The sequence below is a fragment of the Neobacillus solisequens genome (genome assembly GCF_051233465.1).
GTDB lineage: Bacteria > Bacillota > Bacilli > Bacillales > Cytobacillaceae > Neobacillus.
In genome coordinates this window covers 1-57,671 of record NZ_JBKFGJ010000029.1, presented here as the reverse complement: position 1 = coordinate 57,671, position 57,671 = coordinate 1, and the positions used below count along the sequence as shown (strand labels likewise).

59 protein-coding genes, 1 tRNA gene and 1 rRNA gene are annotated in these 57,671 nt (G+C 39.5%); 2 read left to right on the top strand and 59 right to left on the bottom strand.

The genetic code is table 11. The features are described 5' to 3' along the window. Nucleotides 1-494: 494 nt before the first annotated feature. The 16 genes from lysS to spoIIE all read right to left on the bottom strand — a co-directional run bounded on the left by lysS (nucleotide 495) and on the right by spoIIE (nucleotide 17,480). Nucleotides 495-1,979: a lysine--tRNA ligase gene (lysS, locus tag ACI3K6_RS22575; RefSeq protein ID WP_435556577.1), complete on the bottom strand. Its 1,485-nt coding sequence runs from the start codon at nucleotides 1,977-1,979 to the stop codon at nucleotides 495-497. Between the two features lie 217 nt (nucleotides 1,980-2,196). Continuing rightward, nucleotides 2,197-3,189, bottom strand: a complete 993-nt coding sequence (gene dusB / locus ACI3K6_RS22570; protein ID WP_435556576.1) for a tRNA dihydrouridine synthase DusB — start codon at nucleotides 3,187-3,189, stop codon at nucleotides 2,197-2,199. Between the two features lie 22 nt (nucleotides 3,190-3,211). Beyond that, nucleotides 3,212-3,418 (bottom strand): helix-turn-helix domain-containing protein, encoded by a 207-nt coding sequence (locus tag ACI3K6_RS22565; RefSeq protein ID WP_335477545.1) that lies wholly within the window; start codon nucleotides 3,416-3,418, stop codon nucleotides 3,212-3,214. Further along, entirely contained in the window at nucleotides 3,370-3,897 is a 528-nt protein-coding gene (folK, locus tag ACI3K6_RS22560) for a 2-amino-4-hydroxy-6-hydroxymethyldihydropteridine diphosphokinase (protein ID WP_435556575.1), read from the bottom strand. The genes ACI3K6_RS22565 and folK overlap by 49 nt, the downstream gene beginning before the upstream one ends. Nucleotides 3,898-3,899: 2 nt before the next feature. Next, nucleotides 3,900-4,259: a dihydroneopterin aldolase gene (folB, locus tag ACI3K6_RS22555; protein WP_335477549.1), complete on the bottom strand. Its 360-nt coding sequence runs from the start codon at nucleotides 4,257-4,259 to the stop codon at nucleotides 3,900-3,902. Further along, a complete protein-coding gene (gene folP, locus ACI3K6_RS22550; RefSeq protein WP_435556582.1) occupies nucleotides 4,252-5,025 on the bottom strand; it encodes a dihydropteroate synthase in 774 nt (257 codons plus the stop codon). Before folP ends, folB begins: the two co-directional genes overlap by 8 nt. Nucleotides 5,026-5,234: 209 nt before the next feature. Then, a complete protein-coding gene (gene cysK / locus ACI3K6_RS22545) occupies nucleotides 5,235-6,161 on the bottom strand; it encodes a cysteine synthase A (RefSeq protein ID WP_435556574.1) in 927 nt (308 codons plus the stop codon). Nucleotides 6,162-6,300: 139 nt separating this feature from the next. Further along, nucleotides 6,301-7,194, bottom strand: a complete 894-nt coding sequence (locus ACI3K6_RS22540) for a peptidyl-prolyl cis-trans isomerase (RefSeq protein ID WP_435556573.1) — start codon at nucleotides 7,192-7,194, stop codon at nucleotides 6,301-6,303. A 24-nt stretch (nucleotides 7,195-7,218) separates the two neighbouring features. Continuing rightward, on the bottom strand, nucleotides 7,219-8,097 hold the full coding sequence (gene hslO, locus ACI3K6_RS22535; protein WP_435556572.1) for an Hsp33 family molecular chaperone HslO: 879 nt from the start codon (nucleotides 8,095-8,097) through the stop codon (nucleotides 7,219-7,221). Between the two features lie 2 nt (nucleotides 8,098-8,099). Further along, on the bottom strand, nucleotides 8,100-8,897 hold the full coding sequence (locus tag ACI3K6_RS22530; protein ID WP_435556581.1) for a type III pantothenate kinase: 798 nt from the start codon (nucleotides 8,895-8,897) through the stop codon (nucleotides 8,100-8,102). Between the two features lie 109 nt (nucleotides 8,898-9,006). After that, complete coding sequence (gene ftsH / locus ACI3K6_RS22525) at nucleotides 9,007-10,965, bottom strand: ATP-dependent zinc metalloprotease FtsH (RefSeq protein WP_335477557.1); 1,959 nt, start codon at nucleotides 10,963-10,965, stop codon at nucleotides 9,007-9,009. 125 nt (nucleotides 10,966-11,090) lie between these two features. After that, on the bottom strand, nucleotides 11,091-11,636 hold the full coding sequence (gene hpt, locus ACI3K6_RS22520; RefSeq protein WP_435556580.1) for a hypoxanthine phosphoribosyltransferase: 546 nt from the start codon (nucleotides 11,634-11,636) through the stop codon (nucleotides 11,091-11,093). After that, nucleotides 11,620-13,047 carry a tRNA lysidine(34) synthetase TilS gene (gene tilS, locus ACI3K6_RS22515; protein ID WP_435556571.1) on the bottom strand — a complete coding sequence of 476 codons (1,428 nt, stop codon included), beginning with the start codon at nucleotides 13,045-13,047 and terminating at the stop codon, nucleotides 11,620-11,622. The genes hpt and tilS overlap by 17 nt, the downstream gene beginning before the upstream one ends. A gap of 157 nt (nucleotides 13,048-13,204) precedes the next feature. After that, the gene (locus ACI3K6_RS22510) at nucleotides 13,205-14,206 is read right to left on the bottom strand and encodes a serine/threonine protein kinase (protein ID WP_435556579.1); all 1,002 of its coding nucleotides are present in this window, start codon (nucleotides 14,204-14,206) and stop codon (nucleotides 13,205-13,207) included. Then, nucleotides 14,175-14,912 carry a VWA domain-containing protein gene (locus tag ACI3K6_RS22505; RefSeq protein WP_335477564.1) on the bottom strand — a complete coding sequence of 246 codons (738 nt, stop codon included), beginning with the start codon at nucleotides 14,910-14,912 and terminating at the stop codon, nucleotides 14,175-14,177. The genes ACI3K6_RS22510 and ACI3K6_RS22505 overlap by 32 nt, the downstream gene beginning before the upstream one ends. Before the next feature lie 93 nt (nucleotides 14,913-15,005). After that, on the bottom strand, nucleotides 15,006-17,480 hold the full coding sequence (spoIIE, locus tag ACI3K6_RS22500) for a stage II sporulation protein E (protein ID WP_435556570.1): 2,475 nt from the start codon (nucleotides 17,478-17,480) through the stop codon (nucleotides 15,006-15,008). A 228-nt stretch (nucleotides 17,481-17,708) separates the two neighbouring features. On the opposite strand from spoIIE, the gene ACI3K6_RS22495 reads away from it, so the two are divergent. Then, nucleotides 17,709-17,782 (top strand) — tRNA-Met (locus tag ACI3K6_RS22495). 148 nt (nucleotides 17,783-17,930) lie between these two features. Here the strand turns inward: ACI3K6_RS22495 and ACI3K6_RS22490 are convergent. From ACI3K6_RS22490 to metG, 26 genes are all read right to left on the bottom strand, one after another. After that, a complete protein-coding gene (locus tag ACI3K6_RS22490) occupies nucleotides 17,931-18,365 on the bottom strand; it encodes a S1 domain-containing RNA-binding protein (protein WP_435556569.1) in 435 nt (144 codons plus the stop codon). 86 nt (nucleotides 18,366-18,451) lie between these two features. Then, nucleotides 18,452-18,844, bottom strand: coding sequence for an FtsB family cell division protein (locus ACI3K6_RS22485; RefSeq protein ID WP_335477570.1), 393 nt, complete (start codon nucleotides 18,842-18,844; stop codon nucleotides 18,452-18,454). A 14-nt stretch (nucleotides 18,845-18,858) separates the two neighbouring features. Then, complete coding sequence (gene yabQ / locus ACI3K6_RS22480) at nucleotides 18,859-19,491, bottom strand: spore cortex biosynthesis protein YabQ (protein WP_435556568.1); 633 nt, start codon at nucleotides 19,489-19,491, stop codon at nucleotides 18,859-18,861. Then, nucleotides 19,488-19,790 (bottom strand): sporulation protein YabP, encoded by a 303-nt coding sequence (gene yabP, locus ACI3K6_RS22475; protein WP_335477574.1) that lies wholly within the window; start codon nucleotides 19,788-19,790, stop codon nucleotides 19,488-19,490. Before yabP ends, yabQ begins: the two co-directional genes overlap by 4 nt. 75 nt (nucleotides 19,791-19,865) lie before the next feature. Further along, nucleotides 19,866-20,144 carry an RNA-binding S4 domain-containing protein gene (locus tag ACI3K6_RS22470; protein WP_435556567.1) on the bottom strand — a complete coding sequence of 93 codons (279 nt, stop codon included), beginning with the start codon at nucleotides 20,142-20,144 and terminating at the stop codon, nucleotides 19,866-19,868. Between the two features lie 15 nt (nucleotides 20,145-20,159). Next, nucleotides 20,160-21,626 (bottom strand): bifunctional methyltransferase/pyrophosphohydrolase YabN, encoded by a 1,467-nt coding sequence (gene yabN / locus ACI3K6_RS22465; protein ID WP_435556566.1) that lies wholly within the window; start codon nucleotides 21,624-21,626, stop codon nucleotides 20,160-20,162. Continuing rightward, on the bottom strand, nucleotides 21,626-23,242 hold the full coding sequence (locus ACI3K6_RS22460) for a putative polysaccharide biosynthesis protein (protein ID WP_435556565.1): 1,617 nt from the start codon (nucleotides 23,240-23,242) through the stop codon (nucleotides 21,626-21,628). Before ACI3K6_RS22460 ends, yabN begins: the two co-directional genes overlap by 1 nt. Before the next feature lie 92 nt (nucleotides 23,243-23,334). Continuing rightward, entirely contained in the window at nucleotides 23,335-23,871 is a 537-nt protein-coding gene (gene spoVT / locus ACI3K6_RS22455) for a stage V sporulation protein T (protein ID WP_335477582.1), read from the bottom strand. A 189-nt stretch (nucleotides 23,872-24,060) separates the two neighbouring features. Then, entirely contained in the window at nucleotides 24,061-27,597 is a 3,537-nt protein-coding gene (gene mfd / locus ACI3K6_RS22450; RefSeq protein ID WP_435556564.1) for a transcription-repair coupling factor, read from the bottom strand. 85 nt (nucleotides 27,598-27,682) lie between these two features. Then, nucleotides 27,683-27,913 carry an anti-sigma-F factor Fin family protein gene (locus ACI3K6_RS22445; RefSeq protein ID WP_435556563.1) on the bottom strand — a complete coding sequence of 77 codons (231 nt, stop codon included), beginning with the start codon at nucleotides 27,911-27,913 and terminating at the stop codon, nucleotides 27,683-27,685. Nucleotides 27,914-28,041: 128 nt separating this feature from the next. Continuing rightward, on the bottom strand, nucleotides 28,042-28,602 hold the full coding sequence (gene pth, locus ACI3K6_RS22440) for an aminoacyl-tRNA hydrolase (protein ID WP_435556578.1): 561 nt from the start codon (nucleotides 28,600-28,602) through the stop codon (nucleotides 28,042-28,044). Nucleotides 28,603-28,740: 138 nt separating this feature from the next. Beyond that, a complete protein-coding gene (locus ACI3K6_RS22435; protein ID WP_435556562.1) occupies nucleotides 28,741-29,379 on the bottom strand; it encodes a 50S ribosomal protein L25/general stress protein Ctc in 639 nt (212 codons plus the stop codon). 78 nt (nucleotides 29,380-29,457) lie between these two features. Then, nucleotides 29,458-30,414, bottom strand: coding sequence for a ribose-phosphate diphosphokinase (locus tag ACI3K6_RS22430; RefSeq protein ID WP_435556561.1), 957 nt, complete (start codon nucleotides 30,412-30,414; stop codon nucleotides 29,458-29,460). A gap of 24 nt (nucleotides 30,415-30,438) precedes the next feature. Further along, the gene (gene glmU / locus ACI3K6_RS22425; RefSeq protein ID WP_435556560.1) at nucleotides 30,439-31,812 is read right to left on the bottom strand and encodes a bifunctional UDP-N-acetylglucosamine diphosphorylase/glucosamine-1-phosphate N-acetyltransferase GlmU; all 1,374 of its coding nucleotides are present in this window, start codon (nucleotides 31,810-31,812) and stop codon (nucleotides 30,439-30,441) included. 312 nt (nucleotides 31,813-32,124) lie between these two features. Then, entirely contained in the window at nucleotides 32,125-32,415 is a 291-nt protein-coding gene (gene spoVG / locus ACI3K6_RS22420) for a septation regulator SpoVG (protein WP_003347151.1), read from the bottom strand. 199 nt (nucleotides 32,416-32,614) lie between these two features. Next, entirely contained in the window at nucleotides 32,615-32,989 is a 375-nt protein-coding gene (ridA, locus tag ACI3K6_RS22415; RefSeq protein WP_435556559.1) for a 2-iminobutanoate/2-iminopropanoate deaminase, read from the bottom strand. Nucleotides 32,990-33,002: 13 nt separating this feature from the next. After that, on the bottom strand, nucleotides 33,003-33,821 hold the full coding sequence (purR, locus tag ACI3K6_RS22410; RefSeq protein WP_335477596.1) for a pur operon repressor: 819 nt from the start codon (nucleotides 33,819-33,821) through the stop codon (nucleotides 33,003-33,005). Nucleotides 33,822-33,875: 54 nt separating this feature from the next. After that, a complete protein-coding gene (gene ispE / locus ACI3K6_RS22405) occupies nucleotides 33,876-34,745 on the bottom strand; it encodes a 4-(cytidine 5'-diphospho)-2-C-methyl-D-erythritol kinase (RefSeq protein WP_335477598.1) in 870 nt (289 codons plus the stop codon). A 254-nt stretch (nucleotides 34,746-34,999) separates the two neighbouring features. After that, nucleotides 35,000-35,185, bottom strand: coding sequence for a small, acid-soluble spore protein, alpha/beta type (locus ACI3K6_RS22400; RefSeq protein WP_335477600.1), 186 nt, complete (start codon nucleotides 35,183-35,185; stop codon nucleotides 35,000-35,002). Between the two features lie 120 nt (nucleotides 35,186-35,305). After that, nucleotides 35,306-35,569, bottom strand: a complete 264-nt coding sequence (gene veg, locus ACI3K6_RS22395; RefSeq protein WP_335477602.1) for a biofilm formation stimulator Veg — start codon at nucleotides 35,567-35,569, stop codon at nucleotides 35,306-35,308. A gap of 199 nt (nucleotides 35,570-35,768) precedes the next feature. Next, on the bottom strand, nucleotides 35,769-36,653 hold the full coding sequence (gene yabG, locus ACI3K6_RS22390; protein ID WP_435556558.1) for a sporulation peptidase YabG: 885 nt from the start codon (nucleotides 36,651-36,653) through the stop codon (nucleotides 35,769-35,771). Nucleotides 36,654-37,295: 642 nt separating this feature from the next. Next, on the bottom strand, nucleotides 37,296-38,177 hold the full coding sequence (rsmA, locus tag ACI3K6_RS22385) for a 16S rRNA (adenine(1518)-N(6)/adenine(1519)-N(6))-dimethyltransferase RsmA (RefSeq protein WP_435556557.1): 882 nt from the start codon (nucleotides 38,175-38,177) through the stop codon (nucleotides 37,296-37,298). Beyond that, nucleotides 38,170-38,730 carry a ribonuclease M5 gene (rnmV, locus tag ACI3K6_RS22380; RefSeq protein WP_435556556.1) on the bottom strand — a complete coding sequence of 187 codons (561 nt, stop codon included), beginning with the start codon at nucleotides 38,728-38,730 and terminating at the stop codon, nucleotides 38,170-38,172. The genes rsmA and rnmV overlap by 8 nt, the downstream gene beginning before the upstream one ends. A 162-nt stretch (nucleotides 38,731-38,892) precedes the next feature. Next, entirely contained in the window at nucleotides 38,893-40,074 is a 1,182-nt protein-coding gene (locus ACI3K6_RS22375; RefSeq protein ID WP_335477622.1) for a ubiquitin-like domain-containing protein, read from the bottom strand. Nucleotides 40,075-40,311: 237 nt separating this feature from the next. Further along, nucleotides 40,312-41,079, bottom strand: a complete 768-nt coding sequence (locus ACI3K6_RS22370) for a TatD family hydrolase (protein WP_435556555.1) — start codon at nucleotides 41,077-41,079, stop codon at nucleotides 40,312-40,314. Nucleotides 41,080-41,298: 219 nt separating this feature from the next. Then, nucleotides 41,299-43,254, bottom strand: a complete 1,956-nt coding sequence (metG, locus tag ACI3K6_RS22365) for a methionine--tRNA ligase (RefSeq protein WP_435556554.1) — start codon at nucleotides 43,252-43,254, stop codon at nucleotides 41,299-41,301. 468 nt (nucleotides 43,255-43,722) lie between these two features. On the opposite strand from metG, the gene ACI3K6_RS22360 reads away from it, so the two are divergent. Beyond that, entirely contained in the window at nucleotides 43,723-44,007 is a 285-nt protein-coding gene (locus tag ACI3K6_RS22360) for an AbrB/MazE/SpoVT family DNA-binding domain-containing protein (RefSeq protein WP_335478120.1), read from the top strand. Between the two features lie 39 nt (nucleotides 44,008-44,046). Here the strand turns inward: ACI3K6_RS22360 and rsmI are convergent, their stop codons facing one another. The 17 genes from rsmI to rrf all read right to left on the bottom strand — a co-directional run bounded on the left by rsmI (nucleotide 44,047) and on the right by rrf (nucleotide 57,663). Then, nucleotides 44,047-44,922, bottom strand: coding sequence for a 16S rRNA (cytidine(1402)-2'-O)-methyltransferase (gene rsmI / locus ACI3K6_RS22355; protein ID WP_435556553.1), 876 nt, complete (start codon nucleotides 44,920-44,922; stop codon nucleotides 44,047-44,049). Then, nucleotides 44,894-45,187, bottom strand: coding sequence for a GIY-YIG nuclease family protein (locus ACI3K6_RS22350; protein ID WP_335478124.1), 294 nt, complete (start codon nucleotides 45,185-45,187; stop codon nucleotides 44,894-44,896). Before ACI3K6_RS22350 ends, rsmI begins: the two co-directional genes overlap by 29 nt. Next, nucleotides 45,177-45,917 carry a tRNA1(Val) (adenine(37)-N6)-methyltransferase gene (locus tag ACI3K6_RS22345; protein WP_335478126.1) on the bottom strand — a complete coding sequence of 247 codons (741 nt, stop codon included), beginning with the start codon at nucleotides 45,915-45,917 and terminating at the stop codon, nucleotides 45,177-45,179. Before ACI3K6_RS22345 ends, ACI3K6_RS22350 begins: the two co-directional genes overlap by 11 nt. Before the next feature lie 59 nt (nucleotides 45,918-45,976). Next, on the bottom strand, nucleotides 45,977-46,348 hold the full coding sequence (gene yabA, locus ACI3K6_RS22340; protein WP_335478128.1) for a DNA replication initiation control protein YabA: 372 nt from the start codon (nucleotides 46,346-46,348) through the stop codon (nucleotides 45,977-45,979). Between the two features lie 13 nt (nucleotides 46,349-46,361). Next, the gene (locus ACI3K6_RS22335) at nucleotides 46,362-47,189 is read right to left on the bottom strand and encodes a PSP1 domain-containing protein (protein WP_335478130.1); all 828 of its coding nucleotides are present in this window, start codon (nucleotides 47,187-47,189) and stop codon (nucleotides 46,362-46,364) included. Next, the gene (gene holB / locus ACI3K6_RS22330) at nucleotides 47,182-48,186 is read right to left on the bottom strand and encodes a DNA polymerase III subunit delta' (RefSeq protein ID WP_335478132.1); all 1,005 of its coding nucleotides are present in this window, start codon (nucleotides 48,184-48,186) and stop codon (nucleotides 47,182-47,184) included. The genes ACI3K6_RS22335 and holB overlap by 8 nt, the downstream gene beginning before the upstream one ends. Before the next feature lie 77 nt (nucleotides 48,187-48,263). Continuing rightward, nucleotides 48,264-48,593, bottom strand: a complete 330-nt coding sequence (locus ACI3K6_RS22325) for a cyclic-di-AMP receptor (RefSeq protein WP_335478134.1) — start codon at nucleotides 48,591-48,593, stop codon at nucleotides 48,264-48,266. Between the two features lie 109 nt (nucleotides 48,594-48,702). After that, a complete protein-coding gene (gene tmk, locus ACI3K6_RS22320) occupies nucleotides 48,703-49,335 on the bottom strand; it encodes a dTMP kinase (protein WP_435556552.1) in 633 nt (210 codons plus the stop codon). A 21-nt stretch (nucleotides 49,336-49,356) separates the two neighbouring features. Beyond that, nucleotides 49,357-50,793: an aminotransferase class I/II-fold pyridoxal phosphate-dependent enzyme gene (locus tag ACI3K6_RS22315; protein WP_435556551.1), complete on the bottom strand. Its 1,437-nt coding sequence runs from the start codon at nucleotides 50,791-50,793 to the stop codon at nucleotides 49,357-49,359. A gap of 89 nt (nucleotides 50,794-50,882) precedes the next feature. Continuing rightward, nucleotides 50,883-51,101: a sigma factor G inhibitor Gin gene (locus ACI3K6_RS22310; protein ID WP_435556550.1), complete on the bottom strand. Its 219-nt coding sequence runs from the start codon at nucleotides 51,099-51,101 to the stop codon at nucleotides 50,883-50,885. A 468-nt stretch (nucleotides 51,102-51,569) separates the two neighbouring features. Continuing rightward, nucleotides 51,570-52,499 carry a ribose ABC transporter substrate-binding protein RbsB gene (gene rbsB / locus ACI3K6_RS22305; RefSeq protein WP_435556549.1) on the bottom strand — a complete coding sequence of 310 codons (930 nt, stop codon included), beginning with the start codon at nucleotides 52,497-52,499 and terminating at the stop codon, nucleotides 51,570-51,572. Nucleotides 52,500-52,525: 26 nt separating this feature from the next. Further along, nucleotides 52,526-53,473 (bottom strand): ABC transporter permease, encoded by a 948-nt coding sequence (locus ACI3K6_RS22300; RefSeq protein WP_435556547.1) that lies wholly within the window; start codon nucleotides 53,471-53,473, stop codon nucleotides 52,526-52,528. Next, nucleotides 53,470-54,972 (bottom strand): sugar ABC transporter ATP-binding protein, encoded by a 1,503-nt coding sequence (locus ACI3K6_RS22295; RefSeq protein ID WP_435556546.1) that lies wholly within the window; start codon nucleotides 54,970-54,972, stop codon nucleotides 53,470-53,472. Before ACI3K6_RS22295 ends, ACI3K6_RS22300 begins: the two co-directional genes overlap by 4 nt. Continuing rightward, nucleotides 54,973-55,368, bottom strand: coding sequence for a D-ribose pyranase (gene rbsD, locus ACI3K6_RS22290; protein WP_435556545.1), 396 nt, complete (start codon nucleotides 55,366-55,368; stop codon nucleotides 54,973-54,975). 2 nt (nucleotides 55,369-55,370) lie between these two features. Continuing rightward, nucleotides 55,371-56,276 carry a ribokinase gene (gene rbsK / locus ACI3K6_RS22285; RefSeq protein WP_435556544.1) on the bottom strand — a complete coding sequence of 302 codons (906 nt, stop codon included), beginning with the start codon at nucleotides 56,274-56,276 and terminating at the stop codon, nucleotides 55,371-55,373. Nucleotides 56,277-56,288: 12 nt separating this feature from the next. After that, nucleotides 56,289-57,269 (bottom strand): LacI family DNA-binding transcriptional regulator, encoded by a 981-nt coding sequence (locus ACI3K6_RS22280; protein WP_435556543.1) that lies wholly within the window; start codon nucleotides 57,267-57,269, stop codon nucleotides 56,289-56,291. A gap of 278 nt (nucleotides 57,270-57,547) precedes the next feature. Then, a 5S ribosomal RNA gene (gene rrf / locus ACI3K6_RS22275) occupies nucleotides 57,548-57,663 on the bottom strand. Between the last annotated feature and the right edge of the window lie 8 nt (nucleotides 57,664-57,671).

Here is a 57,671-nt window from a genome sequence, read left to right as displayed (position 1 = left end):
TAAAACGTTGGCTTCATTTCTAACGAAATGAATATTATTGTTTGTTGACGTTCTTGTTTGTTTAGTTTTCAAAGATCAATCTTCATCGCTCTCAAAAGCGACTTTATTATCATACCAAGCTATCAACACAAAGTCAATAACTTTTTTAAAAAATTTCTTTGTTGAAAACGTAATGTTTCGCAACAACAGTTATTAATATACCACCTTCAAAAGTTTAGTGCAATAGTTTTTTTCGTTTTGTTTTAAAGTTTTAATTTTCTCACCCCTTCTTAAAAAATGCTGTTTTAAACCCCCTCTCATTTCCTCCCCACGCATTGTCATTTAGTAGATAAAAATGGATAATGACAGTTCCTAAAAATAGCAACAGCTACCGTGTTCTATGTTAATCTTTTTTATAATTAGCTAGTACTTAATTCTTTACGTGGTGCTTTTCGTTAGAACAAATAGAACAAAAAAAGGGGTACCGAACAATATCTCGGCACCCCCTTTAATCATTATTTATGACGCATTAACGGGAATAATAGGACATCACGGATAGATGGAGCGTTTGTTAATAGCATAACTAAACGGTCGATACCAATTCCTAATCCACCTGTTGGTGGCATTCCGTATTCTAATGCCTCGATGAAGTCATCATCCATTAAATGAGCTTCGTCATTACCTTGTTCACGTTCTTTTAATTGGGCTTCAAAACGTTCTCTTTGATCGATTGGATCGTTAAGCTCTGTGAAAGCATTAGCATGCTCACGAGCGACAATAAACAATTCAAAACGATCAGTAAAACGTGGATCTTCATCATTTTTCTTCGCAAGAGGAGAAATTTCCACTGGATGACCATAAATAAAGGTTGGCTGAATTAATTTTTCTTCCACCTTTTGTTCAAAGAACTCATTCACGATGTGACCATATAGCATATGTTCAGTAATCTCGACACCGTGTTCTTTTGCAAGCGCCCGGGCTTCTTCCACGCTCATTTCCTTCCAGAAGTCTACACCCGTATATTCCTTAATGGCATCGACCATGTGAAGTCTCTTCCATTCTGGTTTTAAATCCACTTCATACTCACCATATTGAATCGTGGTAGTTCCTAATACTTCTTGGGCACAATGAGCAATCAGGTTTTCTGTAAGAGCCATAACATCACGATAATCTGCATAAGCTTCGTAAAGCTCAATCATTGTAAACTCTGGATTGTGACGTGTGGAAACACCTTCGTTTCTAAAAACACGGCCAATCTCATAAACTTTTTCCAAACCGCCGACGATTAATCGTTTTAAGTGAAGTTCAATAGCGATCCTCATATATAATTCCATATCAAGCGCATTGTGATGTGTGATGAACGGACGGGCAGAGGCACCTCCCGCAATCGCATGCATCATTGGTGTTTCAACTTCCAGGTAGCCATTATCATCTAAGTAGCGGCGCATGGCTTGAATAATCTTACTGCGAGTAATGAAAGTTTCTTTGCTCTCCTGACTCATGATTAGGTCAAGGTACCGTTGGCGATATCGTTGTTCAACATCCTTTAAACCATGGAACTTATCAGGAAGCGGGCGAAGTGCTTTTGAAAGAAAGACAAAGTTTGAAACTTTGATAGATAACTCGCCGACCTTTGTTTTGAAAAGAGTCCCATGTACCCCAACAATGTCCCCTAAATCTGCTGAGTCAAAAATTTCATATTGTTCTTCTCCAACAGCATCTAGTCTTACATAGATTTGAATTTGACCTGTCAAATCCTGTATATGCGCAAAACCGGCTTTACCTTTTCCGCGCTTGGTCATTATTCTTCCAGCAAGAGAAACTGCTACATTTTTACCTTCTAGGTCTTCTTTTTCAATTCCATCGAATTGTTCAATAATTTCTTTTGTCGTGTGAGACCGCTCAAAACGTTTGCCGAATGGGTCAAGGCCCTTTTCACGCATAGCCGACATTTTTTCACGTCTGACAATCAGCTGGTCATTTAATTCTTCATTACTCACAGGTATCAACTCCATTATTAATATCTTATATTATGTAAACGCTGGGATATACTCGTCCATCAACACGTTTCATGCATACTTCTATTATTTTACACAAAATGAACGTTTCAGACATCAAAAAATGTGATATAAATAAAAACTGCCAGTATGAGACCGGCAGTTGAATAAATGTAAACACAAACATTATAGAAAAAGAGTCTATTAATGTCAAATATATCTATCCGACGATAGCTTGATTTTGAGATTCATCTAATGCTAATTCATTTAATAAAGAAACAAGCTGCTCACGGGTTTGACATTCATTGATGGCATTACGCACCTTAGCATTACCGCGGATTCCTTTTAAATACCAAGCCGCATGCTTACGCATTTCTCTCACCGCAATATCCTCATTTTTCAATGCAATTAACCGGTCTAAATGAAGGATGCAGACATCCATTTTCTCACGTACAGATGGCTCACCCAATAATTTGTCTGTCTCTAAATATTGAACGGTACGATAAATCATCCACGGGTTACCCAATGCTGCTCTTCCAATCATGACTCCGTCACAGCCCGTTTCTTCAAGCATCCGTTTAGCGTCCTGCGGGGTTTGGACATCTCCATTCCCAATCACCGGAATCGTAACGGATTGTTTAACCTCTCTGATAATATCCCAATTAGCCTTACCTTCATACATTTGCACACGTGTTCTTCCGTGGAGGGCAATAGCCTTCCCGCCTGCACGCTCGACAGCTTGTGCATTCTTGACAGCAAAAATATGATCCTCATCCCAACCCATTCTCATTTTGACCGTAACGGGTTTCTCCACAGCATGGACTACAGCGGATACCATTTCATAAATTTTATTTGGGTCTAACAACCATTTTGCCCCTGCATCACATTTTGTGATTTTTGGAACAGGACATCCCATGTTGATATCAATAATATCAGCATTGGTATTTTGATCTACGAATTTCGCTGCTTCCACTAGCGTTTCCTTTTCACCGCCAAAAATCTGCAAACTCAACGGTTTTTCACGCTCATCTATATATAGCAAATTCATTGTTTTTTCGTTTTTAAAAACAATTCCTTTATCACTGACCATTTCAGCACAGACTAAACCTGCACCAAATTCCTTAACCGTTAGACGGAATGCTGAGTTGCAAACTCCGGCCATCGGAGCCAGAACGACTTGGTTTTTCATTTCGATATTACCAATTTTCAACATATCTCTACCTCCGATTCCTGTTTTACTCTTTTGGAGCTAATTCCTCTATACTAACATTTAAACACTTTATTATTTTTTCAAGTAAGTCACCTGTCGGCAGGCGATTTCCTCGTTCAATTTCACCAATAATAGATACTGATACACCAAGTTCCTTCGAAAAGCTCTCCTGTGTAAAACCCTTTAGCTTCCGATAGGCTCGAATACGTCTTCCCCACTTTTCCGCTTCCATATTCGGACTCCTTCTTTGTCTGGTAATTCATTCAAGTGCTGTATGACCGGCTTTTCATTTCCAGCCAATAAAAGATCGGGCTTTATTTCAATTAGCGGAATCATAACAAAGGCCCGCTCCAATATACGTGGATGTGGAATAGTAAGGTTCTCCGTTTCAATATTTTCTTGATTATAGGTTAGGATGTCAAGGTCTATTGTCCGAGGTCCCCACTTAATTTCCCTCTTTCTTCCAAGTGCCAATTCTGTTGCCAAGCATTTTTCTAATAATTCATTTGCGCTTAACCCAGTTCTCACTTCAATGACCATATTTAAAAATAAATCCTGGTCTGTGTAACCGACAGGATCTGTTTCATATACAGAAGATTTATTTACCAATTTTATGTTCGGGTCACTTGATAACATTTTAATTGCCTCAATCAAGGTGTCATAACGATTACCCAAGTTCGAGCCAAGGGCGATAAATGCAATATTTTCCATTATTATCTACTCCTTGTCAGTTCTATAGCCACGCTTTTATAATGACCAGGAATAGGAGGATCTGGTTTGATTACCTTCACAGTAACCTCATGGACTAGTGGAAATCCTGTAAGAACAGCACCAGCAATTTTTTCAGCGACCGCTTCTACTAGTTTAAATGGTTTACCTTCAACAATTTCTTTACACAATTGATAGAGCTCTCCATAATGAACTGAATATTTAAGGTCGTCAGTCTCTCCCGCCTGCCTTAAATCAACCTTAACTGATAAATCCACTTTAAAACGTTGTCCCAGTACATTCTCCTCCGGAAAAACGCCATGGTAACCATAGAATTCCATTTCATTTACATATATTTTATCCAATCTGATCACCTTTTCCCATAAGTGCATCCATCATTTTGGCCATTCTGCTCATTTCCTTAACATCATGAACCCTGATTATCTGGCACCCCTTTTGGATTCCGTAGCAAACGGTAGCTCCTGTTCCTTCCATTCTTTCACTAACAGGGAGATTAAGGGCCTGTCCAATCAACGACTTACGAGAAGTACCTAATAGTACAGGATACCCCAACATGGTAAGCTTATCTAAATTTTGCATCATCATTAGGTTTTCTTGATAATCTTTAGCAAAACCAATCCCAGGGTCCAAGATAATATTATGATCCTTTACACCGGCATTTTTAACGAGCGTGATGCTTTCGAATAAGTCGCTAATGACATCTCTGACAAACATAGAATACTGACGATCATGGCGATTGTGCATTAGTATAATCGGAGCATCAAACTCCGCCGCTACAGTGGCCATTTGATCATCAGCCTTGGCACCCCAAATATCATTAATAATATGGGCACCCGCTTTCAAAGCCTGCTTGGCCACTTCTGCTTTATACGTATCAATTGAAATAGGTACCTGTACATGTTGAGCTATTGCTTCAATGACTGGTATAACTCGTTCTAATTCCTCATCCAAAGAAACGGCTGTAAAACCAGGGCGAGTGGATTCTCCACCAATATCAATAATGTCCGCACCATTTGCTACCATTTCTTTTGCATGCTCAATGGCCATTTCAATTACATTAAACCTTCCTCCATCCGAAAAGGAATCCGGTGTCACATTTAGAATTCCCATCACATTGGTTTTTTTCGTAAAATCCAATATATAGGGACCACAATGAATTGTTTGCACCTCTTATTTCATCCCCCTTGCCAAAATTACAACTCTTATTATCATACATGAAATTGGTTTATCAATAAAGCAATGGAGGACCCAGAATTTATTTAAGTTCATAAAAAAGAAGCATGGCTTTTTGTAAGCCAATGCCTCTTTTTTAATAGGAATTATTCTGCATCGTATTGATATAATGGTGTACTTAAATAACGCTCACCGTTATCAGGAATGATCGCAAGAACCTTTTTACCTTTGCCAAGTTCTTTTGCTACCTTCAGGGCCGCAGAGATGGCTGCTCCTGAAGAGATGCCACCTAGAATCCCTTCTTCTCTTGCTGCACGGCGGGAAGCTTCAAATGCCTCTTCAGTGGTAATTTGAACCACTTCATCATAAATATTTGTATTTAACGTATCAGGAACAAATCCTGCTCCAAGGCCTTGAAGTTTATGAGGGCCAGGCTTTCCACCCGAAAGGATATTTGAATCCTTTGGCTCAACTGCATAAATCTTAGCATTTGGGAATTTTTCACGAATGACACTTCCCGCACCGGAAATGGTTCCACCTGTACCGATACCGGATACAAATGCATCCAGTTGGTCCATTTGCTCTACAATTTCTTTCCCAGTTGTTTTTCTATGAACTTCAGGGTTTGCTTGGTTTTTAAATTGTTGCGGCATGAAATAGCCGTTTTCTGCTGCAAGTGCTTCTGCTTTAGCAATAGCACCTTTCATACCTTCTGGTCCCGGAGTTAACACAAGCTCTGCCCCGTAAGCACGAAGGAGATTTCTTCTCTCTAAGCTCATTGTTTCAGGCATTACAAATACGGCACGATATCCTTTTGCAGCAGCAATCATTGCAAGACCAATTCCAGTATTACCACTGGTTGGTTCAATAATGGTATCACCTGGTTTAATTAAACCCTCTTGTTCTGCGGCCTCAATCATTGCTAAACCAATCCGGTCCTTAACGCTACTTCCAGGGTTAAAATATTCAAGCTTTAAGTATACTTCTGCGCTATTGTCATCTACTAATCTATTTAGCTTTACAATTGGTGTTTGGCCGACTAATTCGGCAACTGAATTTGCAACACGAACCATATGGGCACCTCTATTCCGAGTATTTTTATTGGATTTATATACAATTTACCAATTTTAAACTGGTTTTGTCAATCATTTTGCTATGGGAATTTTGTGAAATTTTTGTAAAAGAAAAACACAGAATGTTTATCCTGTGTTTTTAGTTAGTATTCTGGTCTTTTCCGTAAAACCATTCAACTCCTGCCTCTTTCCAAAAGGTCGATGCAGATGCTGATGTTTTTAATTGTTCTAAAGCCATTTGCCGTCGTATTTCATCTTTTACTTGATTATACGAATATTTAAGTCCGCTCTTTTTACTCATAAGCTTCAGAACAGCGTAACCTTGTTCTACCTTGATTGGTTTGGTGACAGCTCCTTTTTTCAGCTGCTTCGCGGCAGTAATGTATTGATCCGGGTACTTTTCATCCCCTTCACTAATATACCCAATATCGCCGCCTTCATTTGCGGAAAACTCATCAACAGAGCTTTCCATGGCCGTGGCTGAAAAACTCGATCCTTGTGACAATTCCTTTAATACCTTTTTGGCTTCATCATTCGTTTTTACAATGATTTGCGAGAGATGATAAACTTCAGGAACATTAAATAAATCTTTATTTTTTTCATAATAGGCCCTTAACTCTTTATCGGATATATTAACATCCTTTGTTAAAAGCTCTTCTAAAATTAGACTGTTTCGAATTTGTTCTTTCCACTTTTTGTTATTATAGGTGTTATTCTGATTAAAGGATTGATTTGTTGCTTGCAGCAATCTGAATTCCCGTTCCACTTCTTGATCAGAAATGCGAATGCCATACTTTTCAGCCATTTCTTTAATAACCTTTTGATCAATCATTTCCTTTAAAACATCTTTTCCATATCTAATTTCTAATTGGTGGAGCCAATCCTGTCGTGTAATGGTTTGTTTCCCCACTTTTGCCACTGCTTCATTCTCAGCACTTTCCTCGTTCGATCCCTTTGTTAAGAAGAAAGTAATCGTGAGGCAATTGAGCAAAATGAGTCCTGCTATAACCATCCAAAGCTGCTTCTTCCCCAACCTGTTCTCCTCCAGTGGTTATGTTTATTTAGCTTCCTTCATTAATTCCTCTAATTCTTCCCTGGAAAAAAGATATTTTTCATTGCAAAAATGGCAGTGTGCCTCAGCCTGGCCGTCTTCTACAATCATATCGTGAATTTCTTTTGCCCCTAAGCCAATAATGGCATCTGCAAATCGTTGTTTGGAGCAATTACAAGCAAACTTGACTGGCATCGTTTCCATGATTTTTACATTTCCACTGCCGAACAGTTCTTCTAATAATTGTTCAGGAGTAAGTCCTTTTTCAATCAATTTCGAAACTGGTGGAATTACTTTTAGCCTTTCTTCCAATTTAGAAATAATGGCATCGGATGTCCCCGGCATAACTTGAAGAATAAATCCTCCAGCAGCTAGAATGGAGTCATCAGGATTTACTAATACACCAACTCCTACAGATGAAGGAACCTGTTCTGAAGTCGCAAAGTAATAGGTAAAATCCTCCCCTAATTCTCCGGAAACAAGGGGAACTTGACCGGAGAAAAAGTCACGCATTCCCGTATCCTTTACCACTGATAATACCCCTTCTGTTCCAACCGCGCGGCGTACATCAAGCTTACCATGTTCATTTGCTTCAAAATCTATCTCGGGATTTGTCACATACCCACGTACTTCACCCTTGGCATTACTATCCACGAGAATGGGTCCAAGAGGACCGCCGCCATCAATTTTAATTGTTAACTTATTGTCCCCTTTTAACATGGCGCCCATCATGACCCCTGCAGTCATAGTGCGGCCTAAGGCGGCAGATGCTGTTCTCCAAGTTCCATGACGACGTTGGGCCTCACTCACCGTTTCTGTGGTTCTAACCGCATATGCTCTTATATTTCCGTCAAATCCTAAAGCTTTTACAAGATAATCGTTCATTCCTATTCCCCTTTCTCAGTGCTATTCTTTATGGTATCCGTATTCCGTTTATAAATTAGCTGCAACCCTTTCAAAGTTAGAAAAGGGTCAACAACATCAATGATGGTGGATTCTTGAGCTATTAAATTTGCCAATCCGCCGGTTGCAATGACGGTTGGTTTCTTTTTACTTTGGTCCATCATCCGCTTTACAACGCCTTCAACTTGTCCAACATAACCATAGACAATACCAGCTTGCATGGCAGATACTGTATTTTTTCCAATAACGCCTTCGGGCCGGGCAATTTCAATACGGGGCAGCTTGGCAGCCCTTGAATAAAGAGCTTCTGTTGAAATCCCAATTCCAGGAGCGATGGCACCACCTATATATTGACGATCTTCATTCACATAGCAATAAGTCGTTGCTGTGCCAAAATCAACAATAATCAGCGGACAACCATACTCGTGAATGGCAGCAACTGCATTAACAATTCTGTCCGCTCCCACTTCCCTAGGATTTTCATATTTAATATTTAGTCCCGTCTTAATGCCAGGGCCAACGACTAAAGGTTTAATATGGAAGTACTTATGACACATTCTCTCTAAAGCAAACATAATCGGAGGTACAACCGAAGAAATAATAATGCCATTTATATCTGAAAAAGAAAGTCCTGCATGCTCAAATAATGATTTGATGCTCATACCAAATTCGTCTTCTGTTCTGTTGCGGTTTGTTTCAATCCGCCAATGATATTTCAGTTCTTCACCATCATATACACCTAAAACAATATTTGTATTCCCCACATCAAAAACGAAAATCAACATTGATCACTCACTTTGTTATGTTTTCATTGCTTACATGCAAACATAATACCATAATTAGTTTATTCGTGAAAAAAAAGAGTGCTTCATCAAAGCACTCTTCCCTCATTTACTTATAATCAATGTCCTCAGGAGGGGTATCTAGGAATGACTTCTCCTCTTTTTCTCCCTCATCCTTCTTGGTATTGATGGTTACTTTTACATCATCAGCTTTTTTGTTATCTAATTTTACCGTTTTAAGCTCTGTAGGGTCTTCAGGCAAGCGGCCATTTTCAACCAAATACTTGATTTGTTCCGCATTAAGCGTTTCTACTTCTAAGAGCGTTTTCGCGATTAAATCCAGTTTATCGCGATTTTCGGTAAGAATTTGTCTACATCTCTCATAAGACTCTTTAATAATCCGCTGGATTTCTAAATCAATCTCATAAGCAATGGCATCGGAATAATTTTGCTCATTATGGAGATCACGTCCAAGGAATACCTGACCACCTTGAGCTGAACCAAACTGTAGCGGTCCAAGCTTATCACTCATACCAAACTCGGTTACCATTCGACGGGCAATTCCGGTAGCGCGCTGGAAGTCATTATGCGCTCCCGTACTTACTTCACCAAAGACAATCTCCTCAGCTACACGTCCACCCAAAAGACCAACAATTTTATCTAATAACTCTGGCTTGGTCATAAAGTAACGATCTTCTCTTGGCAGCATGACAGCATATCCACCGGCTTGACCACGTGGTACAATGGTAACTTTGTGAACCATATCTGCTTCATCTAGCACTAACCCAATCACTGTATGACCGCCTTCGTGGAAGGCAACGATTTTGCGTTCTTTCTCTGAAATAACCCGGCTCTTTTTCGCAGGTCCAGCGATAACGCGGTCTACTGCTTCATCAATATCAACCATATCGATTTTCTTTTTGTTTTGACGGGCTGCCACAAGAGCCGCCTCATTCAGTAGATTCTCAAGGTCTGCACCAGAGAATCCTGGAGTTCTCATAGCGATATGTTTTAGATTTACGGCTTCATCTAACGGCTTATTGCGTGCATGTACACCTAAAACCGCTTCACGTCCATTTACATCCGGACGATCAACAGTAATTTGACGGTCAAAACGACCAGGACGTAATAATGCAGGGTCTAAAATATCTGGACGGTTGGTTGCGGCGATAATGATTATTCCCTCATTGGCGCCAAAACCATCCATTTCAACAAGCAATTGGTTTAAGGTCTGTTCACGCTCATCGTGGCCGCCACCTAAACCGGCACCACGCTGACGTCCAACAGCATCAATTTCATCGATAAAAATAATACATGGAGCATTTTTCTTCGCATTTTCAAATAAATCACGGACACGGGATGCACCGACCCCGACAAACATTTCAACGAAATCAGATCCACTGATGGAGAAGAATGGCACTCCTGCCTCACCAGCAACCGCACGGGCTAGGAGCGTTTTACCTGTTCCCGGAGGTCCTACAAGAAGGACACCTTTTGGAATACGTGCACCCAACTCAGAAAACTTCCGCGGGTCTTTTAAAAACTCAACAACTTCCACTAATTCTGCTTTTTCTTCATCCGCACCGGCTACATCTTTAAAACGGACTTTTTTCTTATCATCGTTATAAAGCTTAGCCTTAGATTTACCAAAGTTCATAACTCGGCTTCCGCCGCCTTGAGCTTGGTTCAATAAGAAGAAGAATAAGATAAAAATAATCACAAATGGAATAATGGATGTAAAGAAGGTAACCCATCCACTTGTTTCCTTCGCTGGCATTACGTCAACTTTAACTTTGGAGCTTTGAATACTGTCTAGAATTTTTTCACTGTTAGGGATATAAGTAATAAATTTCTTACTGTTTGTTGAAAGTTCACCACGAACTTCATATACCCCTCGTTCTGGCTGCATCGAAAAGGACTTTACTTCCTTGTTTTCTAATCGCTGCACAAACTTGTCATAAGAAATTTGGTCAGTTTGGTCGTTGCTACCATTGAAGAAACTAACAACGCCAATAATAACTAAAAATATCAATAAATAAAAGATGGTATTACGGAAAATCCGATTCATCTCTTACCTCCTCCCGCGGGTAAAAACTATATTAAATAGTATCATAGAAAATCTTGTAAATTCAAGAAATTGCCCTTGTTAGGGCGTTTTTTGATCCATATGTTAACGGGAAAAATCGAATATGATTATTCGTTAGTACTATAAACTTCCGGTTTTAAAACGCCAATATATGGAAGGTTTCGATACTTCTCAATATAGTCTAATCCGTAACCAACAACAAATTCATCCGGAACAATAAAACCAACATAATCAGCTTGAATATCGCTCTTTCTTCCACTTGGTTTATCAAGAAGCGTAACGATTTTAATGGATTTTGCCTTACGGTATTTGAATAAATCCACTAAATAACTCAAGGTCAACCCACTGTCAATAATATCCTCAATGATTAGGATATCTCTTCCCTCTACAGAAGTATCTAAATCCTTTAGGATTTTTACCTCTCCAGATGAAACAAATGCAGTCCCATAACTTGATACATCCATAAAATCCATTTCCAAATAACAATCCATGCGTTTTAATAAATCAGCCATAAACGGCATCGCACCCTTTAATACTCCGATTGCAAGAGGAAAGCGATCTTTATATTCTTCCGTTAACTGTGTTGCCAGCTCTTTTATTTTTCCCTGGATTTCCTCTTCTGAAACTAATACTTTTTCAATGTCCTGATTCATCATTCATTGTGCCCCCTAGAAGATCATTACTTTTTAATGTGAGTAGTAAATTTTGATGTGTGATTGCTTTTTTTTCTTCAAATGATGACCTTTTTAAGCCTGGCAGCCAAATGATCCGGTTATGACCATCTGTTATTACAGGCCATGTATCTCGGTCATGAAGAGGAATCTTTTCGTCAATAAAAATGTCTTTCAACTTTTTTGAACCAGACATCCCTTTTAAAGTCATCCGATCACCCTTGCTCCTAGTGCGAATGACAATTGGCCATTTGATTTCTTCCTCATTAAATACAGCTATATGAGAACCCCTTTCGGAAATGTCCCGATTTACCTTTTCAATGATCACACTATCCCCATTTGGGAGGAGAAACTTCCCAGGCTCTCTTGCTTCAATATAGTAAGGCTTGGCTTTGTCTGGGTTAAAATGAAAAGATAATTGCTGATAAGATTGAATCACCTTTAGGCCGTGCGGGAAATCCAGAGTGCCTGATGGTTCATCTCGCTGTAAAAGCCGAAAAATTTGGTCAATATGTATGGCTGAAAGGGTAACTTTTTCCTCTTTATAAAGATATTTTAATATTAGTTGAATCGCTCTTCTTTGTAAAGGTAAAGGCATTTCGAGGAATTTACTAATGTCAATAGACATTTTATCCTCTGTTTGCTCCTTGACCGCTGCCTTTATTTCTTTACTAGCTAGATCATTGAGAAATTCATCATCTGTCTGAAGTTCCTCACTAAACCGTTGAAAATGCTCATGGACTTGAGGATTTTCTTTTTTCAAAAAAGGAAGGACCTCTTTACGGAATCTGTTTCTACTATAAATCCCCTTATCATTACTAGGATCTAACCTTGGAATGAGGTGGTTCTCTTGACAGTACAACTGTATCTCTCTCTTTGTTACACATAAGAATGGTCTTATAATCATTCCAGTGCCAAATGGTCGGGAAAAGGGAATTCCCGCTCTTGCCATCCCAGTGCTGCCCCTTGTTAATCTCATCAAAATCGTTTCAACTTGATCATCACCATGATGTCCAAGTGCTAAGTATGGGGCTTTATACTTCTCCATAACCGTATAATAAAATTCATATCTTACTTCCCGTGCAGCCACCTGTGAACTCTTTCCTGTTTTACGAATTAGTTCCGGTACATTCACACGTGTCATTTCAAAAGGAATATCAAATGATTGACAATAGTTTTTGACAAACATTGCATCTTCGTACGATTCCTGCCCACGAAACATATGGTCAACGTGAGCAACAACAAGATTTAAATCCTTTTTCTCCCTTTCCTTTTGCAAAAAGTGAAGCAAGGCTAATGAATCCGGCCCACCTGAAACACCCACCACCATGTTGATATGATCAAGCTTGAGTGAATGTCTCGCCAGAAAGGCTTCAACTTTTGCCTCAAACATATCTATGCACATTCTTTCCTAAGCTTAATTAGAATAAGATTAGCTTACCACTTTTAATTAGTATCTATCAAAAAATAGGTATGACAATGTTGATGAATTTTTTGTTACTTATTTCTATTTCTTGTTATACGATTAATCCGGAAAGAAGTTTCAATAATTACAGCAGTTTTATAAAAATATAAAGGAAATATAATAAACCGATGACGAATGCGATTATGAAGAATTCAGTCCAACCGTTTTTCTTCTTTTTTTCCCTATAGGTTTGTCTTGTTAATGACTGGCTGGCCTTTTGACCCGGTTGGTTGCTTTGAACTTTCGGCTTGGCTGTTTGAGCGGATACATGACCTTGCCTTGGTTTGTCAGAAATTGCCTCTAAAAGATCCCTCCTCATTTCTGAGGCTGCTTTGTAATGGCCTTGCAGTGCCTTCACAATCACCTGATTGAATCTCGAAAGCTCTGGCTTTTGCCTGATTGCTTCCCGCAGTTGTGACAAACCCCCTGTTGTTTTATTAAATCTTTTTGGATAAACCGTGTTAATCATAATCATGGCCACTGCAAATAAATCATAGGTTGGTTCTGCTCTGCGGGTACCTAATTCCCAATAACCGCGATCATAAAATTCGGTAAACTCCTTTATAGCCCTTCCCTGGATGGTCGTTCCACCAACATCAATGCACCGAATCTTCGGAGGCGGGCCCGTAACAATTAAGTTTTCCGGTTTTAAGTCACCAAATACCCATCCATTTTGATGCAGGACTTCCAAATCACTAAGGAGCTGAAGAAATAAAACCGGCATCCAGCTTGCCCCTTTTTGTTGCAAAAAAGTTAATAGGTCTGGACCCTGAATATATTCCATAACATAAAAAGAAATTCTCCCTCGATCACTAATCCAATCATCCACATCAAGCAAAGAAGGTCCGAGGGTAGACCCTTGGACCTTTGCAAATGATTTCAATACATTTACCTCAGAAGTGATGGACATTCCATTATCACTCATTTTTAAAGCAACTTGAGTGTTAAGATGCTTGGCAAGGTAAACCACCCCGTTTGCTCCAAATCCCAGTTCCTTAACTATTTGATAGTGCTTTCCATGCCATTTTCCTGAAATGATTGTCCCGGGAATGACCTTACACAGATTCTTCAAAGAATGATTCATCATCACTTGCCAATAAACTCCTTCGTGAATGAATTTGTTCAAATGAGGAAATGGCTGCTCGTATTGCCGGACCCGTAGGTGTAATACCACCTGTCGATAATTTTGAAAAAACACTTGTTAAGGCCTGTAGTTTTGGGGTCCAATCCAACAATTTTTCGACATCCTGATTTTTCCCGGGAAATACATAGACGGAAAATTGGTTTTCCCCTGTGCGGGCGTTTAAGCTTAATGACAGATCCAACAAGGCTTCCTTAACAGTTGGAAGCTTATGTTTCATACTGGCGCTCGTATCGACAAGAACCAACACGTCCAATTCTACCGTTTCACCTAACTCATCCACTACCTCCATGACTTCGCCTCTTTTTTCCGGCGGCAAATCTTCCATCGTTTTGGAACGTCCCAAAATTTGCTGTAATTCCCGATTCACTACTCCCTGTATTGTTTGATTCATTGCTTTTCGAGTAACCATCTGAACGGTTTGCGAAAGCTGTTGTGCATATACAATCTGGCTAACCCCTCCTCCAGATAGAGCTATTCCTTCGATTTCTGTTATCCCTTTTTCATCGATAACATCCCGATCCATGACACCAATAACATTTACCGTTATTCCTTGTTCTTTTGCCAAGGCCGCCATAGCAATTGGATCTTCTCCTTGATTGGAGCAGCCATCGGTAATTAATAAAACTTGCCTAATCTTACCAGTATGCATAACTTCTCCCTCCACTCCTAGTCTTGATACCATTTTCGACTAGAGCAAACGTATTTATACATAATCAGAAGGAAGAAGGTACAAAATAATGAATTAAGCTTGCCGTTTTAGTTTTTGGATTGGAATAGAAGCCCATTTTGGCGTATTATGTTTGATTTTTGCCACCATGACTGTCATATCATCATCGATCATTTCTGATCTGGACCTGATTACCTCCTCAAGAATTAAGTCTGCCACCTCCTGTGGGTCATCCGTCTCAAGTTCAAGGAGCTTCCGCTTCATCCACAAGTCATAATTTTCCACGTGCTTTGGTCCTTCAAAAACCCCATCACTCATCATTATTAATAAATCTCCGGATTTTAACTGTTCCGACACGACGTCAACCTCAAATTCCTGCAAAATCCCAATAGGAAGATTGCTTGCTTGGATCTTAATAATTTTTTTACCCCTTTTAATGAAACTTGGCGTGGACCCAATTTTGAGAAAGTTGGCAGAAGCATTTTTCAAGTCAATCATTGCTAAATCCAAAGTTGAAAATATCTCATCTGTGGTTCTTAAAGAAAGAATCGAGTTCACTGATTTAATAGCTAATTTCTCTTCAATTCCCGATTGCAGGATTTTTTGCAAAAGCTGCAAGGTTTCTTTACTTTCATAATGGGCTCTCTCTCCATTTCCCATGCCATCACTGATCGCAACAGCAAACTTGCCAAACCCGAGTTCAATGGTCGAGTGGCTGTCACCTGAAACCAATCCGCCATCCTTAGCTGCATGTGCTACACCAGTTTCAACAGTAAACGGCTTTGATGATCGGAATACAGCATGACATACCCCATTTGAATATTCTTCATAATCTTCTTTTTTAACAATGATGGATTCCCCAAGGATATCGGATAACATCGGGGCAATTAATTTTTCGCATTCTCCATGTCCGTTGGAAAAAGGTACCGTTATTTCAATATCGACATTTCCCGGTTCAAGACTAAAAATCTCCACCTGTTCAATCTCAACACCAAACCCCTGTATTGCCTCAATAATCTGTTCTTCTTGTTTATAATAATTTTCTCGCTCCCGTTGTATTTCCTTGGCGAAGTTGCCCATTACTTCGGAAACACCCTGTAATTGATCGGCAACGAGCTTTCGGCTCTCCTGTACCTTCTTTTTTAATTTTTGATTGGCCTGATAAAATGTAAGCTCCTGACCAATGGTTTCATACACCTTTTTCGTCCGTGAACAATGCTTCTCCCAATCCCTCGACAATTTCAAGGATACATTTCCATCATTACGATCCATATCATGAATAATTTGTTCCATATAGGCATAGGTTGTATTAAAATTCTTTGCCCAGCATTGTTCTTTCTTAAAACATGTTTGGCAAGTCTTTGCTGTCACATGACTCATAAAATAGTCCATTTCCCGCTCCTCCTCATGATCATCCGGAAAGATATCCACCTGAGAAAAGCTATGGGAGAGGGCTTGAAAGACATGGGAGAACTGCGAGACTCTTTGAGCTGTCACATCACGCATTTTACGCATATATTTTTGCTGTTCTGCCGTATGCTCGGGGGTACCTGGAATATACTTTGCCAAGCGGGAGGTTAAGTTTTGCGGTGTAAATAGGAACAATAAAATAGCGCCTGCTGTTTCCATTAGAGTGAGTTTAAGAGAACCGACACCTTCACCATACATACCAATCAACAAAGTAGCGATAAATAGGCCCAGTGAAACACCTAACTTTTTCCCTTCCTTTAATAAACCACCTAAAACTCCTGAGAAGGCTAATAAACTCATATGATAAAAGCTTGATACGCTTGCGAGGCTAAAAATGAGACCCGTGACAACGCCTACAGTAGAACCGACAGTTGCCCCAGCAATAAAGGAAAATACTAAAACGAGATAACGTGACATGATATGTTCTAAAGATAAATCATAAATCTTCCAACCTATGGTCCCGGTCATGATGGACGCCAGGAGAATAATTAAACAGACAATTTCCTCTGTTTTTAATAGCTGCCTCCGCTTATGAAAGGTAAATAGGGGAATACTTTGTAAAAAAATTAACGTTAAAATAAAGGCCAGGCTGGCCTGAACCCCTACCATCATGATGTCATAAACAGCAAGCTGCTTGGACGAGATAAAGGCTTCTGCCAATTTCCCTGCCCCCAAAATAATTCCTACAAAAAAGGGCAAGGCTTTCATTTCATTCTTAATCCACTTCTCTCCTATCTTAAACGCTACTAGAAAGCCAAGCGCTACGGTGAATGTTAAGGCTGCATTCCCCAATGAAATGGTCGCAGCACCGACAATCAATCCGATTAAGGCTAGCGGTGCCTTATCACGTTTGATTAAATAAACTACTGCAAAAAATGGTAGGCCAAAAGGAGTTAATTTTGCCAAAATTAAGGCCCGTCCTAATAAAAATCCCACTAATAACAGGAGAATTCCCTTTTTTATAAAAAATGTTTCCAACAGTAAAAGGAATTGATTTATCAAATGATCTATATTCCATTTTGATGAATGAAGGTTGACTTCTCTGATTGGCTCTATTAAACTCTGTTCTACCTTTTCCATAACTAGCACTCCCTCTTATTTCATCGTTAGGGACTATTATAAAGTTGCTAGATTTAGAAGTTTGTCAAATTGGTGGACAATTCTGAAAAAACGTTTCGACGGTTTTCACTATATTCAATCAAATAATATGAACTATCCCTAGCCGGTGTCGGATTTTTCAGTTTTTCCTAAAGGATATTGACATCTTTTTAAGAAGTTTGTATTATATTACTTGTGTCTAAAATATTTGGCGGTGTAGCTCAGCTGGCTAGAGCGTACGGTTCATACCCGTAAGGTCGGGGGTTCGATCCCCTCCGCCGCTATAACGAAAAGCGCAAGCATTAAAAAAATCGGCGAGTTCGCCGATTTTTTTGTGTGTACAAATAAAAAAGACAAGCCGTTAAGACCTGTCTTGTTTTTTATTAGATGATTAGTGACATCTGCTTTATCCGATTATAAATAAGCAGCAAGTTATCCTCGTCTAGCCCCTCTTCCTCCGCGCTTAGACTCAGTGTTTCGCTTTAGGGAAGATAAACGATCTTCGCTGTCTTTTAAAAATTTGGCCATTTTTTGCTCAAAGTTTTCTGGTCTGTTATTGCTGCGATCGTTTGCCCTTCCTTGACGAGGGCGTTGTGAATGTGAATGTGAATGTCTTTTCTCGGCTTCCGGTCTATCCTTTGCCTTTTTAATAGATAACCCGATTTTGCCATCCTTTTCAACATTAAGTACCTTGACTTCCACCTGGTCGCCAACTTTAAGATGGTCATTAATATCTTTTACATAGTTGTCCGCAACCTCACTGATGTGTACAAGTCCTGTTGATCCATCCGGCAGCTCCACAAACGCTCCGAAATTCGTAATTCCTGTTACCTTTCCTTGTAACTTGCTGCCTACTTCGATTGACATAAAAAAAATGTTCCTCCTTAAAAAATTAAAAAATCATACTTACTATATATTATACAAAAAGTGAAAAATGAGTGTCAATAACACAACTAATTGGTTGATTTTCCCTTATTATCATCCGGAATATTAAAAATAACTTCATTTTGATCAGAGAAAAAATATTCTTTTCTGGCAAGTTTAGCAATGTAATCATCATCGTTTAGCTTTACGATATTTTCCTTTAAGATGTCTTCTTCTTGTTTTAGTTCAGCCAAGTTCTTGGCCAATTTATGCTTTTCTTCCACCTTGGCCTCCAACTTTGATGTTTGGGAAACGAAACTTGAAATCATAAAATAAGATATGAAACTTGCACAAACAAAAAATAGGGAAAGCCGTCTCAATAACAGTTTTCTTTTTCTGGCAGATGCGATTTCGGCATATTCCTGCTGTTGAACAAAGGGTGTCTGTATTTTTGATACATTTCGTTGTCGTTCTGCTCCCATTCCCTTTACCTACCTTACTCTTTTCGTTTTTTCCACTTATTCACCCATTTAATTATATAATTCCCGATTCCCTTAAAATTTCCTGCCGTTTTATTATATAACTTCTCGACGGATTTTTTAAGACCTTTCGGCAAAAGTTTCCATAAAATTATTAATATTTTCTTGATTATTCCAAGAATCAATTTAACAACAATAGCGACCACTTTGTAAATTAATTTGACAAGGGTTAGCAACCCACTGCCAAGTGATAAAAGGATGAATAGTAGAAACTGAATTAGCGAGACGATAGGTTTATAAATGAATAGCAGAAAAGTCTTTCTTATTAATCGTGCTATTGTTAGGGTTGTTTTAATAACTAATTCCAAAAGTTGGAGATAAGTACCTTTAAGCAGACTCTGGTAGGCCGCAAACCCACAAATAAGTGCGATAAAAATATAGAAACGCAATTCCCCATTGTTTACGACAAATAACGCATAGAAAATAATCAGGGCCTGAATCATCCAAAAGAGCAGATCATTGATAAATACAATCCAGCTTTTTCGCTTGGGCCTGTTTAAAAACCTTTGGTACGTATCAAACATGGCACCAAATAAGGACCCCATGCCAATCATTGAAATCATGGTAAGGAATTGTGTTGAAAGGGTCATCTGAACAACTTGCTAAAGAAGCCTTTAGCCTTCTCCCCATGATGTTCATCAATATAGACCAAATCAAAAATTTTCCCCTTGATTGAAACGATCCCCTTCTCCACATCTAAATTTTTCATTTGCAGGTTTTGACCCTTAATCGCTAGGAACCCCATAGACGTTTCTAATAAAAACTCTTCCGTATCAAAGCTCTCTACTTGTTTTACCCCGGTAATATCTAGAAGCTTCCGCCCCCTCATTATGACATCATGGTCGGGAACACTACTTTTTGGTTGATTGTTATCATAAAATTGACTCATCTAACATCCCTCTCAATCATAGGTACTTGTACATTTTTATGAGATTGAGAGGTAATTTAGAACGTCAAAACGCTATTATTGCATGCCTTCGTCGAAATTGCCCACTCTTTCTTCCTTAAGAATGGTATACATTTCGGCTGCTTCGTCTTTTCGGCTCGTCTCTTGAATTCGGTCGATTCTTACGGTTACTAATCTTTGACCCAGCCGTAACGTTAATTCATCTCCTACCTTTACATTAGAGCTGGCTTTCGCCTCTTTTCCATTAATTTCTATTCTACCCTGATCCGATACTTCTTTTGCCAACGTTCTTCTTTTGATTAATCTAGATACTTTTAAAAATTTGTCTAAACGCATACTGTTCATCCCATCCTATAATCCGTTTATTTTTGCCTCATCCCAATATCGATCCAGTTCTTCAAGCGTAAAATCACTAAAGACCCGCCCGCTTTCTTTGACTTTTTTCTCGATATACTGAAATCTCCGCATAAATTTTACATTCGTTTCATACAATGCTTCCTCTGGATCCATTTTTAGAAACCTGGCCACATTTACAAGGGCAAATAATAAATCGCCAAATTCCTGTTTTGCTCTGGCAAGACCTTCCTGTGTTCCATCTAGCTCCTGAACAAACTCCTCTAGCTCTTCTTTCACTTTCTCTAAAGCCAGGGTTACTTCCTGCCAATCAAAGCCTACTTTTGCTGCTTTTTTTTGTAACTCAAATGCCATCAACAATTTAGGCAATGACTTAGAAACGCCATCTAGCAAGGAATCTGGCACTCCGCCTTTTTCCTGTTTCTTAATTTCCTGCCAGTTCTGAACTACCTCTTCAGCGGTGTCAGCCATCCCCGTACCAAACACATGTGGATGCCTGCGAACCATCTTCGCGGCTAGCCCTTCAATCACATCTTCAATAGAAAAATAGCCTTCATCCTCACCGATCTGTGCATGAAGCATCACTTGAAGCAAGACATCCCCTAGCTCTTCAATCAAATGATCAATATCCCCTTCATTTATAGCATCAATCACTTCATACGTTTCCTCAATTAAGTATGGTTTTAACGATTCATGTGTTTGTTCTTTATCCCATGGACAACCATTCGGCCCACGTAAAATGGCAATGACCTCTCTAAGCTTGGAGAAATCCTTCCATAAAAGTGTCTCTTCTTTCACTGGAGGTACATAAACAGAGGTGAGATTGTTGATAGAAACATTTCTGTCCAATTCATATAACGGTACTGTTTCCATTATTTCTTGATCGCTACCTGCAGCCGTTACGATTGTTACTTCATAATCATCCGGCAGTTTTTCCATCAAGGTTAACTTAACATTGGAAGCAATAAATTGGTCATATACTTGGCTGATAATCATATGCTGATTAACCATCAGTTGGTCTTTATGTAGTGCCGTTCCATCAAGCAGTTGAAACCCCTCAACCGGATCTACCTTTAATGAAGCAAATATGGCATCTAAAAAGCTTTGTCCACCGCCAATGACAATGTCCAGACCTTGTTTGGGCCCTTCTGCTAAAAGCAGCTGCACCGTCCGCTCGGCCACAAGTGGATGCCCCGGTACACCGTAAATAATGGAATTTTCTTGCGCCTTTTTGATTAATAGTTCGGTAATTTCCTGATAGACTTCTTCAAATTGTTCATGTTTCTCATAAATGTCATCAAATGAAACATATTGCATTCCTTCACTCACTAGGTCAGCAACAACCGGATGCTCTTTCGTTCGCAAAAACACCTGACCGGAATGAAGTAGTTTCTTATATACACCAACAGGAAGCTGTTCAAGATCTCCTGCTCCTAACCCTACAATTTCAATTTTGTTCGCCATTATTGGAATCGGTCCTTTCGAGCGATAAAATATTTTAATTTACTTCCTAGTGGAAAATAAGCCAAATCCTCTTCGTGGAATATTTCCCCTCTTAATATTATAAATAAAAAAACGAATCCGCCGATTAATACTGCGCTCAGCGCCTGAATAGCAGCACCAAGTCGATGCATATCAAACAACCTTGTAATAAACGTGGTAACCAGTAAGTATTCCTTTAAAACTAGGTACATAGCTGCAGTACCCAAAAGAACGACCACCATGAAACGAAGGGTAACTAAAGGAATTTTGACCTGTCTTTTTAATTGGTGCAACAACATCATCGTCACGATCGCTAAAGAAAGAAGTGAGGCAACAGCGGCACCTTTTATACCTAGTATAGGAATGAGGGCAAGATTTAGTACATACTTTAACGGGAATATGGTTATCACTGCAACTGCTGAAAAAAGGAAACTGCCCAAACCTTGTAATATGGCCGTTATTGTTGCAATCATGGACGTAAAAAAGATAACCCAACTGAGGATCCCCAATACAGAGGATCCCGCACCATTTTCAAACAACATGATATTGGTCGGTTTTATGATCGCCCATAGCCCTGCTGAAGCACCTGCTCCTATTACAATACTGACTTTGATCGCCAATTGTATTTTATGATGTAAGAACTGTGGTTTTGCAGCTAATCTTTCTCGGGTAATGAGCGGCACTAACGTCAATGACATGGAAGTAGCAGCAACTGTTCCCATTTGAATCAGCGGCTGGCCGCGGTCATAAACCCCTTTTAATCCCTTAGCTGCATCTTGAGCCAACCCATTTGCTGTTAATTGTGCATACAAATTTAACGAATCGGCCATTTGAATAAAAATCATCAGCATCCCGCTTAGGCATATAGTCAGTCCCTGGAAGGTCAGGGCCTTTACAATTTCTTTTGATTCCCCATAATATTGCCTTACTAAGCCTTTTTTGGGTCCGATTATTTCCCAGTCTTTACGAAATCGCAGAAACATAAACAAGATGACCCCAGCTGTCATACTTCCAGTAATGGAGCCAAACATAGCCCCTCCACCAACAAAATATAAAGAATATCCTTTTTGGATAAAAAGATAGGATAAAACCAGAATCGTTAATACACGGATGGATTGCTCCCCAACCTGGGACAGAGCAGTCGGAGTCATATCTCCAATCCCTTGATAATAGCCCCTTAATACCGATACAATCGGAAATAGTAAAAAGACTATGGCTACTACTCTTAATAGAATCGCTAAATGTGGATCATTCATCCACCCAGCTATCGTACTGGCGCCAAAATATAGAACCAAAAAGCACAAAAATCCAATTAATTGTAAGTATAGAAAAGATACATAGAGGAGCAACCTGGCATAGCCCCCTGCCTTCTTCTCCCGTTGTTCTGCATAGAGCCTTGAAATGACCACTGGAAAACCTGTGGTGGAGAGTACCATTGCGACTCCGTAAAACGGATATACTTGCTGATATATGTAAAAACCGATATCCCCAACAATATTTTGAAAAGGAATTCGATAAAATGCACTGAGGATTTTCGTAATCAATGCTGCGACTGTTAAAATGAAGGCCCCTTTAAATAAAGCCTTTGACGGATTCACCGGCTTCACCTGCCAAAATAAACTAACATGTATTATAACATTAAAAAAGGCAGCATTGGCTGCCTTTTTCCATTTGCATTTGAATATACAGCCTACTGCTCCATCTGTCTGGCTAAAAAGCCAGCAGCAGTTTCGACTGCTTTCTTTTCCACTTCACCCAATGTTCCTTCTTTTGCAAAAATAATGACAGCTCCAATGGGGTCTCCATTTGCAATAATCGGACCAATTGTAAAGGAAGTCATTGCTTCGTTCATGCCATCAACCAAGGCGACTTCGCCTTGTTGTGTAGTAAGGACAGAATTACGCTCCTCCATGGTCTTTTCTACTAATTCACTGATATTTTTATTCAAATATTCTTTTTTGGAACCGCCTGATACGGCAATAAATGTATCTCTATCACAGATTAACACGGGATTTCCGAGGCTGTCAAAAAGGGCTTCCGCATATTCCTTGGCAAAATCGCTTAGCTCGCTGATTGGTGAATACTTTTTTAGAATAACTTCCCCATCCCGATCCACAAAGATTTCTAGTGGATCCCCTTCTCGGATACGCAAAGTTCTGCGTATTTCTTTGGGAATTACAACACGACCCAAATCATCGATTCGACGAACTATTCCAGTTGCTTTCATCCAATGTTGCCTCACTTTCATCTGATGATTTTCAACTTGGTAATGATAATCCTTCTTATTTATCGCTACCAACTTTGAACTTAGTATCTTTCATCTGGAAAGTTCTATACACAAACGTAATTTTTTTTCTCTCTTATAGGTAATATTCCAAAAATGGTTACAACAACATTGGATTTGTTTGGTTTAGCGTTAATTAACTGGATTCTCTTGGGTTCTTTTTGCCATCGGGATTCCTTTAATCATTTCTAGAGCAATATGAAGCCATTGAGCTGTACTATATTCTTTCGTATTGATCACAATCTTAAGCCTTCTACCATCCATTCCCGGAATAATGGAGCGGCCAAATTGGTTACCAATATGGAATATTTTACTGCCATCTATTGTGTTTGTGATCTCTTCATTTAAAAAGAGGGTAACTTCTTGCTTGATCTGTTTCACCTGTTCTACTCCATTTTGCAAGGCATATACCTTCAATTCAGCAATTTGGAATAAATAGGCGACCTCATCCGGATATTCACCAAAGCGATCCTGCATTTCCGCATCAAGTTCTTCAATGTCTTCAAGTGACACTGCTCCTCTGAAGCGCTTATACATTTCAATTTTTTGATGACCATCTTTAATATAAGAATCAGGAATATAAGCATCGATTTCCAAATCTATTTCAACAGTTGGTTTCGCTTCACCTTTAAGGTCGCCTTTTCTTTCCTCAATCGCTTCCTTCAACATTTGTGAATACAGATCAAAACCGACAGAATCAATAAATCCATGCTGCTGGGCACCTAGCAAATTACCGGCACCACGAATCGCTAAATCCCGCATCGCAATTTTAAAACCTGAGCCTAATTCGGTGAATTCCTTAATTGCCTCAAGTCGCTTTTCTGCCACTTCCGTTAACACTTTGTCTTTCCGATAAGTAAAGTAGGCATAAGCCACACGATTGGAACGTCCTACGCGACCACGCAGCTGATACAGCTGTGACAAACCCATACGATCCGCATCATGGACAATCAGTGTATTAACATTAGGAATATCGACCCCTGTTTCAATAATCGTTGTACTTACAAGCACATCAAATTCACCTGACAGGAAATTAAGCATAACAGATTCTAATTCATTCTCTGTCATTTTTCCATGAGCATAGGCGACCCGGGCATCTGGAACCAGCATCGAAATTTCCTCAGCCTTGCGTTCAATATCTTCCACTCTGTTATATAAAAAGTAAACTTGTCCGTCACGGGCCAACTCACGCTCAATGGCCTCCCGAACTAAGTATCCATTATACTCCATTACATATGTTTGCACAGGAAAACGATTTTCCGGCGGTGTTTCGATGACAGATAAATCCCTTACCCCAAGCATCGACATATGAAGCGTTCTTGGAATAGGTGTTGCCGTTAAAGTTAATACATCAATATTGGTCTTTAACTTCTTTATCTTTTCTTTGTGGGTTACACCGAAGCGCTGCTCTTCGTCTATGATTAACAAACCGATATCACGGTAAACAATATCCTTTGATAACAAACGATGGGTTCCAACGACAATGTCTACTGTTCCCGCCTTCAACCCTTTCATCGTTTCCGCCTGTTGTTTTTTAGTACGAAATCGGCTTAATAAGCCAATATTAATCGGATAATCTTGAAATCTTTCTCTTAATGTCTCAAAATGCTGTTGAGCCAATATAGTCGTCGGTACCAAGAAAGCTACCTGTTTCCCGTCAGCAATGGCTTTAAAGGCAGCACGTATCGCCACTTCCGTTTTTCCATAGCCTACATCACCGCACAATAAGCGATCCATTGGACGAGGCCGTTCCATATCCTTTTTAATTTCATGAATGGACCTTATCTGGTCATCCGTTTCACGGTAAGGGAAGGAACTCTCAAACTCTCTTTGCATATCCCCATCAGGTGTAAAGGCGTAGCCGACAGCTGCTTCCCTCTCAGCGTATAATTTGATTAGATCATCCGCGATATCCTCAACTGTTGATTGAACCTTCTTTTTAACCTTTTTCCAGTCGCTACCGCCCAGCTTATAAATTTTAGGATCCTTTCCTTCAGAACCCACATACTTTTGGACCAAATCTATTTGATCGACCGGTACGTACAGTTTATCTGTTCCTTGGTAGCGAATATGAAGATAATCCTTATGAACGCCGTTAATCACTAGTGTTTCAATTCCAATATATTTCCCAATCCCATGATTTACATGGACAACATAATCACCTATTTTAAGCTCTGAATAACTCTTAATCCGCTCAGCATTAGATAATTTTTGTCGGCCGGCTGATTTTTTTAAACGCTTAGTAAAGAGTTCCTCCTCAGTAATAACCGCAATTTTTTGAATGGAAAGCTCAAAACCTGCCTGAAGGTTCCCCTTAATAATTTGAACCTTACCAGGTAATAGCTGTTGGTCGGCCGAAACAATAGACGACTCTATTTCATAATCCTCAAGGACTCTTTCTAATTTTTTAACACGTTCTTCATCGGGGCCTAAGAAAACAATGGAATAATGGCCTTTTTTCCAGCGTTCCACTTCAGATTTCAGCAAATGCATTTGTCCATGGAAGTTTTGCATCGGCTTACAGGATACATTAATGATATTTTGCGGACTTGTATTAGCCACATGACGTAAAAACAAGGATAAATAAAGAACAGGATGTTCCTTTTTTTGCAAAAGAGCGGACAGATCATGAGAAATATGAACATCATGAATAATCTGACCTTCACCCAGCAAGCCTGTATACCATTCTGCCTCTTCTTTGACAAGCGAATCGTTCATTTCTTTAATTCGGCTGATTTCATCAATTATGACCAGCCCATTAGTTGGAAGGTAGTCTACTAAACTACTAGCATGTTCGTATCCTAATGATAGGTATTTGTAGACTTGTTCAGGCTTCTGGCCATTCTTCAACTGTTCCAGCTCATAACTGATATTTTGAGATAGTTGAACCTTTGCCTTGTCATCCTTCAGCTTTCTTAGGCTTTGTGCCAGCCCATCCTCAAGTTTGTCAATCATCAGGCTATAATTTTCCGGTTCCAATAACACCTCTGTTGCCGGTCCAATCATTATCTCGGAAATCTTTTCTTTTGATCGCTGGTCCTCTAATGAAAAATAGCGAATTGAATCTATTTCTGTATCAAATAACTCAATCCGAAGTGGATTCTCTTCGGTTAGGGGGTAAATATCAATAATTCCCCCTCGTACACTAAACTCACCAGGAGTTGATACCATTTCCGATCGAACATAACCCATTTGAACAAAGGTATTTAATATTTGATCAATATCAATGTCTTCTCCTAGCTTTAATGAAAGTTGGTATTTTCTCCATAGTGATTTTGGCGGAAGGATTTTCTTTAAACCGGCAATGGGGGCAATTAAAATTCCTTGCTGGTGCTGACTCCAGTAATTTAACGCCTCAATCCGTTGGGCTTTTAATTCTGGGCTGGCGATACTAAGCTCTGCAGCAATTAATTCATTGGCCGGGAATAAAAAGACTTCTTTTTCATTTACTAGATTGGCAATATCATCGTATAGTTTTTGTGCCTGTAATAGATTATGGGTTACAAGCAGAATCGGCTTTTTCATTTTTTCAAAGATGGTTGCCGTCAGTACCGTTCTTGATGAGCCCGATAAGCCGGCAATTAGCTGCTCTTTTAAACCTTCATTCACGCCGGCGATGACGGAGTGAACATCTTCCTGTTGTAAAAATAATGATTTTAACCCGTTCAAACTATGCCCTCCTCTCCCTAAAAATGTATTTGATCGTTAAGAATGTAAATAGAAAAATGCTTTGGAGTTTAGTCCAAAGCTCATGTTAATGGATTAAGTAATCATACTGATGATAATCGGGATTTCTCTCCAAAGCTTCCTGACAGTCCTCACAAATGGCTTTAATATGAATATCACCTGATGTGTCATACGTGACCATTTCTTGTCGTTCATGCTCTGTTAATGTATGGAGACCAAGAGATTCCGAATAAATGGACGATTGTTCGATGGAGCCAAGTTTTGCTCCACAATGACGGCAATAATAATGGATAGCCATGCCTGTCCCTCCCCACTCTAAGAGTTCGATACTAGTATGTACCTAATGGGAGGAACTTATTCATAGTTCCATTTTAGCGGGTTTTGCTTCATTGTATGAATCGATAGCCCGTATCATGCATGAACAGATTAAGCATTATACTCATTCATCACCTGTAAAAACGGTTTATCTAACCACGCCTCACAAGCATCAGAACTTTTTAAAATAGCCTCGTTGATGAAAGCCTGCTCTTCCTGCCAAAATTTCCCTAAAACAAAATCGGTAACACTCATGCCATTTTGAGGACGATCAATGCCAACGCGGATTCGATTAAACTGTTGTGTTCCTAAATGGGCGACTGTTGATTTAATACCATTATGTCCACCAGGACTCCCCTTTTGCCGCAAACGAATTTTCCCCACGGGCAAGTCTAGGTCATCATAAATGACAAGGAAGTCTTCAATGTCTATTTGATAATAATCCATAACCGCTCGAATAGATTCACCTGATAAATTCATATAAGTAAGCGGCTTTAATAACAGGATTTTTTCCCCTTTATAAATACCCATTCCATACAACCCTTTTAATTTTGACTGATTGAGCGGAATGGAAAATCGCTTGGATAATTCATCAATTACATCAAATCCGATATTATGTCTGGTATGTTCATAGGGCTTTCCCGGATTTCCTAAGCCTACGATACATTTCATATTCCCCACCTCTTCCGGTTTTGCCCGCCTGGTAAATAGATTTCGAAACATTTGCCTCTCCTGTTTAAGAGTTGATTCTTTTGAACTAGCTAACTTTATGCGACAAAAGACGTAACCTGATTTAGGTTACGTCTGCTGCTATTCTTTACCCACTGGTTCAGTTTCTCTGCCTTCTTCATTATCAGGGTGACCACCCTCTTGCTGTTCACCAGCATTAATTTCTTCCTCCTGCTTCGGTGGAAGAATCGAGGCGATGACTTCCCCTTCTTCATGATTAAAGGTAAATTCACCTTGATAAGGGATATCCGCAACGGTTAAGGTTTCCCCAACCTTTAGACTCGTTACATCCATCTCAATTTGCTGTGGAATCTGGTCAGGAACGGCTGTAATAGAAAGTTGATGAACTGGCTGCTGGAGCACCCCGCCATCCTTTACCCCTTCCGCTTCACCAGTAAGGACGAGTCTCACATCAACGGTAATTTTTGAAGACTTATCAACCGCAAGAAAATCAACGTGGATAATTTCCTTTTTTATAAAATCCTCTTGATAGTCAGATAAAATTACATCTTGTTTGCTTCCATTTACATCAAGCGAGATAATTCCATTTCTGCCTACGCTTCGAATCGTTTTTGTTAAATCCGCCGAACTGATAAATACAGGTTTACTTTCAACCTTTGCCCCATAAATAACGGCAGGTATATTTCCGTTTCGTCTATTCTTCTTTAATTCTGAAGTTGGTAGATCTTTTCGTTCTTGTGCATGTAAAACAGCTGTCATAAAATGTCACCTTCCTATTTCATTCTTCTATATAAAATTTCCCCAAAATAGGAAGGTCTAAACATTTTTCTATTTTAATTAATCAAACAAAGTGCTGACAGATTGTTCTTCGTGAATCCGGATAATCGCTTCACTAATAAGCGGTGCTACAGAAAGGCTGAAAATCTTCTCAATTTTCTTCTCTTCCGGAAGAGCAATGGAATTTGTAACGACTAATTCTTTAATTTTTGAATTTTGAATTCTTTCAATTGCCGGTCCTGACAATACTGGATGTGTACAGCATGCATATACTTCTTTTGCACCGTTTTCAACCAATGCGTTGGCAGCCAAAGTAATAGTACCCGCTGTATCAATAATATCATCAATCAGAATAGCCACTTTGCCTTCAATATTACCAACAATATTCATAACTTCTGCCACATTTGGTCTTGGGCGACGTTTATCAATAATGGCAATAGGCGCCTTTAAGCGTTCAGCCATCTTTCTGGCCCTGGTAACACCACCGTGGTCTGGAGAAACGACAACGATATCACCGTCTAATTCCCTATCGCAAAAATAATCGGAAAGAATTGGAACACCCATTAAATGATCAATTGGAATATCAAAGAATCCTTGAATTTGTGGTGCATGTAAATCAAGGGTAAGCACGCGAGTAGCTCCTGCTGTTTCAAGCAGGTTTGCGACTAATTTTGAAGTAATTGGCTCCCGTGCTCTTGCTTTTCGATCCTGACGTGCGTAGCCATAGTATGGCATAACAATGTTAATCGTCTTGGCTGATGCTCTCTTTAACGCATCAATCATGATTAATAATTCCATGATGTTGTCATTAACTGGCTGACTGGTTGACTGAATGACGTAGACATCGCAGCCACGGATACTTTCTTCAATATTAATTTGAATTTCTCCGTCACTAAACCTTGATACTGAGCACTTTCCAAGTTCAACTCCAATTACCTTTGCAATTTCTTGAGCTAAAGGGATATTTGAATTAAGAGTGAACACTTTTAAATTTGGATCTAAATATTGATTAGACATTTCAGGCCTCCTGGAATTCTCCGCTTATTTCTTCAAATTTAGCTTATCAACGTAATTATCTTTATTTACTTGTTGTGCCCGTGCAATGGACAAAGCATTTCCCGGTACATTTTTGGTGATCGTAGAACCTGCAGCAACATAGGCTCCTTTTCCAATTGTCACAGGTGCAACTAAATTGGAATTGCAGCCGATAAAAACATCATCCTCAATTTTGGTCAGGAATTTATTTTTACCGTCATAATTTACCGTTATCGATCCACAGCCAATATTGACATTATCCCCTACTTCGGCATCGCCAATATAGCTAAGATGGGAAGCTTTACTTCCATTTCCGAACACAGCTTTTTTAATTTCAACAAAGTTCCCAATTTTTACGTCATCATGAATGGCAGAGTCTGGGCGAATATGTGCAAATGGGCCTATATTGACTCGCGAACCAATGGAACTAGCGAAAGCTGCCGATTGACGAATCACCGTTTCGTTCCCAACTAGGCATTGATCAATTTCAGAGTTTGGTCCAATTTGGCATTCGGATCCAATCACTGAATTCCCTTTAATGCTCGTCCCTGGAAAAATAACGGTATCTTGGCCTATGGTGACTTGGTCCTCAATATAGGTATTAGCTGGATCGATGATGGTTACGCCATTACGCATATGAATTTCATTAATACGATGACGCATAATCCGTTCGGCTTCTGCTAACGCAACCCTGTCGTTTACTCCAAGTGTCTCTTCAAAATCAGGAGTTTGGTATGCTGCAACGACCTCTCCCTGCTTTTTAAGGATTTCAATAACATCCGGCAGATAGTATTCACCTTGAACATTATCATTTGAAACATTTTTTAATGCTTCAAATAAGGCAATATTATCAAAGCAATATGTCCCTGTATTAATCTCGTTGATTTGTCTCTCTGCTTCAGACGCATCCTTATGTTCCACAATTTTTTCGACATGACCATTTTCATTTCGAATGATCCGACCATAGCCAGTAGGATCTTCTATTTTCGCTGTAAGGATCGTGGCTTTTGCCTTTGACTCTTCATGCTGTTTAAATAGCGACTCCATTGTCTCTGATCGGATGAGCGGGGTATCCCCACAAACAACAAGCGTGATGCCTTGTTTACCTTCGAGGATCTCTTGTGCTTGTCTAACGGCATGAGCAGTACCCAACTGCTGTTCCTGCAAGGCATAGTGGCTTGCATCCCCTAACTCCGCTTTTACCATCTCCGCACCGTGGCCAATAATCGTAACTATTTCCTGTGTATTCAATTTGTTCACTTGGTCGACCACATGTTGAACCATTGGTTTACCACAAACCGGGTGTAGCACTTTATAAAGCTTTGATTTCATCCGCGTTCCTTGCCCTGCGGCTAAAATCACAGCAAAGCGATTAGACATGAACAGTCCTCCAATAAGCTCTTTTTTCCCCACATTAACGGGCAGTAAGACCACTGGTCAATTGCCTATAAATGTCCGATTCTGTTCAACTATCATTTAGTGAGGGTGAAAAGAACCCCCATTCGTTGAAGTTTCACTTTATCCATTAAAAATATTAACGTAAATGGGATATCATTTCAAGGAGAGGAGAGCACATGCTATTGCAAAAATTTTTAAAAAAGAGGGATGATACGGGCAATTTTACTGGGGACAAAATATTTTAAACAATAAAAAGAGCCTTACTCAGAAGAAAGGCCCTAGTTGTTCAAATCCTCAGGAAGCTCCGGCTTCTTCAAATTCTACTTCTAATTCACCTAGGCGGTGGTATTCAGCCAAAACAGCTTCTTGAATTTTACCGCGCGTTCCTGAATTAATTGGATGCGCAATGTCACGAAATTCACCATCAGGTGTACGTTTACTTGGCATAGCGACAAATAAACCGTTATTCCCGTCAATAACACGAATGTCGTGGACAACAAATTCATTATCTAATGTAATTGAAGCGATTGCCCTCATCCGTCCATCGGTATTGACACGGCGTAATCTTACGTCAGTTACTTCCATTTGCTCACACCCTTTTCATATTGATAAAAAGCTAGTTATTAAATTCAACAAAGTTTTATTGATTCCTGCTAATTATTTAAATTTTTTTTGAAAATTTAGGTCAAAATGGTGAACAATTGGAAATTCGCTCCGTGTTTTAGCAAAAATTAGGGTACTATTTATCTATTTATTCTCCAAATATCAACAAAAAAACGCCCGTTTATTTAACGAGCGCAATCACTTCGATTTCAACTAAAGCGTCTTTTGGTAATCTAGCCACCTCTACACAGGAACGGGCCGGTTTATGTGCTGAAAAATATTCTCCGTAAACTTCGTTAACAGCAGCAAAATCATCCATACTTTTGATAAAAACCGTTGCCTTGATTACGGTTTCAAATGAAGCCCCAGCTTCCTGCAAAACGGCTTGGAGATTGCGAAAAACTTGGTGCGTTTGTTCCTTAATATCACCATTAACCATCGTTCCTTCAGCAGTTAACGGAATTTGTCCAGAACTAAAGAACATATTATTTACGACTATTCCTTGGGAATAAGGACCAATGGCTGCGGGTGCTTGATTAGTTTGAACTTCTTTCATGCGATCTCCTCCATTACTCTTTAAAATAGTTTCCGATGTGAACATTGATGTTTTTATCTTTTATATCAACATCAGATAATGTCACAAGTGATAAATATTCATCCACTAGCCGATCTTCTGTTTTTTCGGCCTCAACTAGAACTGCAATTCCGCTTAAGGTTGCATCAAATTCTTCGAGCATGCTAATCATTCCCATTACCGTTCCGCCGGCTTTCATAAAATCATCGACAATGAGAACATTTGAACCTTGCTTCATGCTTCGTTTAGACAAAACCATGGTCTGTATTCTTTTAGCGGAGCCCGAAACATAATTAATACTTACCGTTGGCCCCTCCGTTACCTTACTGTCCCTTCTTACAATAACTACCGGAACATTTAATTGACTGGCTACTGCATAAGCAAGAGGGATCCCTTTTGTTGCAATAGTCATAACCACGTCAATTTTTGTATCCACATAGGCTGACGCAATAATTCTGCCGGCCTGTTGAACAATCTGGGGATTGCCCAATATATCAGTAAGATATAAATAGCCCCCTGGTAAAAGCCGCTCCGGGTCGGCAATTAACTGACAAAGCTCCTCGGCAAAAGGTTTTGCTTCGTCCTTACTAACCTTTACAAAAAATTTCACACCGCCAGCGGCACCGGGAATTGTTTTTAACGTTCCAATTCCTCTCTGCTCAAAGGTATCCTTCACAATCGCTAAATCCTCACTAATGGAAGACTTGGCAGAAGCATAGCGTTCTGCAAAAAACGTGAGTGGCACTAACTGGCGAGGATGGTCCAGCAAATAATTAGTCATATCAATCAAACGTTCACTGCGGCGAAACTTCATAATCATCCTCCAAAACCGAATATTCTACTAGAAGAATACCATCATTGTGCGTATTTAATCAAGAGAATGCCGCTCTCCTAACATTCTAACGGCAAATACCTGGTCACAAAATCCTCTTAATCCATTATAAATACGATGCATTCTTGAATCATGACGAACGAGACCAAATACGGTGGGTCCGCTTCCGCTCATTAATACCGCATCGGCACCAAACCGTTTCATCTGTTCCTTTATTTGTGCTACCTCAGGATGAAGATGCAAGGTCACTTCTTCTAAGACATTACCAACATTTTTACTTACCCTTTGATAGTCATTTACCTTAATTGCTTCAATCATCTCTGGAATATTGGGATGCATAACCCCGTTGACATCCAAACGACGGTATACTTCTGCTGTTGACACCCCGATGAAAGGCTTGGCTAAAATGACCCAACAGGTTGGAGGGGCTGGAAGTTCGGTAATTTTTTCACCACGCCCTTTTGCCAGTGCCGTCCCCCCATATACACAAAAGGCAACATCCGAACCAATTTCACTGCCTAGCTCCGCCAGTTCATCAAGAGTTAGACCGAGATTCCATAACTTATTCAAACCCCTCAAAGTGGCAGCAGCATCACTACTTCCACCAGCTAATCCTGCCGCAACAGGAATCGTTTTTTCAATGGCAATTTCGACCCCCTGTTTCACGTTAAAGCGGGTCTTTAACAGTTGGGCAGCTTGATAGGCCAAATTTCGTTGATCATCCGGAACATAACGGTTATGGGACAAAATATGTATTTTATCTTGATCTAACAAGGTAAGTTCAATCCGATCAGCTAAATCTATAGTGGTCATTATCATTTCAACCTCATGAAAGCCATCGGGACGCTTATGTAATACATCCAAAGCTAAATTAATTTTAGCCGGCGCCTTGACTAAAAGCTTCACGCTCGTCCACCTACTTTAAAAGTTTAAAGCACCTTGCAAACCGCATGATGCATTTTCCGATTTATATATATTTTCCTATTTTACCACAAATAGCTCAATGTAAGACGTAGGATATCTAGATATCCTATCAAATTCTATATTTTATCATTAATTAATTACAAGAAAAAGTCATATTTAAAGGCCAGAGGCTTTCCCTCTGACCTTGCTGTGACGAATTGTTTAATTAACTTAAAGCGGATATACGTCTATGGCACCTATGATTTTCGATTTTGTGCAGCTAATTGTGCTTCCGCAAGTTCAATAGCCCGTTTTACCATATTTCCTGCGTCTTTGGCACGGATGCCGCCCCAACCTTCTCTTTGCACGACATCATAAAATCCCAGGTCCTTAGCCAGTTCTTCCTTAAACTGTCCAGACATGATTCCTCTTCTTCTGCCCATCTAAACAACTCCCTTCTTGTCACAGCATTCTTAGTATGGGTTAAAAACAAGGTTTCATGACATGCCTGAAACAGCAAAAAGCAGTAAACGTCATGTTTACTGCCATGCATCTCTTATATTCTAGCTTAAAGCGGCACTTCCTGCGGTTTCTTCATAGAAGGTAATCTGAACTGTTTCTGTTAATACATCAGCATAGCTGTAAGATACACGTTCAAAGGCATTTTCTTCTTGGTCCAATTCAATCACAAAAACAGATGGGTACGTTTCAGCGAGAACACCTGAGCGTTCAATCGTTTTTCTTCGTCCACCATTTGCCTTAAGTAATAACCTTTTACCTAAATTGGAATCCAGGGCCTTTTTAATATCTGCTAAGGTTTTTGTCATTCGGTCCACCTCACTATGTAAAGTATAACACACTGACACAATCTTGTCAAACAAAATAATAAATTATATCAGTCCGACAAAATGATTGTCAATATTTTTTATTCCATTTTTTTTGCTAAATTTCAACATTTTTATCGTTACCTTAAAACGTCAGTAATATGTATAGAGGAGAAAAAATAAGCCTCTGTATTTACAAAGCTTATTCCTCCTCGTCCTGAACGGGATGATAAGGCATTCCAGTCCGCAGCACACCTTTTGTTTCAATTCCTCCTAATCCCTTCTCACCAGTTAAAGTGTTGCGAAGAACATCCCAGACATTAATTCTTTCCATGAACGGGGTAAAACTGATTTTTGCAACAATATAGACCGGATCAAGTGCATGAATATTAATTCTCGAAGGGGAACTTGCAAAATTCGCCCCTGCATGAATCAAGGATTCGAAGTGAGATTGGCACGCACCAGCAAAAATCACTAATTGGTCCAGGTGCGGGAACTTTTTTCGGGCTTCCTTAACAGTCTGGACAAAGTGCTTGGAATGGCGGTAAGCATTAATATCGGTTATTTTCCCTTTTGCTTTTGAATAGGCATCATGTCCGGTAATGACAAGGATATCCGGCCGATAATAATCAATGAGTCCGCTAATTTTCATAGGCATTTCTTTTTCATTGCAATGAATTCCCAAGACCGGAACCCCAATTTTTTCGTAAAGTGCCATGCATTTTTTTAAATAAACAGGATCCCCGTCGAGGTGCAGCACTTTCCCGGGAATCTGAAAGTAACTGCTTGGTTTCACATATCCGCTTGTCGCTTCGTACTCCTGCCTCTCCTTCAATAGATCTACGTCCTGCGTAAATAATCTCAAAGATTGTTCTTCAAGTGTTCTGGATTCTCTGGAATGCTTTAATATTTCAGATTGATTCACCTTAACCAAATCACCATAAGGGGCATCAGCAATAAGGCGAAAATCCTCCCCATAAAGGATCGCAATATGTTGACCATTGGTATGTTGTAGATCGATAACCCGAAAGAGAAGATCACAGTTATGCGAACGTCTGCTGACTATATCATTTACTTTTATCTCCACTGCCGTCACTCCAATAGACCAGCAATTAGGGCCTCAAATAAGGTTTCTCTCATAGGCTATGCAAGGATGGATGTCCTGGTGAATGGAGATATGAATGGAAAACTAAATTCATTTGGGTTGCTTGTGCATCAGGGAGGGATCAGCGTTTTTTGGGGCATGTTGGTTGATTCTATGTGTCCTTTTTCTTGAGGCAGGGCTCTTTGGGTACGTAGAGTCCTTACGTGCCGCTTTTTTGCGTTTCGTTGCTCTATCAGGAATGTAGATGGCTCCTACGTGATCTTTTTTCTTGCGGCCACGCTTTTTTGGGAACGTAGACCGCTTCTACGTTCCGCTTTTTTGCGTTTGATTACTTTTTCAGGAATGTAGATAGCTCCTACGTGACCTTTTTTCTTGTGGCCACGCTTTTTTGGGAACGTAGACCGCTTCTACGTTCCGCTTTTTTGCGTTTCGTTGCTCTATCAGGAATGTAGATGGCTCCTACGTGACCTTTTTTCTTGCGGCCTCACTTTTTCTTAAAATTTAGACCGGTACGTTCCTTCTTTTTGCTCTTTTTCGGGCCAATATACTGCCTCTATCTGTCCTTTTTTCCGCTCCCCGACTTTTTTCGGGCCGATACAAAAAAAATAGACCCTTAAACAAGGTCTATTTAAAATGCTTATATAATTCATTGCTCAGACGGGCAAATTCCTCCAGAGACAAGGTTTCACCCCGTCTGCCTGGTTCAATGCCTGCAGCCTCCAAAGCAGCCAAAATAGCCTCCTTATCCTGCTTTCCATTCGGTAGCTGACTTGTTAGGTTATTTAGCAATGTTTTTCTTCTTTGGGCAAAGCTTGCCTTTGTCACTTGGAAAAAGAACGTTTCATCTTCAACGCTTACAGCAGGCTTGTCTCGCTTAATCAGACGAATCACTGCGGAATCCACATTCGGCTGTGGAACAAATACCGTTTTTGGCACAATCATGACTGTCTCTGCCTCTGTATAGTATTGTACAGCTATGGATAGAGATCCATAGTCTTTTGTGCCAGGCTTAGCGGAAATGCGGTCGGCTACCTCTTTTTGAAGCATACATACAATTCCTCGTATCGGAATGTGATCTTCGAGCAGCTTCATAATGATCGGTGTCGTTACGTAATAGGGTAAATTGGCAACTACCATTACATCTGTAGTTCCGCTAAACTCCTCCTCCATAATTGCTTGTACATCCGCTTTTAAAATATCCTGATGGATGATTTTTACGTTGTTATAAGGAGATAAGGTTTCTCCCAAAATGGGTAAAAGTCTTTGGTCGATCTCAAAAGCTACCACTTTTTTACTTGAACGGGCAAGCTGTTCGGTTAACGCCCCGATTCCTGGTCCGATTTCAATGGCTCCTGTTTGTTCAGGATTTAAATCCGCATAACCAACAATATTCTTTAGTATGTTGGTATCAATCAAGAAATTTTGACCAAGGCTCTTTTTAAAGGAAAAGCCGTATTTCTCCAAAATGGCCCGTGTTCTTACTGGGGTTGCAATATCCTTATTCATCCTTTTCCTCCCGATCCAAAACAGTAAGTGCTTCAGCAAATTCCTTTTTACCTATTTGAAACATCATCAACCGTTTGTGTAGTTGTTTTCCGTTTGTATAACCAATTTTTAAAAGTTTGCCTAATTGGATTCTCCGCTCTTTCGCGCCTTCCCCACCGATTAAGCCGGCAATCATTAAATCTTCTTGGGTTATTTCTTCTGAAATGGTGTTGTGCATGATTTGTGCATCTCTCAATGCTTCCCGTATGGCATCCGGACTGGCGTGTTCTACCCCTACTCCCTTATTTCCTTTGGCAATAGCTTGTTCCTTTGGCAAAAAGGCATGTTTACACCCCGGAACCTCCTCCGCAATGGTTTTTCTAATTTTTTCACCAGGATAGTCTGGATCAGTAAAAATAATGACGCCCCTGTTTTTTTGCGCAAGACGAACTTTTTCAATGGTTGCCTGGTTTACAGCAGAACCATTTGTTTCGATTGTATCCGCATCAACAGCCCGTTTAATGGCTGTGGTATCATCCTTACCTTCCACCACAATAATTTCTTTAATCCGCATGATTCCTCCAAAATTAAAAAATTAATAAATAATTGATAAATAATTGAAACATTTTTGTAATGTCCATCGTCTATATAAATGCAATCCATCATATTCTAGAGTATAAATAAAATATTGATAAAAGTAAAAAAATGCAGGGGAATGACCCCTGCACAATGAGAGTTACTGTAATATTCTGATTTTCACCTTTTTTCGTCCCCATCGATATGCTTCTGAGTTTGAAGGTACGAATACATCGATTTTATAGCCTTTTATCGCCCCGCCTGTGTCAGCGGCAACAGCATAACCATATCCTTCAACATAGACTTTTGTTCCAAGAGGGATAATTCTTGGATCGACGGCAATCACTTTTAAACTAGGATTGGCCCTTAGGTTTAATCCTGTTGCTGTTCTTCCGGAACAGCCATTGCAAAATGCTGTATATGCGGTGGCAGATACGTAAAACTCAGGTCCTGATTCATCTGCACCACGGGAAACCTGCATTGCTAATTCTTTCGTTCCGACGGCTACTACCTTATCTTGCTTCTTTGATAACGTCTGCTCACTGATTAGTGTTCTGCCAACTTCTTTTCCATTTTCTAATATGACCTCGAATTGTTTTGAAACGAGCCCTGGCATTCCGGGAGTCACAATCTTTTCTGTCCCTTTTTCCAGGTTTTCATCCTTTTGGGTGACCACGGCAAATTCAACAGGTTCTTCCACTACATCGGTGACTTTTTCTACTCGAATGACGTTAACAACACCATTCTTTGGTATGGTTTTTGTTAATGACGGTTCAACTCGGTCTAATTCATTAAGTTTAATTCCCTGTTGTTTTAAAAAGTCAGCGACCGTAGTCGAAGTGGACCAAACTACTTTTTCATTTCCGCCATCATTAAGGCTAAGATGAAAAGCTCTTTCTAAGTTAATGTTCATTTTATGGTTAATTGCCGTATTCAATTTTGGAGAAACTTGGTCATGCTCGTTTAAAACAATCTTCTGTTGCTTTAATGCTTCTGCTACAGTCCCGGCTGTTGTCCAAATCGTTTTTTTCTCGTTGTCCTTGACAATGGTAACCTGTTGCGCTTGTTTCCATTCAACAGTAAGGTGATCCTTCACCCTAGTGTTTACGCTTGGATACAAGTAGTCTTGCGAGCGAATTGATACATCCAGTTCATCCAATAATTCTTTAATGGTATCTGCATGCGTTTTGATGACCTCGTGCTTGCCATTAAGTGTAATTGCTACTGTTTTCTTTGACCCTTCATAATAAAGAATCCCAAGAGTTGTGAGCAAAACTACGAAACTAGCAAAAGCAATGGTCAAATTTCTTCCGCTCAAAGACAGGAAAAACAGGTTTTTCATGTTTTTGAATACGATGAAAAACGCCTCCTTTTCTTTGGAGAGATTATTAAAACCATGCCGTCGGCTGTCAACCCTTGCATATCCTGTGAGCATATTCCTAATTATGCACAATTCTGGAAACTTTGCAAAGGAAAACTTATCGACATGGTTATCCTATGTTGAAAAGAAGGCGTGTAGAACTTTTTGTTTTTATTAAAAATTTGGACAGGCACTTTGTGTATTCGACAAAATCCTTTATCAATTTATGCCGAATATTTTTTTAGCATTTTGTGTCGTGACTTTGGCTACTTCCTCCATTGTCAAGCCCTTTATTTCGGCAATTTGTTCCGCTACCAACTTCACATATGCAGGCTCATTTCGCTTTCCCCGATATGGATGTGGTGCTAAATATGGGCAATCTGTTTCAATTAATAACTTTTCCAAAGGAACCTCTGCTGCTACTTCCTTTGGTTTTTTTGCATTTTTAAATGTTACTGGTCCGCCTAGTGAAATGGAGAAGTTCATTTTTATACATTCTTTGGCAGTTTCTGGACTCCCACTAAAGCAGTGCATGATCCCGCCGACCTCTTCTGCCCCTTCTTCTTTTAATATTTCCACAATATCGGCAGTGGCTTCCCGATTATGTATCACAATTGGCAACTTCACTCTTTTAGCTAACCGAATTTGCTTGCGAAATACCTCTTGCTGAACCTCTTTTGGCGACTTATCCCAATAATAATCAAGCCCCATTTCCCCGATCGCTACCACTTTCGGATGAGAAGCAAGTTCTTCAATCCAGGCCAAATCATTATCGGTCATATCAATCGCATCAACGGGATGCCAACCGACGCAAGCATAAATAAAATCATAAGCCTCCGTTAATTCCATGGCTCTTTGAATGGTTGGCCGGTCGAAACCAACCACCACCATATGGGTGACCCCTTCGCTTAATGCCCTGTCAATAACCTCTTGCAGGTCATCATTATATTGGTCTGCATTTAAGTGCGCATGTGTATCAAATAACATGTTATGTCCCCTTTTCAGTTTGTAAAAGTTCATTTTATTACAAATTTTTCAAAAAGATTACGATCTATTATCTACACCGGGAGCAAATTCCCTTTTACAACAAAAATCTCTATTCTTGATGAAAAAGAAAGAAATATCTCGAAAAATGTTTCACGTGAAACAATCAAAAGCAAAAGCGCCTTAAAACAGGCGCTAGTGCTGAAGTGAACATTATTTTCTCTATTTTACTTTTGCCCCATTTGGCAGCGTTTGATCAACGGTAGCCAAGGATAGAGCACCGTCCTTGGATCCAGCGAGAATCATTCCTTGTGATAATTCACCACGAAGTTTCACCGGTTTTAAATTTGTAATACAAATGACTTTACGCCCTACCAATTCCTCAGGTTTATAGTATTGAGCAATACCAGAGACAACTTGGCGTTTTTCATACCCTAAATCAAGCTGAAGTTTAAGTAATTTATCCGCCTTTTTAACAGGCTCTGCTTGAATGACCTCTGCCACCCGCAGATCAATTTTCATAAAGTCATCGATGGAAATCTCTTCAATTGTTTCCGGCTTTTCCTCTTTCTTTTCCTCTACTGGGGTTTCCTTTGTCCCGCCTTGCATTTTGGTTTTAATAAATTCAACCTCTTCCGCAATTTCTAACCGTGGGAATAATGGAGCAGCTTTTTCAACCTTTGTTCCATTTGAAATGGTTCCAAAGATTTCTAAGCTCTCCCATGTTTTTAGGTTCTCATCCTGAATGCCTAATTGATCAAAGATGCCCCCAGGTGTTTTAGTAAGAAACGGTTTAAGGAGAACAGCTGTTCTCCGTAATGACTCTGCTAAATGGGCCATTACGCTCTCCAGTTCACCTTTACGTTCCTCCTGCTTCGCCAAATTCCATGGCTGTGTTTCATCGATATATTTATTGGTCCGGCTTACCAATTGCCAAATGGCTGTTAATGCAACCGAGAATTCCATCTTCTCCATTGCTTCCTCATATTTTGCTACTGTTTCACGATTAACTTCCAGTAAAGACTGGTCGAATTCGCCTACAGATCCAGCATAAACTGGAATCATTCCTTCAAAATATCTGTCAATCATTGCAACGGTACGGTTCAACAGATTTCCTAAGTCATTGGCTAAGTCAAAGTTAATTCTTTCAACAAATCCTTCTGGTGTGAAAACACCATCTGCTCCAAATGGCACTTCCCTTAATAGGTAATAACGAAGTGCATCAAGTCCATATCGGTCAATAAGAGTAACCGGGTCGACGACGTTTCCTTTTGATTTGGACATTTTTCCATCCTTCATCAATAACCAGCCATGAGCAAAAACCTTCTTAGGAAGCGGAAGATCGAGCGCCATTAACATTATTGGCCAATAAATTGTATGGAAACGAACAATTTCCTTTCCTACCAAATGGACATCAGCCGGCCAATACTTACGGTATTTTTCATCATGTTCCGTTCCGTATCCAAGTGCTGTTATATAGTTAGATAAAGCATCAATCCAAACGTAAATAACGTGTTTAGGATCACCAGGCACTTTAATACCCCAATCAAATGTAGTACGAGATACTGCTAAGTCTTCTAATCCCGGCTTAATAAAGTTATTGATCATTTCATTTTTACGGGATTCCGGTTGGATAAATTCAGGATTTTCCTCGTAATATTGCAATAAACGATCTACATATTTACTCATTCTAAAAAAGTATGATTCTTCCTTTACCTTTTCAACTGGACGGCCGCAATCTGGACAATTGCCGTCTACAAGCTGACGGTCCGTATAGAATGATTCACATGGAGTACAATACCAGCCTTCATACTGGTCAAGATAAATATCTCCTTGCTCCAGCAGTTTTGCAAATATTTTTTCAACAACTTGTTTATGTCTGTCCTCTGTCGTACGGATAAAATCATCGTAAGAAATGTCTAGTTTCTGCCACAATTCTTTTATTCCTGCTACAATGCCATCTACATATTGCTGTGGGGTAACGTTTGCTTCACCAGCTTTTTGCTGAATCTTTTGCCCATGCTCATCCGTTCCAGTTAAATACATGACATCATATCCACGCATCCGCTTATAGCGAGCCATCGCATCCCCAGCAACAGTGGTGTACGCATGCCCTATATGTAAATTTCCACTAGGATAATAAATCGGAGTGGTGAGATAAAACGTTTTTTTCTCCATAAATATCCCTCCTCAAGGATCGACCATTTCTATCTAATCAGTATTGCCTTTTTTTACCCTTCTCTATCATCAAAATATACAGAAAAACAGGTATTTGTGCAAGAAACCATCTTATATAGACTTCCAATTTTTAAAATATATTTCCTAATACCCCCATAAATCCTAAAAAAGGATTCGAATCATTTCTTGAAAAAGCAAAGATTTTGTAGATTTTTGTCGAAATTTATCGAAGAAAACGAATTCAATATAATTATAATCTAATAATATTAAAAACATCATTATAAAGCTTCACCTCTATTAAACATGATTACATCAATGTTTTATTATTAGGTAAATATTTCATTTTTTTGTCAAAATAAAATAATTGACGGATATGGGAAAGGCTGGTATTATAAAGCTATAAAAAATTTGTCGAATAATGACGAATTACTAAATAGAGATGTTTACAATTGAGAGGAGATATAAATTATGAAATCTACTGGTATTGTTCGTAAGGTTGATGAATTAGGCCGTGTTGTTATTCCTATCGAATTAAGACGTACACTTGGTATTGCAGAAAAAGATGCTCTTGAAATCTATGTTGATGACGATCGCATCATCTTAAAAAAATATAAACCAAACATGACTTGCCAAATCACTGGTGAAGTATCTGATGATAACCTAGCACTAGCTGGCGGAAAGTTAATCTTAAGCCGCGAGGGTGCAGAACAATTAATTAAAGAAATTCAAAACAGCTTTGAAACTGCGAAGTAATTATACCAAAGGCTCCAGGGTTTTCCCCGGAGCCTTTTCTTATTTTTCTATATGATATACCTGATATACTTCCCGTTTATTCATTCCTCTATCCTTTGCCGTTTGTTTGACCGCATCCTTTGAGGTCATTTTTTTCACGGAAATATAGTGGTTTACATGATCTTCTATTGTAAATTCCGCCCACCAGCTTTGATCTTCCATTACTTCTTCTTTTGACCCTTCTACAATAATGCAAAATTCACCGCGAATCTCATCAGTTTCTGCCCATATGAGCAGATCCTCGATACTGCCCCTGATAAACTCTTCAAATTTTTTCGTCAGCTCCCGGCAAAGGGATATTTTTCTGTTTCCAAGGATATTTCCCATGATTGCCAGCGTTTCCTTAAGCCTATGAGGAGACTCATAAAAAACTAAGGTTGCCTTTTGGTATCTTAAATTTTCCAACTCCTCCCGTTTTTCCTTCTTATTTCGGTTTAAAAATCCGTAAAAATAAAAAGGTTGACACGGTAAACCTGATGCGATTAAAGCGGTTATTGCTGCATTGGCGCCAGGTAACGGAACCACCGTTAGTTTCTCATGGACTGCTTGTGTTACTAATTCATAACCAGGGTCTGATATGGCAGGCATTCCTGCATCACTAACAAGAGCAATGTTTGCACCCTCTTTTAATTTTTCGATTAATTTTTCACCGCTAGACTCTTTGTTATGCTCATGATAGCTGACAATTGGGGTGGGAATTTCAAAATAATTAAGTAGTTTCTTCGTGTTTCTTGTATCCTCGGCTGCAATCAAATCAGCCTCTTTTAATATTCGTATGGCTCGAAAGCTCATATCCTCTAAATTACCGATTGGGGTGGGAACAAGGTACAGAATCCCTTTTTCCCTCTCATTCTGAAAGCTTTTCTGCTGCCACATCTTCATCACCTAACTTCTGGTTAATAAACGCCAATTTTTGCTTTCTTGGCAACTGTTTAAACTGATATTCGGCCTTCATTGCGTCACTCTTATTGTTAAACGGCTGGAAAAAAGTCAATGTGACCGGGCCCCGCCCTCGTGTATACTTAGCACCCTTGCCTTCGTTATGAAGCTTAATTCTGCGTTCTAAATTATTCGTATACCCTCCATAAAGACTGCCATCTGCACAAGTGAGCACATAGAAAAAATGACCGTTATTCTCCATATAAAATCTCTCTTATTTCCTGGGTGTATTCATTATTGTCGTTATACACAATAATCGGCGGGAGAATTTTTAGATCTGGGCTACCATCCTTAATTGCTTCAATTAATAAGGTATTAGCCTCCTTACCAACCTTAGGATAGACCAATTGAATTCTTTTGGGCTCCAATCGGTATTGACGCATTAACATTATGATATCCATTAGTCTGCCGGGACGGTGGACAAACGCAACCTTGCCCCCTTGTCTCACCAGATCGCTGGATGCCTTTATAGCATCCTCTAACGTACAAAGTATTTCATGACGGGCAATCGCTAAGTGTTCATTTGGGTTTATATCGCTTTTTGGTGGGGTTGAAAAATATGGTGGGTTGCAGGTAACCACATCAAATTTCCCGTACCCTAACTGTTTCGGACTCTCCTTAAGGTCACCGTGAACCATCCTTATTCGGTTTTCCAGTCCATTGTATTCAATGCTTCGAACGGCCATATCGTATAATCGTTCTTGGATTTCCACCCCTGTAATTTGCCCCTTCGTCCTTGCACTTAAAAACAGTGGAATTACACCGTTTCCGCTACACAAATCAATAAGGTTTCCTTTTTGGATTGGAACATACACAAATCTAGCCAATAGGACGGCATCTAAAGAAAAAGCAAAAACAGAAGGACTTTGAATGATTCTCAAGTTTTCTGCTAATAAGTAATCAAGCCGTTCATCACCCTTCAAGTTGACCATAACAACCATCCTCTATATGTAAGTATGAAAATAGAGGCTGATATGATCAGCCTCATTGATTATTTTTTATTCAGAAACGAAAGGCAGAATAAGCAATCGCCTTCCTTACGCAGGCTTCCAAAGTGAAGATTGCAGATATGGAATCCTTCGTGATAAAGCCTAGCCAGATTATCATATCCTTCTCCAACATCAAATGGCTGTTTGGCTCCCGGAGCTGGGGTTCGATTCGTTTCTTTTTTACTTTCCGGTTCTTGCTTAACTTCCGTGGTGATCTCTAAACGGCGCCTTAAATGCTCATTTTCAAGCTTTAAATAGTGGTTCTCTTCTATTATTTCTGCCAGATGCTGCTTTAATTCTCCAAGCTGCTGATATAGATGGCCAATTTGTGTTTCCATATTACTTACTGATTCAAATATTTCTTTTTTATCCACGTATTCCACCTCGTTAATCTGTGGATTGTATCGAAAGGGCACCTTCTTTAATAATTTCATCCAAGGTGAATTCCAAGACCCGCTCTTGTTCCGTCAATTCTACCTGTAGGACGCGCTCCAAGATATTTAAACCTACCACTTTTCCCCTGCCATTTGGTGTTTCGATCATCTCTCCTAAATCCGGCAGCTGCTCTTTGGCTGATTCATATTCATCATTTTCATATTTTAAACAGCACATAAGCCTACCGCATAAGCCTGAGATTTTCGTCGGGTTAAGGGATAAATTCTGGTCTTTCGCCATTTTAATCGAAACCGGGTCAAAATCACCTAAAAATGTGGAGCAGCACAGCATTCTTCCACATGGACCAATACCGCCAAGCATTTTTGCCTCATCGCGCACACCAATTTGGCGAAGCTCAATTCTGGTGCGGAAGATAGCAGCTAAGTCCTTTACCAGTTCACGGAAGTCTACTCTTCCTTCAGCTGTAAAATAGAAGATTACTTTATTTCGATCAAATGTATATTCAACATCCACCAGTTTCATATCCAGTTGATGTTCATTTACTTTTTCCGTACATACTTCGTATGCCTCTTTAGCTGCTTGCCTATTTTCATCTACAATCATTCGATCCTTCTGATCCGCGATTCTGACAACCTTTTTTAAAGGAAGGACAACATCATGCTCCTCAACTTGTTTACGAGCAATCACTGCTTTGCCGAATTCGACACCGCGAACAGTTTCGACAATAACAAAATCATCCTTCTCAATAGGGAGGTCTCCGGGATCAAAATAATAGATCTTTCCCGCTTTTTTAAAGCGTACTCCTACAACATCATACAATCGAAGATCCCTCCTGAATTTTTAACACAAGCTGTTCCATCATTAGCTGAGGATTCATATTGGCTTGCAGCTTTCTCTTGGCGTCAAGAACTGCTGACATTTGATCCGACAGGCGCCGTCTTGATGTTTGCAGGGCAAATTGCTGTAACCTTTCACTCTCTTGAAACACAACTTGCTCCTGCTTATCTAATTGAATGTATAGTAAATCTTTTAAATAAAGAAGTAATAGATCTAAACCACGCTGAATCTGTTCTTTTTCTTTGAAGTGTGGAAACCAATCACTCTGAAGCGTAACCATTGCTTCTAAGGGGCTTTTTTTCAACACCTCATATAATTTTACCACTATTTTTTGGGCTTGTGCAAACCATTCATCAACATTTAATTCCAATGCCTCATCGAAACTATTGGTCAAATGTGCAAGAATTGGTGCCTTCCCAGGTTTCACACCATTTTCAATGAGTTGTTTGATGAGTATCTGGGGAGGTAATGGTTGAAATGTTAAAACTTGACACCTCGAAAGGATGGTTGGCAATATTTTCTGTGGCTGTTCTGTCAGTAAAAATGCTGTTGTTCGTGCATTGGGCTCTTCTAAAAATTTTAGTAAACTATTGGAAGCACTAATGCTCATTTTGTCAGCATGATTAAGTAGATATACCTTTTTTAGGGATTCTACACCCTTTTTGGAAAACTCCGTTTGTAATTCTCTAATTTGATCCACCTTGATGGATAACCCTTCAGGTTCAATGACATGGACATCCGGATGGTTTCCATGATTAATTCTCCTACAATTATTGCAGGACTCGCATGGTTTATAACCACCCACTAATGCTTCACAAAACAGAGCCTTTGTGAGCAGCATTCCGATTTCCTTCTTACCCGTTCCTCTCATACCTTCGAAAAGATAGGCATGGGCCACCCGATTTTTGACTAAGCTGTTTTTTAACATTCTTAAAATGGTTGGCTGCAGCTCTTCCAGTTGATCCCATGTTTTTACCAAACCTATCACTCACTAACATTAAAAGTATTATTGACAGTCACTCTATAAGCAACTATCAACTAAAAAGGGAGATTTATTTAAAAATGCATATACTGCTCAATCGGCAAGACGAATACGGTGGCACCGCCAACTTCTACTTCAACTGGATACGGAACATAGGAATCGGCATTTCCACCCATAGGAGAAACAGGTGAAACCAACTGGTCACGGGCTCTGCAGTTATCTTTAATGATCTGTAATGCCCGCTCAACCCGGATATCCTCCGTTCCAATCATAAAAGTGGTATTTCCCGATTTTAGAAATCCACCGGTACTAGCCAATTTAGTCGCTCTAAAATTATGATCAACCAACGCTTTTGAAAGACGGTTACTATCCTGATCTTGTACAACAGCAATGATAAGTTTCATTGTAACACCCTCTCCTCTATTTATTTCGTCTCTTGTCCCTTTTCTATATTATATCAGGTATTAGGAGTTCATACATTCGTTAACATTAGGAAGCCATGAAAAAAAAGCCTTACAGTGAAGGCTTTTCTGCTAATTTCCTTTGTACGATTTGCAATGTTTCTGAATAAACCTCATGGATGGATCTAGATGCATCTACTTTGATCATTCGATCTGGAAAACGTTCTATTAAAATATGATAGCCTTCTCGAACTTTATGGTGAAATTCTAAGTCTTCAAGATCAAGGCGATTAATTTCCCTTGCCTTGTTTTTATTAATCCGTTGTAGGCCCAAAGCAGGTTCAATGTCAAAGTAAATCGTAAATGTGGGCATCATATTTTCTATTGCAAATTGGTTAATACCCCAAACCTCTTCAATCCCTAAGCCCCTCGCATAGCCTTGATACGCAAGCGAACTATCAACAAAGCGGTCACACAAAATGACTTTCCCCTGCTCAAGCGCCGGTTTCACTTTTTCAACTAAATGCTGTCTTCGGGCAGCTGCATAAAGCAATGCCTCTGTTCGGGGATCCATTGCCGTATTTTCTTTATTTAAAATGACATTTCTGATTTGTTCAGCGATATCTATTCCACCCGGCTCTCTTGTCACCAGGGTATTCTCCATCCTTTCTGCAACCATTCCTAGGATGGTAGTTTTTCCAGCGCCATCTGGACCTTCAAATGTAATAAACGTTCCTTGTGTCATGAACTAAACCTCCAAAAGCTGTTATGTTTGAAAAATAGTTATGTATCCTTCTTTTAAATGTGAACCGCCCTGGAACCGAGCACCTGTCATTATTAAATGCTGTAATCGTTCAAGCTTTTCAGATGTAATTCGTTCCCCTTTTAGCAGTAATGGAATTCCAGGCGGATAAGGAATAATCGTTTCAGCACAGACATGATGATGTGCTTGTATGAAAGGAACGTCCTTTACAAAAAGATGGTCCATTTCCTTATAGCCAATCGCCAACCCAGAAACCTTTTCAGTCTGTTCCATATAAAGCTTTCCTACCTTGTCCTGATAGGTAAAGTGTTGGAGTATTTGTTTCAATTTATCAGCAGTTTCTGTAAAAGGATAAGGTTGTCCCTCTTTAAGTAAAGGTAAAATAAGCAGGATATTATAGGGATCCGCTAATTCTGTATAAATGCCCAAACCCTCTAACCTTTTCTGCAATTCAAATCCATTCATCTCACTTTTCGATTGAATGGTGATTTTTAGAAGATCTCCTTGATTATTGGGGTATTCCAGTACCTTAATCGTCGGGATTTCCGCTAACTGCTCCTTAAAGTGATTCGTTCTCTCATGCAAATAACAAAGATCATTGCTTCCGTACCTGGCTAAATAACTCCTAGCCAAATCTAAGGAGGCCATAATTGGGTATGACGGGCTGCTTGACTGAAAGATCCCCAGGTATTCTTTTACTTTATTTAGATTAATAAGGTCTGAATTAAAGTGTAGATAAGAACCCATTGTCATCGCCGGAAGTGTCTTATGTGCCGATTGCACCACGATATCGGCACCCAACTGAATGGCGGATGCAGGAAATGGGTTACCCAGAATAAAATGGGCACCATGAGCCTCATCCACCAATACTGGTATATTCTGTAGATGAGCCTGATCGATTATTTCTTTAAGGTCATAAACCATACCATAATAATTAGGATAGGTTAGAATAATTGCTTTGGCCATGGGATACTGTTCAATGGCCTTTGCTACCGTTTCAGGTTGTACTCCCCCGGCAACCTTCCAATCGGGATGATATTCTGGTTCTAAGAAAATCGGTCTTGCCTTTGCTAATTGTAAAGCGTTTAAGACTGATTTATGGCAGTTTCGCTGAACTAGGACTACATCATCCTCTGAACAAACCGCCATAATCATCGCTATATTCCCAACTGTCGATCCATTAACAAGAAAAAAGCTGTTTTTAACTTGATATAAATTAGCTAATAATAATTCGGCCTCTAAAATGGCTTCCTCCGGGGAATGAAGATCATCGAGGCCGGTAAGCTCTGTTACATCAATAGTTAATATAGACTCGAAGCTGGAATATAGTCCAAACTCACCAATCTGTCCATATTTATGCCCTGGGACATGAAAAGAAATTGGATTCCTTTTTTTATGTTCCATTAATGCTTGATATATAGGTTTCTTTTGTTGTTCCATTATTAATCTTCCCTTTTAAGTGTCCTATCTATTTTATCAAATAGGCTGTTTATTCCATAGAAAAAAATAAAGCCCTTGTCGGACTTTGATTAAGAGAAAATTTCTGGGGTTGTAATTTTTTTTAGTTGCTGTAAAAAATATTTATATTTAGGGTCAGTCGTATCTGTTTGAATTAAATCTCTTTCACATTCTATGCAAATAAACGATTTATACAGATGTATGCCCTTCGGTTTAAGATCTTCACAAATAACGCATGCTTCCTCAGAATAATGCTGTGCTAAAAATGAATTCAATCCTTCCACCTCCATACACCCATTCTTTCCGGCACATATGATTTGTATACAATTTTTAGAATTTTCTTCGATAGAGTTCTCTTTATCATCATATGATGATGGTTTAAGTTGGGTGTATGTCTATTATGAATTATTTTCTTGCAGAATTTTCTGGGTTAAGGGCTTTAGCTTAAACCAATTGAAAAAGCTACGGCAATGGTTTCAGCTAAATAAACGGTGTTCCTTAGTTTTCCTTAATGTGAAAGAGTGCCAGATCCATTCTGACACTCCATTGTTTTTAATTAGAAGGCTCTGTTAAACTTGTATGTTGATTTCCGCTCCAGGCACTTCGCTTTCCGTGGGCGTTTCGGCGAGCCTCCTCGGCGCTTGCGCCTGCGGGGTCTCTCCAGAACCGTACTCCCACAGGAGTCTTCGTGCCTTCCGCTCCTATCAACAGGGTTTAAAAATCAACAGTATTCATTAACATAGCCAATTAGAAAAATATTATTTTACCAGTTCTAATGATACTGGAATGAATTTTTCTACCGTTTCCTTCTTCACTACTTTTGCCGCGGTTTCTACACCGAATTTACCTATGTCGGCTGGTTTTTGAGCGACAGTCGCTGCCAATTTTCCGTCTTTTACTGCCTTTACAGCATCATCAGTTGCATCAAAACCAACGACAATAACATTTTTTAATCCCGCTGCTTCAATCGCTTGCAGTGCACCTAATGCCATTTCGTCATTATGGGCAAATACCGCTTGAATATCTTTGTTTGCTTGAAGAATATTTTCCATTACAGTTAAGCCTTTTGTACGGTCGAAGTCAGCTGCTTGTTTGGCAACAACCTTAATGCCGTCAACTCCGTCAATTGCTTTATGGAAACCTTCGCCACGTTCACGTGCTGCAGATGACCCTGGGATTCCTTCTAATTCAACTACTTTACCTGATTTTCCCAGTTTTTCTAAAATAAATTCTCCAGCCATTTTTCCGCCGGCAACGTTATCAGATGCAATATGAGAAACAACCTCTCCACCATTGGCACTGCGGTCTAATGTGATGACTGGAATTTTTGCATTATTAGCAGACTCGATTGCTGAAGTAACAGCATCAGAATCAGTTGGATTAATTAGAAGAACGTCCACGCCTTTTTGAATTAAATCTTCCACATCACTAACCTGCTTAGCAGAATCATTTTGAGCATCTACTACAAGAATATCATTTCCTTGAGCTTTTGCTTCCTTCTCAGCACCTTCCTTTAAGGTAACAAAGAATGGGTTGTTTAATGTTGAAATAGAAAGACCAATTTTTATCTTGCCATCCTTTTTGGAACTTGAAGTTTTTTCTGAAGATCCTGGAGCTTTCGTTGAACAACCAGCTAGTACCAACATTAATAATGCAAAAAACACTAATCCTTTAAATGCTTGTTTCATTTTTCTTTCCCCCTAAATTTTTTTGTTTATGCTGCTTTTTTTCTGTCAAGTAAGACGGCTAGTAGGATGACACCTCCCTTTACAACCTGTTGATAAAAGGAGCTAACATTCATTAAATTCAAACCATTATTTAAAACCCCAATAATGAGGGCTCCAACTAAAGTACCAAAAATCCATCCTCTACCACCTGAAAGGCTTGTCCCCCCCAGAACAACTGATGCAATGGCATCTAACTCATAGGAGGTTCCCGCTGTCGGCTGTGCGGAATCCAGTCTTGATGCCAGGATAATCCCTGCCAACGCGGATAAAGTACCCGTTAACGCATAGATCCAAACCTTCACATTATTTACACGGATACCTGATAATAAGGATGCTTCTTCATTACCGCCAATTGCATATACACGTCGGCCAAACGTCGTTTTTTTCAAAACAAAGTATAAAATCCCGTAACAGACAAGCATCCAGATCACCGGTATTGGAATCCATCCAAAGTAACCTCGCCCCATTAGTTCAAACATAGAGCTTTTTGATAGTCCGGTAATCGGCCGACCTTCTGTATATACCAAAGTCAATCCACGAAAAATGGTCATAGTTGCCAGTGTTGCGATAAATGGCGCGACCTTTCCTTTTGTGATAAATAAACCATTAATGGCTCCCATAACGGCACCTGAACCCAGGCCGACAATCATCGCTAGAAATGGATCCATCCCATTGGCCATCATTCCGGCTGTTAGTGCTGAAGAAAGTGCAAGAATGGATCCAACAGATAAATCAATCCCTCCTGTTAAAATAACAAAGGTCATTCCAAATGCAATTAGGGCATTAATTGAAACCTGGCGTAAAACATTAAACACGTTTTCTAGTGTTAAAAAACTTGTGCTGACAACCGACAACACGACCGTTATCAGGATCAGACCTAATAAAGGGCCTAATTTTTGAATTAGTTGTTTAGAAATTAAGTTAGAGGACTTCATTTTTTACTACCCCCGGTTGCTGACTGCATAATTTTTTCTTGGCTTGCTTCGGACCTTTGGATCGTTGCCGTCAATTTCCCTTCATGAATAACAATAATCCGGTCACTCATTCCTAGAATTTCTGGAAGCTCAGAGGATACCATAATGATGGAAACTCCTAGTTTCGTTAGTTCATTCATCAGTTGGTAGATTTCTTTTTTTGCCCCTACATCTACCCCGCGGGTCGGTTCATCCAGGATTAATATCTTTGGATCAATCCCCATCCACTTACCGATAACAATCTTCTGTTGATTTCCCCCACTTAGGGATTTAACACTTAGCTCACGTCCGGATGTTTTTACCTTCAGCTTCTCAATCATCTCGTCTACCAAACGGTTTTCCTTTTGAGAGGAAATGAGACCATTCTTAGAAATTTTATTTAGGTTGGTGACCGAGTAATTTTCTCTGACAGAAAGTTCGAGAATTAAACCTTGGCTTTTGCGATCCTCCGTCACAAAAGCAATTCCTGTCTGGATCGCATCGAAAGGTGTTTTAATAGAAATCTCTTTATTATCAATAAACACTCTGCCTTCATCATGTGGCCGGAATCCAAAAATCGCTTGCATGATTTCTGTTCTCCCTGCTCCCATTAGGCCAGCTACACCAAGGATTTCTCCCTTATGTACTGAAAAATTAATTTTTTCAAAGTTACCTTTTCTTGTTAAATTTTCTACTCTAAATCGCTCTTCCCCAATTTCTATATTACGTTCAGGGAACCTTTCACCCAGTTGTCTTCCAACCATTAACCGAACAATCTCATCAAAACTTGTTTCATTAATGGATTTAACATCGATAAATTGACCATCACGCAACACAGAGATTCGATCACAAATTTGGAAAATTTCCTCCATTCGGTGAGAGATATATACAATCCCCACTCCCTCCTTTTTCAAGGAAGCGATCACTTTAAAAAGGGATTCAATTTCACGCTCTGTTAAAGCTGCCGTTGGCTCATCCATGATAAGCACCTCAGTATTGGCAGCAACCGCTCTGGCAATCTCAATCATTTGTTGTTGCCCTACAGATAAACTGCCGGCCTCCACTGTAGGATCCATGTCAATTCCTAACCGATTAAGATACTCCTTTGTTTTTTTCTTCATTTCTTTGTCATTGGTTACCCCAAATCGACCAAAGGTAATTTCCTTTCCAAGGAACATATTTTCATAGACAGATAGGTGTGGTATGATATTTAATTCCTGATGGATGACGGCAATTCCAGCTTTTTCTGCTTCCTTCGGATTTTGAAAATGAACTTCTTTTCCCTTTACCCAAACGGTTCCTTGGTCACGTTCATAAATACCCGTTAAAATTTTCATCAACGTTGACTTACCGGCTCCATTTTCCCCCATTAACGCATGAACTTCTCCTGGTAAAAGCTGAAACTCAACATTTTCCAATACCTTATTACCAGAAAATGCTTTGTTAATTCCTTTCATCTCTATCACAGGTACAGTGCTCATTTAAAAAATCACTCCTGCATGTAATATGATGTTTGCATATGGAGTTGCTTCACCCGTTCGAATAACTGCCTTTGCCTTTTTAGTCAGCACTTTGAAGTCCTCATGCGATATGTAATCTATAGTGTCGCAGTTTAGAAGTGTTTTAATCTGTTCCTCTATATTTGGATTATTTTCGGTTATTTCATTAGCAAGAGTAATTTTCTCTATGGCCAAATCCTCAAAAACAGCCTCAAGTGTCTCCATAAAGGAGGGACTACCAATTTTTAATGATAAGTCAATTCTTACTGTTTCATCTGGTATCGGGAGTCCACAATCTGCAATAACAATCATGTCGGTATGTCCCATTTTTGAAAGAACCTCTGATACATGGCTATTTAAGATCCCATTTTTCTTCATTTTCACTCATCCCTTTGCTGTTTTTGTAAAAATGTTTGAACCTCTTTGAGAGTTGGCATGCCACTTTGAGCCCCTAATTTTGTCACAGACAATGCTGCAACGGCATTAGCAAACCGACACGCTTCTTCAAGTTGCTCTCCATTACTTAACGCAAAAGCAAGTGCACCATTAAATGAATCACCGGCTCCAGTGGTGTCTACGGTCTCTACCTTAAAGCTTGGTATATTTCTCTCACCATCCCTATAAAACTTAACCCCTTTAGCTCCCATTGTGATAATGCATTTCTTTAACATTTCCTTGCGTTCACTATCTGACCATTCTTCAGACTCTAAAAGAAACTGCTGCTCATGTTCATTAGGAGTAATATAATCCACCTTTTGTAAAAGGCTTTTGGAAAGAGCCTGGATTGGGGCAGGATTAAGAATCACCATTACTTGGTGTTTTTTTGCTAATTCTACTGCCCTTTCAACACTTTCAATTGGGATTTCAAGCTGAAGCAGCAAGATATCACTTTTTGAAATTACTTCTTCATAGCTCGAGACTATATCCGGCGTTACCTGATAATTCGCTCCTGGAACGACAATTATATTGTTATCACCATCTGATAATGTAATAGATGCAATTCCTGTCGACCTATGTGTAACCGGTTTCACATAGTCCGTGTTTACTCCTTGATTTTGCAAATGCTTGACTAATTCTTGGCCAAAGGCATCATCACCCACACAACCTATCATCGTAGTGACAGCACCCAACTTAGCTGCCGCCACCGCTTGATTTGCTCCTTTTCCACCTGGTATCGTATGAAATGATTCACCCAGAACGGTTTCTCCCATATTTGGTACACGATTAGTCGATGTAACCAAATCCATATTTATACTGCCGATTACTGTAATTGTTTTGTTACTCACCATTTGTCACCTCTAAACTTTCGTCGATTGCCCTTTTATCAGAGCTACATCAAATTGGTGATGCAAGTTGTTGATTACCTTACCTTCAATCATTTCTAGTAAAAGCTCAGCTGCCTTATGCCCTAATTCATAAATTGGCTGGGCTATTGTTGTAATTTCCGGGCTTGTTAAACGACATAGTTGGATTCCATCAAAGCCAATGATTGACAACTCTTCTGGGACCTTAATTCCTAACTTTATGGCTGTTTTTAATACTCCAACCGCCATATAATCATTGCCGGCAAAGATTCCATCTACATCAGGATGGTTTGTAAGCAACTTTAATGTAGCTTCTGTGGTCTTTGCAATGTTATAATCACCATTTACAATTAATTCAGGACTAAACCAAGTTTCATTTTCAACCTCAGCTAAATACCCCTGATATCGTTCTTGCGCATTTATAATATTTTTAGGACCCCTTATATGTGCAATTTTCCTACAACCAATATCTTTTAAGTACCTTACTGCCTGGCTAGCTCCCTGAAAGTTATTAACATATACAGAAGGAATATCCTTACTAATCGGCCGGTCAAGAGCAACTAATGGAATATCCCGCGATTCAATATGTTTGGGAGTTAATGTATTGGTCACGATTATGATCCCGTCCACATATTTTTGTTTCATGACATCAAGATACATGATCTCCTTCTCCACCTGTTCATCGGAATTACAAAGGATTAATGTATACTCTTGACTGCTCATCACATCTTCTATCGCTCTTGCTACTTCAGGAAAAAAGGGGTTATTAATATCAGGTACAATTAAAGCGACGGTTTTGGACTGTTTCTTAAATAAACTCCTGGCAATTTCATTAGGCATATAATTCAACTTGGAAATAGCATTCAGTACTCTTTTGCGAGTATCCTCATTAACATAGCCGCTATTGTTCAGAACCCTAGAAACAGTGGCAACAGACACCTTGGCTTCAACTGCCACATCTTTTATTGTGCTCATGCTGTTAATCCCCTTTTTTATCACTTATCAATTATATGTAACCCGTTACATATTCTATAAAAAAAATGAGTGTATGTATACTTCGTTCTGTAACCGGTTACATATCTATTTGAGTTCATTGTAAGCGGTATTTTTTTTGCTGTCAATTACTTTTTTGTGATTTTGAATTCTTATTTATTTTATCTACCACAAACGTTAACTCTTTTCTGGTATCTGCTAAGGATAGAAGAGTTATCTTAAGCCAAAAAAAGACAACCCTAAACAGGTTGTCTTTTTTTGCCCAGCAACGTCCTACTCTCACAGGGGCAAGGCCCCAACTACCATCGGCGCTGAGAAGCTTAACTTCCGTGTTCGGTATGGGAACGGGTGTGACCTTCTCGCCATTATTGCCGGACTATTTTA

Coding starts and splice junctions, on each gene's coding strand:
- dusB (WP_435556576.1), bottom strand. CDS start 3,189: ATGTTGAAAATTGGTAATATCGAAATGAAAAACCAAGTCGTTCTGGCT.
- ACI3K6_RS22565 (WP_335477545.1), bottom strand. CDS start 3,418: ATGGAAGCGGAAAAGTGGGGAAGACGTATTCGAGCCTATCGGAAGCTA.
- folK (WP_435556575.1), bottom strand. CDS start 3,897: ATGGAAAATATTGCATTTATCGCCCTTGGCTCGAACTTGGGTAATCGT.
- folP (WP_435556582.1), bottom strand. CDS start 5,025: ATGGGAATTCTAAATGTGACACCGGATTCCTTTTCGGATGGAGGAAGG.
- cysK (WP_435556574.1), bottom strand. CDS start 6,161: ATGGTTCGTGTTGCAAATTCAGTTGCCGAATTAGTCGGCCAAACACCA.
- hslO (WP_435556572.1), bottom strand. CDS start 8,097: ATGAACGATTATCTTGTAAAAGCTTTAGGATTTGACGGAAATATAAGA.
- ftsH (WP_335477557.1), bottom strand. CDS start 10,965: ATGAATCGGATTTTCCGTAATACCATCTTTTATTTATTGATATTTTTA.
- hpt (WP_435556580.1), bottom strand. CDS start 11,636: ATGAATCAGGACATTGAAAAAGTATTAGTTTCAGAAGAGGAAATCCAG.
- tilS (WP_435556571.1), bottom strand. CDS start 13,047: ATGTTTGAGGCAAAAGTTGAAGCCTTTCTGGCGAGACATTCACTCAAG.
- ACI3K6_RS22510 (WP_435556579.1), bottom strand. CDS start 14,206: ATGATGAATCATTCTTTGAAGAATCTGTGTAAGGTCATTCCCGGGACA.
- ACI3K6_RS22505 (WP_335477564.1), bottom strand. CDS start 14,912: ATGCATACTGGTAAGATTAGGCAAGTTTTATTAATTACCGATGGCTGC.
- spoIIE (WP_435556570.1), bottom strand. CDS start 17,480: ATGGAAAAGGTAGAACAGAGTTTAATAGAGCCAATCAGAGAAGTCAAC.
- ACI3K6_RS22490 (WP_435556569.1), bottom strand. CDS start 18,365: ATGTCAATCGAAGTAGGCAGCAAGTTACAAGGAAAGGTAACAGGAATT.
- ACI3K6_RS22485 (WP_335477570.1), bottom strand. CDS start 18,844: ATGGGAGCAGAACGACAACGAAATGTATCAAAAATACAGACACCCTTT.
- yabQ (WP_435556568.1), bottom strand. CDS start 19,491: ATGACCCTTTCAACACAATTCCTTACCATGATTTCAATGATTGGCATG.
- yabP (WP_335477574.1), bottom strand. CDS start 19,790: ATGAGTCAATTTTATGATAACAATCAACCAAAAAGTAGTGTTCCCGAC.
- ACI3K6_RS22470 (WP_435556567.1), bottom strand. CDS start 20,144: ATGCGTTTAGACAAATTTTTAAAAGTATCTAGATTAATCAAAAGAAGA.
- yabN (WP_435556566.1), bottom strand. CDS start 21,626: ATGGCGAACAAAATTGAAATTGTAGGGTTAGGAGCAGGAGATCTTGAA.
- spoVT (WP_335477582.1), bottom strand. CDS start 23,871: ATGAAAGCAACTGGAATAGTTCGTCGAATCGATGATTTGGGTCGTGTT.
- ACI3K6_RS22445 (WP_435556563.1), bottom strand. CDS start 27,913: ATGGCTATCCATTATTATTGCCGTCATTGTGGAGCAAAACTTGGCTCC.
- pth (WP_435556578.1), bottom strand. CDS start 28,602: ATGAAATGTATCGTAGGCTTAGGAAATCCGGGAAAGCCCTATGAACAT.
- ACI3K6_RS22435 (WP_435556562.1), bottom strand. CDS start 29,379: ATGACAGCTGTTTTACATGCACAAGAACGAAAAGATCTACCAACTTCA.
- ACI3K6_RS22430 (WP_435556561.1), bottom strand. CDS start 30,414: ATGTCTAATCAATATTTAGATCCAAATTTAAAAGTGTTCACTCTTAAT.
- glmU (WP_435556560.1), bottom strand. CDS start 31,812: ATGTCTAATCGCTTTGCTGTGATTTTAGCCGCAGGGCAAGGAACGCGG.
- spoVG (WP_003347151.1), bottom strand. CDS start 32,415: ATGGAAGTAACTGACGTAAGATTACGCCGTGTCAATACCGATGGACGG.
- ridA (WP_435556559.1), bottom strand. CDS start 32,989: ATGAAAGAAGTTCAAACTAATCAAGCACCCGCAGCCATTGGTCCTTAT.
- purR (WP_335477596.1), bottom strand. CDS start 33,821: ATGAAGTTTCGCCGCAGTGAACGTTTGATTGATATGACTAATTATTTG.
- ACI3K6_RS22400 (WP_335477600.1), bottom strand. CDS start 35,185: ATGGGCAGAAGAAGAGGAATCATGTCTGGACAGTTTAAGGAAGAACTG.
- veg (WP_335477602.1), bottom strand. CDS start 35,569: ATGACAAAAACCTTAGCAGATATTAAAAAGGCCCTGGATTCCAATTTA.
- rsmA (WP_435556557.1), bottom strand. CDS start 38,177: ATGAATAAGGATATTGCAACCCCAGTAAGAACACGGGCCATTTTGGAG.
- rnmV (WP_435556556.1), bottom strand. CDS start 38,730: ATGCGGATTAAAGAAATTATTGTGGTGGAAGGTAAGGATGATACCACA.
- ACI3K6_RS22375 (WP_335477622.1), bottom strand. CDS start 40,074: ATGAAAAACCTGTTTTTCCTGTCTTTGAGCGGAAGAAATTTGACCATT.
- ACI3K6_RS22370 (WP_435556555.1), bottom strand. CDS start 41,079: ATGTTATTTGATACACATGCGCACTTAAATGCAGACCAATATAATGAT.
- metG (WP_435556554.1), bottom strand. CDS start 43,254: ATGGAGAAAAAAACGTTTTATCTCACCACTCCGATTTATTATCCTAGT.
- ACI3K6_RS22360 (WP_335478120.1), top strand. CDS start 43,723: ATGAAATCTACTGGTATTGTTCGTAAGGTTGATGAATTAGGCCGTGTT.
- rsmI (WP_435556553.1), bottom strand. CDS start 44,922: ATGTGGCAGCAGAAAAGCTTTCAGAATGAGAGGGAAAAAGGGATTCTG.
- ACI3K6_RS22350 (WP_335478124.1), bottom strand. CDS start 45,187: ATGGAGAATAACGGTCATTTTTTCTATGTGCTCACTTGTGCAGATGGC.
- ACI3K6_RS22345 (WP_335478126.1), bottom strand. CDS start 45,917: ATGGTCAACTTGAAGGGTGATGAACGGCTTGATTACTTATTAGCAGAA.
- ACI3K6_RS22325 (WP_335478134.1), bottom strand. CDS start 48,593: ATGAAACTTATCATTGCTGTTGTACAAGATCAGGATAGTAACCGTCTT.
- tmk (WP_435556552.1), bottom strand. CDS start 49,335: ATGACACAAGGAACGTTTATTACATTTGAAGGTCCAGATGGCGCTGGA.
- ACI3K6_RS22315 (WP_435556551.1), bottom strand. CDS start 50,793: ATGGAACAACAAAAGAAACCTATATATCAAGCATTAATGGAACATAAA.
- ACI3K6_RS22310 (WP_435556550.1), bottom strand. CDS start 51,101: ATGGAGGTGGAAGGATTGAATTCATTTTTAGCACAGCATTATTCTGAG.
- rbsB (WP_435556549.1), bottom strand. CDS start 52,499: ATGAAACAAGCATTTAAAGGATTAGTGTTTTTTGCATTATTAATGTTG.
- ACI3K6_RS22300 (WP_435556547.1), bottom strand. CDS start 53,473: ATGAAGTCCTCTAACTTAATTTCTAAACAACTAATTCAAAAATTAGGC.
- ACI3K6_RS22295 (WP_435556546.1), bottom strand. CDS start 54,972: ATGAGCACTGTACCTGTGATAGAGATGAAAGGAATTAACAAAGCATTT.
- rbsD (WP_435556545.1), bottom strand. CDS start 55,368: ATGAAGAAAAATGGGATCTTAAATAGCCATGTATCAGAGGTTCTTTCA.
- ACI3K6_RS22280 (WP_435556543.1), bottom strand. CDS start 57,269: ATGAGCACAATAAAAGATGTGGCAGTTGAAGCCAAGGTGTCTGTTGCC.